This window comes from Frankiales bacterium (assembly GCA_016125335.1).
In the GTDB taxonomy this organism is placed as follows: domain Bacteria; phylum Actinomycetota; class Actinomycetes; order S36-B12; family CAIYMF01; genus Longivirga.
The window spans coordinates 114,627-169,904 of record WGLY01000006.1 but is presented as its reverse complement, the minus strand read 5'-3'; the positions used below and the strand labels follow the sequence as shown (position 1 = coordinate 169,904).

Here is a 55,278-nt window from a genome sequence, read left to right as displayed (position 1 = left end):
CCCCCGGGCCGGCCTTGACCCCGCCGACGTCGACGATGCCGGCGCCCTCCTCCACGGCACGGGCCACGGCCTCCAGCGCCGCGCCCTCGGCGTAGGTGGCGCCCTTGTCGTAGAACGAGTCCGGGGTGCGGTTGACGATCGCCATCACCACGGTCTCGTCGTCGTCGACCACGTGGCGACCCAGGCGCAGGGGCACGCCGTCCTCCCGTCCCGTCCCGGCGGGGCCGGCGCCCCGACGCCCCGACAGCGTGGCATGCTCGACCCCGGCCCGCCCCGCGGGCCGCCCCGGACGCCGTCCGGCGCGCACCGGCAGCCCCCATGGGCGCACCACGAGGAGGAGCACGGCCATGGCGTTCGTGTACGTGGTCGCCGGCATCGTCCTCATCGCCGTCGTCGCGCTGCTCGCCGTCGGCCGCCTCGGCGAGCTGCCCGACGTCGAGCCGGACCGCCCCCCGCTGGCCCTGCCGGACGACCGGATGCTCGAGCGCTCCGACGTCGACGCCGTGCGCTTCGCCGTGGGCCTGCGCGGCTACCGCATGGACGAGGTGGACGACGTCCTCGACCGGCTCGCCGTCGAGGTCTCCGAGCGCGACGCGCGCATCGCCGAGCTCGAGGGCCGCCTGCGCGGCCAGGGCGTGCCGCGTCCGCTGGGCACGACCCCGCCGGCCGACCCCGCCGCGCCGCCGCCGGGGGAACCGCCGGCCGCCCCGGCCGGCTGAGGCACCCGTGGCGGACCCCTCTGACGGGACCGTGCTCGGCGAGGACGGCGTGCGCCGGTGCGCCTGGGGCGCGAGCACCGCGGAGTACCGCGCCTACCACGACACCGAGTGGGGCCGCCCGGTCCACGGCGACGAGGCCGTGTTCGAGCGGATCACCCTCGAGGCGTTCCAGTCCGGGCTGGCCTGGATCACCATCCTGCGCAAGCGCGAGGCCTTCCGTGCCGCCTTCGACCGCTTCCGGATCCCTGTGGTGGCCGCCTACGGCGAGGCCGAGCGCGAGCGGCTGCTCGCCGACGCCGGCATCGTGCGCAACCGGGCCAAGGTCGACGCCACGATCCGCAACGCCCGGGCCGCCGCCGATCTGCTCGAGGCCGAGGGGGAGGGCGCGCTGGACCGGCTGGTCTGGTCGTTCGCCCCGCCGCCCGGGCGCCCGCGCCCCCGCCGCGGGGCCGACGTCGTGGCCACCACCCCCGAGTCCACCGCCCTCTCGCGCGAGCTCAAGCGCCGCGGGTTCGTCTTCGTCGGGCCCACGACGATGCACGCGGCGATGCAGGCCATGGGCCTCCTCGACGACCACCTGGCCGCGTGCGAGGTCGTCGTCGGCTGACCCCGGCGGGGCCGCCGGGCCGCCCTCGCGACCGGCCCGTGACCAGGTCGGGACGCAGGCGAGACGCCGGCCGCCCGCGCGGGGCTGTGCACGGGGTCCGGACGATCAGGGATAATGGCGGCACGACATCGCGCTGCCTGACCTCCGGGCGGCGCGTCGACGCGAAAAGGGGTGCTGGATGGCCGCGATGAAGCCGCGGACGGGCGATGGCCCGCTCGAGGTCACCAAGGAGGGTCGTGGCATCGTCATGCGCGTCCCGCTCGAGGGAGGCGGACGTCTCGTCGTCGAGCTCACCCCCGACGAGGCGCGCGACCTCGGTGCCCAGCTGAGCACGGTCGCCGGCTGAGCTGCCCCGAGGCAGCCTCCGGCACCACCGGGTCCGACCCGTGTCCGGCCCCGTCCCCTCCGGGGGGCGGGGCCGTCGTCGTCCCCGGGGGCGGTCGCCTCAGCGCCGGACGGCGGTGAGCAGCCCGTCGCCCACCGGGAGCAGGGCGACGAGGAAGCGCTCGTCCTCCTGGAGGTCGCCGAGGGTGCTGCGGATGGCGATGGTGTCGGGGTCGCGCTGGGCCGGGTCGGCGACCCGGTCGTGCCAGAGGCTGTTGTCGACCGCGAGCACGCCCCCGGGGCGCAGCAGGCGCGCCGCCTCCTGGACGTAGTCCGGGTACTCGTCCTTGGCGCCGTCGACGACGACGAGGTCGTAGGAGGCGTCGGCCAGCCGGGGGAGCACCTCGAGCGCGCGGCCGGTGATGAGCCGGGTGCGCGAGGCGGCGACCCCCTCGGCGGCGAAGGCCTCGCGCGCGTGGCGCTGGTGCTCGGCCTCGATGTCCACGGACGTGAGCACGCCGTCGGGTGCCATGCCGCGCAGCAGCCAGACGCCCGAGACGCCGGTGCCCGTGCCGATCTCGACGACGGTGCGGGCCGCGAGGACCGCGGCCAGCAGCCGCAGGGCCGCCCCGGTGCCGGGGTGCACGGGGACGCAGCCGACCTCCTCCGCGCGGGCCCGGGCGTTGAGCAGCACCGGGTCCTCGGGGACGAAGGCCTCGGCGTACTCCCAGCTGGAGCGGAACGCGGCGAGGGCGCGGGTGTCGAGGTCCACGCGGCGAGGCTAGCGGTGCCCGCGGGCCAGGGGGGCACAACGGGCCCTCCCGTCCGGCCGGACGGGAGCCGCGGCAGGGGAACCCGCGACCGGCCCCGGTCGTTGGCCGAGGTGGACGACGACCAGCCGCACCGCGCCGTCCTCGGTCCCGGGCCCGCCCGAATCCCCCCATCGGGCGGCCCGGGCCACCTGAGAGCTCCCTGTGAGTTCGGCCGTGGCGAGCGTGCGCGGTTTTCGCGCAGACGACGACGGGAAGGCACCATGGACCTCACGACCGGTGGGGCGGGTCACGGGCTCGCCCTGCTCGACCGGGCCGTGCCGCAGTCCGAGGAGCACGCCATGTCCGCCGTGTCCGACCCGTCGCGCGAGACCGCCGGCGCGCCGAGCGCCCCGCCCGCCCCGTGGGCCGCACCGTCGTGGGACGACGTCGTGCGCGATCACGGCGCCCGCGTGTACCGGCTCGCCTACCGCCTCACGGGCAACCAGCACGACGCCGAGGACCTCACCCAGGAGGTCTTCGTCCGGGTGTTCCGGTCGCTCTCGCAGTACACGCCCGGCACCTTCGAGGGCTGGCTGCACCGCATCACCACCAACCTCTTCCTCGACCAGGTGCGCCGCAAGGCACGCATCCGCTTCGAGGGCCTGCCCGAGGACGCCGCCGACCGCCTCGCCTCCCGCGACATCGGCCCGGCGCAGCTCGTCGACGACCGCACCTACGACGCCGACGTCCAGGCCGCGCTCGACGCGCTGCCTCCGGACTTCCGGGTCGCGGTCGTGCTCTGCGACATCGAGGGCCTCACGTACGAGGAGATCTCCGAGCTGCTCGGGATCAAGCTCGGCACCGTGCGCTCGCGCATCCACCGCGGCCGCGCCCAGCTGCGCGACGCGCTCGCGCACCGGACCCCGGCCACGGCCGTGCGCCTCCCGTCGGCGGGCGCCCCGTGAGCCGATGCCTCGGCGCCCGCGTCGCCGACCTCGCCGACGGCCGGCTCTCGCCGGCCGAGGCGGAGCGCGCGTTCGCGCACGTCGCCGTCTGCGGCCGCTGCCGCGCCGCGCTCGACGCGCAGCGCGCCGCGTCCGCGCGGCTGGGCGACACCCCCGGGATCGCCCCCTCCGACGACCTGCTCCAGCGGCTGCGCTCGGTCCCCGCGGCCGCCCCGCGCGACCCGGCGGCCGTCGTCCCGGCGCAGGGCGGAGCCGGTCCCCGGCCCGCGGGCGCCGCCGGCGTGCGTCCCGGCGGGTCCCGGCCCGCGGTGGCCCGCCGGCGCCGGCGCGGGCGGGTGGTGCTCGCCTCCGCGGCGGGCGCGGCGGCCCTGGCCGTGGTGGCCGTCGTCGGCACCACGTCGACCCTGTCCACCACCGTCGTCCCCCACCCCTCGATCGCGCCGGTGGTCGACACGCTGTTCGACGAGCACGCCGCCGTCACCGAGCAGCTGCCCCTCTCGGGCCCCCGCATCGTCACCGTCGACCTGACCCGCCCGCAGGCGTCGCCTTCCCCGACCCCGTGAGCCGACGGATCGTCCTGGTCGCCGGAGCCGCCGCAGGGGCGGGCGCGGCCGCGCTCGTGGTGCTCGCCGCGATCGGGACGCCGGACCCCACCGGCAGCGCCGAGGGCTGGACCGGCTGGACCGGCCGCGTGGACGCCGTCTCCGTCGCCGACCGGGCCGCCATGACCCCCGACGACCCCGTGGCCGTCGCGCTGCTCACGCGGTCCTCGGCCGCCGCCTCGCGGGTCGAGTACTCCGGCGTCGCGACCACCTCGGACTCCGCCGGCACGGTCACCACCCGCATCTCGCACGTGCCCGGCAGCGGCACGGTCGCCCAGTCCGTGGGCGTGGCGGCGGGGGCGGTCCAGGTGACGCCGGCGGCCTCGGCCCGATCGTTCGCCGAGGACGGCCGCACCCTCGACCTGCTGCGGGTGAACTACCGCGTGCTGCGCGAGGCCGGCCTCGACACCCAGGTCGCGGGACGCCCCGCGGACGCCGTCGTGGCCGTCGACGCGGCGGGCGTGCTCCAGGCCCGCTACTGGCTCGACCACGCCACCGGGCTCCTGCTGCGCCGCGAGCTGCTCGACGCGCACGGAGCCGTGCGCGAGCGCAGCGGGTTCACCTCGGTGCGCATCGGCTCGGGCACCGCCGTGGTGCCGCCGTCCGTCACTCCCGACCCGTGGCGCCAGCTCGACGCCGGCGGGCTGGCCCAGGCGCGGCGCTCCGGCTGCGCCTGCCCGGACGCGCTGCCCGGCGGCCTCCAGCTGCTCGACTCCAGCCAGGCCCCCGCGGGCACGGTGTCCAGCGCCGCCGTCACCCACCAGCTGTTCTCCGACGGGCTGGTGAGCGTCTCGCTGTTCTCCCTTCCCGGCGACATCTCCGCCGACGACGCGGCCGGCCTGGCCGGCCGGGGCTTCCAGCACGAGGAGCTCGCCGGCAGCTACGCCTGGGTGCGGGGCGGGACCCCGGCCTCGCCGTCGGCCACGGTCGTGTGGGCCTGCCGGGGATCCGTGCTCACCCTGATCGCCGACGACGCCGCCGACCCGCGCAGCATCGCCGCCGCGGTGCTCGCGGCCTTCCCCGCGGACCCGGACCCGGCGGCCGACACGTTCTGGTCGCGGGTGGATCGCGGGTGGTCGCGGATCACCGGCCGGGCGGCCTGACGTGACGGGCGTCCCCGGGGCCGTGGCGGCCCGCCGCGCGGCCGCGTCACGCCGTGGGAGCGGGTCGTGAGGCGGCTCACCGCGGTCGCGGTGTCGCTCGTCGTGCTCCTCGTGCTCGCCGTGGTGGCCGACCGGGCCGCGGCCGCGGTGCTCGGGCGCGTCGTCGACGACCGGCTCGCCGCCGCCTTCCCCGGGGTGGGGTCGACGTCCACCACGGTCGAGGGGATCCCGGTGCTCACGCAGGTGGCGCGCGGCTCGCTCGACCACGTCGTGGTGAGCCTCGACCACGTGCCCACCTCCGGCGGGCTGGTCCTCGACCACGTCGACGCCGACCTCTACGACGTGAGCACCCGGGCGCCGCGCACGGCGGCGCGGGTGGAGGCCGGGGCCACGGTGTCCCTGGCCGCGCTCCAGGCCCGCATCGGCGACCGGTACGTCGTGTCCGCCGAGGGCGACACGCTCGTGGCCACCGTCGCCGACGGCGTCCCGGTCGCGGCCCGGCTCCGACCTGTCGTGACCGACGGCCGGCTGAGCCTCGAGCTGGTGTCGGTGTCCGTGCTCGGCGTCGAGGTCGACGCCTCGCGGCTGCCGTCGTCCTTCGCCGACCGGGTGACCGCCCTGGCCGGGTCGATCGGCCGGCTGCCGCTCGGGCTGGTGGCCACCTCGGCGTCGGTCACGCCCGCCGGCGTGGTCGTGACCGCGACGGGCACCGACGTGCCCCTCGAGGGGGCGTGAGCCCGGGCGGGGCGTTTCTCAGCAGGCTCACAGGGGGTCCGAAGGGTGGCCACCGGCCCGGCGGGCAGCATGGACCCGGCTGCGACCGGCGCGGGACCGGTCCGCACGAGACGATGGGACCCGGCCGGGGGGCCGGGGACGAGCACAGGAGATGCCGGCGATGAGCGAGCACGAGAACCTGTCCGGGGGCGAGCACCAGGGCCGCGAGGCGGCTGCCGGGCCCGAGCCGGCGGTGGTCGGCGCGCGGCCGGGCTGGGCCGGGGCCGGGAACGGAGCCGACGCCGGCTACCCGGCGCCGGACCCGCGGACCCGCGTCGTCGGGCCGCCCGCCCCCACGCCGGCGGACGAGCAGGGCGCACCGGGCGCAGCCCCGACGGGCGCGCCGTACGCCGACGTCCCCCGGCAGGGGGAGGCCGCCGCCCCGGCGCCCGCCCGGTCCACCGGCAGCACGGGCCGCGTCGTGGCGATCGCCGTGGCCGCCGGCCTGCTCGCCGGTGCCGTCGGCGGGGTCGGCGCCTACACGGTGGCCGAGAACCGCTCGTCCACGAGCCTCACCGCGCCCGGCACGGTGCTGCCGCAGAGCAGCGCCGACCTGTCCGCCCGGCCGGACGGCTCCATCGCCGCCGTGGCCGCCGCGGTGCTGCCCACGGTCGTCCAGATCGAGGAGTCCGACGGGCGCGGCGGCGGGGGCACGGGCTCGGGCTTCGTGCTGCGCGGCGACGGCTACATCCTCACGAACAACCACGTGGTGGCCGGTGCCGCGACCGGCGGGGGCTCGCTCACCGTGCGGTTCCAGGACGGCACCAGCGTCCCGGCCCGGATCGTCGGTCGCGACACCTCCTACGACCTGGCCGTGGTGAAGGTCGACCGCACGGGCCTGCCCGTGGCGACCCTGGGCAACTCCGACGGCGTGCGGGTGGGCGACACCACGATCGCCATCGGCTCGCCCCTCGGCCTCGAGGGCACCGTCACCTCCGGCATCGTGAGCGCCCTCAACCGGCCGGTCACCGCCGGCGGGTCGGGCGACAACTCGTTCATCAACGCCATCCAGACCGACGCCGCCATCAACCCGGGCAACTCCGGCGGCCCGCTCGTCGACGCGCAGGGCAAGGTGATCGGCGTCAACTCGGCCATCGCCTCGCTCGGCCAGACGCAGGGCGGCCCGCAGAGCGGGTCCATCGGCCTCGGCTTCGCCATCCCGGTCAACCAGGCCAAGCGGGTGGCCGAGGAGATCATCTCCACGGGCAGGTCGAGCCACCCGGTGATCGGCGTGCAGGTCGACCTGACCTATCCCGGCCCTGGCGCCTCGATCCAGGCCGTGACGCCCGGCGGTCCCGCCGAGGCCGCGGGCCTCAAGGCCGGCGACGTCATCGTGAGCGTCAACGGGCGGGTGATCTCGGACTCGACCGAGCTCATCGTGGCGATCCGCAGCTACGCGCCCGGCGACACCGTGACCCTGGGCGTGAAGTCGGGCAGCGGGACCAAGGACGTCGCGCTCACCCTCGGGTCGGATACCTCGCAGGGCTAGCCAGCACCTACCCTGGAGGCCCAGGACGGGAGGGACGACGTGGACATCCTCGGCATCGGCGGCTGGGAGCTCGTCGTCATCATCGTCGTCGCGCTCCTGCTCGTGGGGCCCGACCGGCTGCCCAAGATGATCGCCGAGGGCGTGAAGTGGGTGCGGGTCCTGCGCGACCAGGCGGCCAACGCCCGCCGCGAGCTGGCCGCCGTGGCCGACCTCGACCCGGCGATCACCGACGAGCTGCGCCGGTCGGTCAACGACATCGCCGAGCTGCACCCCAAGCGGATCGTGTCCTCGTTCATCGACGACGCGACGTCGTCCTCGCCCGGAGCAGGACGCCCGGGCACCACGCCGACGCGCCCGCCGGCGTCCGACCCGCCCTCGGCCCCGCGCGACCTCGCGCCCCCACCGCCCTCGTTCGACGCCGACGCGACCTAGCGCGCCACGCCCGCCGCGAGCAGCGGCGGGCGCAGCGGCAGCCCGGGCTCGAGCAGCTCGAGCAGCCAGCCGGGCAGCGCGTCGCCATCCTCCGCCCAGGCCGACTCCTCGACACCGGTGAGGGCGCGCCGGTAGGACAGCGACCGGGTGAGCGGCCCCACGCGCAGCGCGAGCAGCGCCCAGCGCCGCAGCTGCGGCCGCGGCGCGACGTCGGTCCAGGCCTCCGTGTAGGCGTCGGCGATGCGGTGCAGCGCCGGGTCGTCCGGGCCCAGGCCGTGGTGGTGCATCACCGAGCGCAGCGTCGCGAGCAGCGTCCCGAACGGGTGCCCGACGCACGCGTCGCCCCAGTCGAGGAAGACCGGGCCCGGCACGGCGATGTTGTTGTCGTGCAGGTCGTCGTGCTGAAGCGTCGGCCGCACACCGCCTGCCGCCAGCTCCGCGCAGGCCTCGGCGTACGCCGGGAGCAGGGCCACCAGCGCCTGCGCGTCGTCGTCGTCGAGCCGGCCCGGGGGGCGCTCGACGCGCAGCCGCTCGATCGTCTCAGCGAGCACCTGCGGCATCAGCGCCGGCCGCAGGTCCTCGACGCCGAGGCCCACGAGGCGGTCGGCGTGAGGTTCGAGGCTGCGCTGCAGGCCCGCGTAGGCGCCGAGGTGGTCGGCCATCACGTCCGGAGGGGTGGCGCCGCCGTGGACCGTCCGCGACACCGGCCCGGCGTCGGGCAGCAGCAGGAGCCCGAGGTCGACGTCGTGCGCGACCGGCCGCGGGGTGTGCGGCACGTCGAGCTCGGCCAGCACGGCGAGCAGCGCGACCTCGGCGCGCGCGCCGTCGCCCGGTGCCTTGAGCCAGACGACGCCGTCGGTCGTCTCCAGCCGCAGCACGGTCGACCACGGACGCACGTGCGGATGGGTGCGCCCGACCACGCGGGTGCCGCGCTCGGCCAGGCGGTCGGCGGCCCAGCCGGTGGCGGTCGCGAGCCAGCCGGGATCGGTCCAGCGAGCGGGGGTGGGGAGGTCGGTCACCCCCGCATCGTGGCGGAGGTCAGGCCCGGCCCGCAGGCGTGATTCCCAGCGGCATCCCGACCAGCCCGCGCGAGCGCGACGCCAGCCGCCCCGCGATCTCGCGCAGCACGGTGGACGCCGGGGCGTCCGGCTCGGTGAGCACGAGCGGCCGGCCGTCGTCGCCGCCCTCGCGCAGCCGGACGTCGAAGGGCACCCGTCCCAGCAGCGGCACCTCGGTGCCGAGCTCGGTGCTCAGGGTCTGCGCGACCACCTCGCCGCCGCCCGAGCCGAACAGGTCCATGGGCTCGCCGCAGTGCGGGCACGGGAACGCCGACATGTTCTCGATGACGCCGGACACCCGCGTGCGGGTCTGCTGGGCGAGCATGCCGGCGCGGATCGCGACCTCGGCCGCGGCGGTCTGCGGCGTCGTGACGACGAGGACCTCCGCCGAGGGCAGCAGCTGGGCGAGGGAGATCGCGACGTCGCCGGTGCCGGGCGGGAGGTCGAGCAGGAGCACGTCGAGGTCGCCCCACCAGACGTCGGCGAGGAACTGCTCGAGCGCGCGGTGCAGCATCGGGCCGCGGAACGCCACCGGCTGCGAGACGCCGCCCGGCTTGAACGGCAGCATCGAGATGACCCGGACGCCGTAGGCCTGCGGCGGCATGATCATGCCTTCGACCATCGTGGGCGGCTCGGTCGCGCCGAGGATGCGCGGGATCGAGTGGCCGTAGATGTCGGCGTCGACGAGCCCCACGGAGAGGCCGTCCGCGGCGAGCTGCACCGCGAGGTTGGCCGTCACGGACGACTTGCCCACGCCGCCCTTGCCGGACGCGATGGCGTACACGCGGGTGAGGCTGCCCGGCTTGGCGAACGGGATCTCGCGCTGGTCGTGGCCCACGAGGCCGGCCCGCAGCTCCTTGCGCTGCTCCTCGCTCATGACGTCGAGCTCGACCTGCACCTCGCGGATACCGGGGACGGCGCCGACGGCGTCGCGCACGCGCGTCGTGATCGTGTCGCGCATGGGACAGCCGGCCACGGTGAGGTAGACCGCGACGCGGGCCACGTCGCCGACGACCTCGCGCGACTTCACCATCTTCAGCTCGGTGATCGGACGCCGGATCTCCGGGTCCTCGACCGTGGCCAGCGCGGCGTCGACGAGCTCGAGAAGGGACATGCCTCGATCCTATGTCGGCTGCGGGGACGGCCCCGAGCCGGCGATCACTCGGCGGATGCGGGCGTGCCGACGCCGGGCTCCTCGTCGGCGTCGTCGTCGGGCAGCGGCTCGCGCGCCGCACCCTTGCCCTTCTTCTTGCGGGACTGCGCGATCCGTGCCTCGCGCTCGTCGAGGTCGTCGAGCAGGTCGCGCAGCTCGCTGCGCAGGTAGTCGCGGGTGGCGACCTCGCCGAGCGCGACGCGCAGCGACGCGATCTCGCGCATGAGGTACTCGGTGTCGGCGATGAGGCGCTCGGTGCGCGCCCGGTCCTCCTGGTACTGCACCCGGTCGCGGTCGGCCTGCCGGTTCTGCGCGAGCAGGATCAGGGGCGCCGCGTAGGAGGCCTGGAGCGAGAGCAGCAGGGTCAGTCCGATGAACTGCCACTCGTCGAAGCGCAGGCTCTTGGGCCCCGCGACGTTCCAGGTGACCCAGGCGACGATGAACGCCGTCATGTAGCCGATGAACCGCCACGAGCCGAGGAACCGGGCGATGCGCTCGGACAGTCGGCCCACGCGCTCGGGGTCGACGCTGGGGCGCAGGGTGATCCCGCGCTCCAGCGGCTGGTCGAGGCGCGGCCCGCGGCTGGACTCACGCGCCATGGGGGACCGCCTCGTCCTCGGGCTCGGCGTCCGAGTCGCGCCAGTTCGCCGGGAGCATGTGGTCGACGACGTCGTCCACGGTGACGGCGCCGAGCAGGTGGTCGTTCTCGTCGACCACGGGAAGGGCGACGAGGTTGTACGTCGCGAAGTAGCGCGTCACCTGGCTCAGCGGCGCTGACGGACCGATCGGCTCGAGGGTGTCGTCGAGCGTCGCGGACACCAGCGTCGACGGCGGCTCGCGCAGCAGCCGCTGGAAGTGCGCGACGCCGAGGTACTTGCCGGTGGGCGTCTCGAACGGCGCGCGCACCACGTAGACCTGCGCGGCCAGCGACGGCGAGAGGTCCGAGTCGCGGATGCGCGCGAGGGCCTCGGCGACCGTGGCGTCCGGGGGCAGGATCACCGGCTCCGGCGTCATCATGCCGCCGGCGGTGTAGTCGTCGTAGCTCAGCAGCCGGCGCAGGTCCTCGGCGTCTTCGGGCTCCACGAGCGACAGCAGCGCCTCGGCCGCCTCCGGGGCCAGCTCGGAGAGCAGGTCGGCGGCGTCGTCGGGGTCCATCTCCTCGAGGACGTCGGCGGCGCGCTCGGCCTCGAGGGACTCGACGATCTCGATGCGGTCGTCCTCGGGAAGCTCCTCGAGGACGTCGGCGAGCTTCTCGTCGTCGAGCGCGGCGGCGAGCTCGTTGCGCCGCTTGGGCGCCAGCTCGTGCAGCACGTTGGCGAGATCGGCGGCGCGCAGCTTCTCCACCGTCGCGAGCAGGCTCTCGACGCCCTGCTGCGGGTCGGTCAGCGACAGGCCGGACACGGCGTCCCACTCGACGACCATCGTCTCGCCGCGGCGCCGGAACCCGGCCCCCGGCTTGCGCACGAAGATCCGGCTGACCGACCAGTCGCGGGTGCGCTCCTGCTGGATCGCGACGTCCTGGACGGACACCTGCTCGCCCGTCTCGAGCAGCGTCACCCGCTTGTCGAGCAGCTCGCCGAGCACGAGGGTCTCGCCCGCGCGCTGCTCGAAGCGGCGCATGTTGAGCAGGCCGGTGGTGACGACGGCGCCCGAGTCGATGTTGGTCACCCGGGTCATGGGGCAGAAGATGCGCCGGCGCGGCTGCACCTCGACGACGAGCCCGAGCACCCGCGGCGCGTGGTGCCCGTGGCGGAGGGTGACGACGACGTCGCGCACCTTGCCGACCTGGTCGCCGCGCGGGTCGAACACGGCGATGCCGGCGAGGCGCGCGATGAAGACCCTCGTCAGCGCTCCGCTCATGCTCGCAGGGTATCCGTCCGGCCCGGTCCGGCCCGCCCGGGAAACGCCCGCCGCGGGTAGGAGCCGCGGCCGTCGCCGCCGGCCCAGGGGGCAGGATCGTGGTGTGGCGGAGATCCGGGCGGTGAGCCCCGACGGCGTGGTCGCGGCCGTCGTCGCGCGCGTCGACGACGTGCCGGGCCGGGTGCGCCTCGCGGTCGACGGGGCGCCGGCCGCGGACCCGCACGCGCTCGCGGCCGAGGTCGTCGACGCGCTGTCGTCGCGCCGGCCGGTGGTGCACGTGCGGTGGGAGACGTACTGGCGGCCGGCGGGCCAGCGGCTCGAGCACGGCCACCGCGACGACATCGCCTGGCTCGAGGACTGGCTCGACGTCGAGGCCCTGCGGCGCGAGGTGCTCGAGCCGTTCGTGGCCGACGGCACCGTGCTGCCGGCGCTGCGCGACCCCGCCACGGACAGGTCCGCCCGCGCGCGTCGCGTCCTGCTGCCCGAGGAGGCCGTGGTGGTGGTCTCCGGCAGCGTGCTGCTCGGCCGGGGGCTGCCCTTCGACATCTCCGTGCACCTGCGGCTCTCGCCCGGCGCGCTCGAGCGGCGCACGCCGGAGGAGGAGGCGTGGACGCTGCCGGCCCTGGCGCGCTACGCCGCGGAGCACGACCCCGAGGGGGCCGCGGACCTCGTGGTGCGTGCCGACGACCCCCGGCACCCGGCACTGGTCGTGCCCGGGCCCGCCGGGGCGCCCTGAGCCGCTGCAGGGCCGGGTCGCTTCACGGGGTTGGATGTGCGGGTGGCTGGCACGACGGCGAACGCGATCACCCGCCCCCGCGGGGTCGACGTCGCGCTGCTGGCGGTGGCCGTGTCCGCCATCGCCACCTCGGCCCCGCTCATCGCCGCCACCGTGGTGCCGCCGCTCGCCATCGCGTTCTGGCGCAGCCTGCTCGGCTCGGGCCTCACCGCCCCCTGGGCGCTGGCCCGCCACCGCCGCGAGCTCGCGTCGCTGTCGGGCGCGGAGCTGCGCGGCACGGTGCTCGGCGGCGTCCTGCTGGCGCTGCACTTCGCGGCCTGGGTGCCGAGCCTGCAGTTCACGACGGTGGCCGCGTCGACGGCTCTGGTGTCGCTGCAGCCGGTGTGGGCGGCCCTGCTCGCGCGACGCCGGGGCGCCTACATCCCGCGCAGCGCCTGGACCGGCATCGCCATCGCGTTCGCCGGGGTGCTGGTGCTGACCGGCATCGACGTCTCGATCGACGCCCGGCACCTGATCGGCGACCTGCTCGCGCTCGTGGGCGGCATGCTCTCCGCTGCCTACGTGACCGTGGGCGAGCGCGTGCGGCGCACCGTCTCGACGCCCGCCTACACCACCGTCGGGTACGCCACGTCGGCCCTGGTGCTGCTCCCGCTGTGCCTGCTGCTCGGCCAGCAGCTCGCCGGCTACCCGGCCTCGGGGTGGGCCACGCTGGTGGCCCTGACCCTGGGCGCCCAGCTGCTCGGGCACTCGCTCATCAACGTCGTCCTGCGCACGACGTCGGCCACGGTGACGAGCCTGGCGATCCTGCTGGAGATGCCGGGCGCGACGCTGATCGCGGCCCTCTGGCTCGGCCAGGTGCCCCCGCTGGCGCTGCTCCCCGCGGTCGCGCTGATCTTCGCGGGCCTCGTGCTGGTGATCCGCGCGGGCGACCCGCGGACCCCGACCGAGACGCCCCCCGTGTGACGTCGGGGATGCCGCGTTCGTAGTCTGCGAGCCATGAGCAGCCAGCCGCGCACGCTTCGCTCCCGCCGCTCCAACCTCGCCGTCCCCGGCTCGAGCCCGAAGATGCTCGAGAAGGCCAAGGGCCTGCCCGCCGACCAGGTGTTCATGGACATCGAGGACGCGGTGGCCCCGCTCGCCAAGCCCGAGGCGCGCAAGAACATCGTGGCCGCGCTCAACGAGGGCGGGTACGACGGCAAGGTCCGCACCGTGCGCGTCAACGACTGGACGACGCAGTGGACCTACCGCGACGTGATCGAGGTCGTGGAGAACGCCGGGCCGAACCTCGACTGCATCATGCTGCCGAAGGTGCAGACCGCGGAGCAGGTCGTCGCCCTCGACACCCTGCTCACGCAGATCGAGCGCACCATGGGCTTCGAGGTGGGGCGCATCGGCATCGAGGCGCAGATCGAGAACGCGCTCGGCCTCATCAACGTCGACGCGATCGCGTCGGCCTCCCCGCGCGTCGAGACCATCATCTTCGGCCCGGCGGACTTCATGGCCAGCATCAACATGAAGACGCTCGTCGTCGGCGAGAACCCGCCCGGCTACGACACCGGCGACGCGTACCACTACATCCTCATGCGGATCCTCATGGCCGCCCGTGCGTTCGACAAGCAGGCGATCGACGGGCCGTACCTCCAGATCAAGGACGTCGAGGGGTACCGGCGCGTGGCCGGCCGCAGCGCCGCCCTGGGCTTCGACGGCAAGTGGGTGCTGCACCCCGGCCAGGTGGACGCGGCCAACGAGGTCTACTCGCCGCGCCAGGAGGACTACGACCACGCCGAGCTCATCCTCGACGCCTACGACTACTACACCTCCGCCGAGGGCGGGGCCCGCGGCGCGGTGATGCTCGGCGACGAGATGATCGACGAGGCCAGCCGCAAGATGGCGCTCGTGATCTCGGCCAAGGGCCGGGCTGCCGGGATGGCCCGGACCCAGCAGTTCACGCCGGAGGCGTGAGCTGCGTGTGGGCCCCCGCTGCGGCGCGGCCGCAGTAGGGGGATTCACGCCGCCCGAGGACTGACCGACGTCGGCGGCGCAACCGTCTGACGTGCGGCGGCGGACCTGGCAGGGTCGTGCCGTGGTCTCCGGAGGGACGTCGTTCGACGTCGTGGTCGTGGGCGCGGGGATCGTCGGCGCCTGCTGCGCCGACGCGCTGTCCGCAGCGGGCCTGCGCGTGTGCGTGGTCGACCGCGGCGGCGTGGTCGCGGGCACCACGGGCGCCGGCGAGGGCAACATCCTGGTGTCGGACAAGGAGCCGGGGCCCGAGCTCGACCTGGCCCTGCTCTCGCGCGGGCTGTGGGCCGCGCTGGCCGACGAGCTCCCCGACGCCGTCGAGCTCGAGGCCAAGGGCGGCCTCGTGGTCGCCGCGGCGCCCGACGACCTCGCGTCGCTGCTGCGCGTGGCCGACGCCCAGAGGGCGCACGGCGTCGACACGGTGCCGGTCGCGGCGGCGGACCTGCCGGCGCTCGAGCCGCACCTGGCGACGGACCTCGCGGGCGGGGTGCTCTACCCCCAGGACATGCAGGTGCAGCCGATGCTGGCCGCCGCCCACCTCCTGCGGCGCGCCCGCGCCCGGGGGGCCGAGGTGCTCACCCGCACCGAGCTCGTCGGGCTCGAACGCACAGCCGCCGGCTCGGTCGCCGCGGCCCTCACCACTGCCGGCCGGCTGCCCTGCCGCTGGCTGGTCAACGCCGCCGGCACGTGGGGCGGCGACGTCGCGGGGCTGGCCGGCGCGCCGGTGCCGGTTCTCCCGCGGCGCGGCTTCATCCTCGTGACCGAGCCGCTGCCCCCGGGGACCGTGCGGCACAAGGTGTACCGGGCCGACTACGTGGCCAACGTCGCGAGCGGGAGCGCCGGGCTGGAGACCTCGCCCGTCGTCGAGTCGACCCGGTCCGGCACGGTGCTCATCGGGGCGAGCCGCGAGCGCGTGGGCTTCGACCCCACGGTCTCCTACGACGTCCTCGCCCGGCTCGCGGCGCAGGCGCTGGCCCTGTTCCCGGTGCTCGCCTCCGTGCGGGCCCAGCGCGCCTACCGCGGGTTCCGGCCGTACTGCCCTGACCACCTGCCGGTGATCGGGCCCGACCCTCGCGTCGACGGCGTCGTGCACGCCTGCGGGCACGAGGGCGCCGGGATCGGGCTGGCTCCCGCCACGGCCCGTCTCGTGACCGAGGCGGTCACCGGCGCGCCCACGACGCTGCCGCTGGATCCCTTCTCGCCCACGAGGTTCGCCGCATGAGCGAGCCCCGGCGCTTCGTCGTGGTCGTCGACGGGCGGGAGGTCCCTGCCTACGACGGCGACACCCTGGCCGCGGTGCTGTGGCGGGAGGGCCGCCGCGCGTGGCGGACCACCCGCGGCGAGGGCCGCCCGCGCGGGATGTTCTGCGGGATCGGTGCGTGCCAGGACTGCCTGGTCAGCGTCGACGGCGTCGCCGGGGTGCGGGCGTGCCTCGCCCCCGCCCGCCCCGAGGCCTACGTCGTCACCGACGGGGGCGCCGATGCCTGAGCGGGTGCGCGCGGACGTCGTGGTCGTGGGCGCCGGTCCCTCGGGCCTGGCCGCGGCCGCGCAGGCGTGCGCGGACGGCGCCGACGTCGTGCTCCTCGACCAGGCGGCGCGGGTCGGCGGGGCCTACTGGCGCCACCACCCGACGCACGTGGAGGGCACCGCGGACGTGCCCCTGCACCACGACATGGCCACGCTGCGCCGGCTGCTGCACCGGGTGGAGCGTGCCGACGTGCGCACGGAGCACTCGGTGTGGGCGCTGGAGCCGACGCCCGACGGGCGCTTCCTGGTGCGGGCCACCGCCGGCGAGGTCGCCCGCCGGCCGGTCGTGGTCGACGCGGGCGCCGTGGTGGTCGCGACCGGCGCGTTCGACCGGGTGTCGCCGTTCCCCGGCTGGACCATGCCCGGCGTGGTGACCGCCGGCGGTGCCCAGGCGCTGCTCAAGGGATCTCTGGTGGCGCCGGGCGGCCGCGTGGTGGTGGCCGGGTCCGGCCCGCTGCTGCTCGTGGTGGCCGACGGGCTGCTGCGGTCCGGGGTCGAGGTCGCGGCGGTGGCCGAGGCGCGCCACCCGACCGCCTACGGCCTGCGGCCCGGTGCATGGTCGGGCCTGTCGGCACGGGCGGGTGAGGCGGCGGCGTACCTCGCGACCCTCGCGCGCCACCGCGTCCCCTACCTCGCCGGGTGGGACGTGGTCGAGGTCGAGGGCGAGGGCCGGGTGCAGCGGGTGACGCTGGGTGGTGCGCGCGGCCGCACGCGCCACTACGACGCCGACGCCGTGCTCGTGTCGCACGGGTTCACCCCGCAGGTCGAGCTGCTGCTGCAGGCGGGCTGCCGCACGCGCGTGGACGGCGACGGCTCGGTCGTGGTGGAGGTCGACGTGGGGCAGCGCACCAGCGTGCCCGGCCTGCTCGCCACGGGCGAGGTCACCGGGGTGGGCGGCGCCTCGCTGGCGCTCCTCGAGGGGTACGTCGCGGGGCGGACGCTGACCGGGCAGCCGGTCGACCCCGCGGTGCACCGGCGGATCGCCGTGCACCGCAGGTTCGCGCAGGCGATGCACGCGGTGCACGGGCCGCGTCCGGACCGGGTCGCCGCACTGCCCGACGACGAGGTCGTCTGCCGCTGCGAGGAGGTGACCGCCGGCCGGCTGCGGTCGGCCTGCCGCGACCTCGGCGTGGACGACGTCCGCTCGGCGAAGCTGACGACGCGGGCGGGCATGGGCCTGTGCCAGGGCCGGGTGTGCGGCCGTGCCGTGGCCGACCTCGTGGCGGCGGAGTCGGGCCGGCCGGCCGATCCCGCCGAGCTCGCCCGGGCCGTCTCGCGCACGCCGGCCCTGCCCGTGCCGCTGGCGGTGCTGGCCGCCGGCGACGACCGGCCCGGCGACGATGCCGGACCGGCGGGTGGCCGGGACCGCTGACGACGGCACGCAGCGGCTTGTAGGTTCGCGGAACCGCGACGCACGACGGAGGACCACATGGCAGACACGACCCGCACCGCCCCCGCGCCGTGGCACGGGGTCCTCGTGGCCACCGCGCTCCCCATGCGCGCCGACCTCTCGGTCGACCTCGACGCCTACGCCGAGCACGTGCGCTGGCTCGCCGAGTGCGGGTGCGACGGCGTCGTGCCCAACGGCTCGCTGGGGGAGTACCAGACCCTGTCCGACGACGAGCGCGCGGCGGTGTTGCGCACGGCGGCCGAGGCGGCGCCGGACGGCTTCGTCGTCATGCCGGGCGTCGGTGCCTACGGCTCGCTCCAGTCCCGCCGGTGGGCGGAGCAGGCCGCGGAGGCCGGCGCCCCCGTCGTGATGCTGCTGCCGCCCAACACCTACCGCGCCGACGAGGAGGCGGTGGTCGCGCACTACCGCGCGGTGGCCGAGGTCGGCGTCCCGATCCTGGCCTACAACAACCCCTTCGACACCAAGGTCGACCTCACGCCGCGGCTGCTCGCGCGGCTGTTCCACGAGGGGCTCATCGTCGCGGTCAAGGAGTTCACCGGCGACCCGCGGCGGGCCTACGAGATCGCAGAGCTGGCGCCGGGCCTCGACATCCTCATCGGGTCGGACGACGTCGTGCTCGAGGTGGGGCTCGCGGGGGCCGTCGGCTGGGTGGCCGGATTCACCAACGCCCTCCCGCGCTCGACCGTCGAGCTCTACCGCGCGTCCCTTGCGGGCGACCTCGCCACGGCCCTGCCGCTCTACCGCGCCCTGCACCCCCTGCTGCGCTGGGACGCGCGCACCGAGTTCGTGCAGGCCATCAAGCTGTCGATGGACGTCGTGGGCCGCTACGGCGGTCCCTGCCGTCCGCCGCGCGCGGCCCTGCCTCCGGAGGCCGAGGCCGAGATCCGGGCCCACACCGAGAAGGCGATCGCGGACGGGATGTCCTGATGCGCGCGCGCCGGGTCTTCCACGCCGTCGACTCTCACACCGAGGGCATGCCCACGCGGGTGATCGTCGGCGGGGTCGGCGTGCTGCCCGGCGCGACGATGGCCGAGCGGAGGATGCACGTCATCACCGAGGCCGACGACCTGCGCACGCTGCTCATGTACGAGCCGCGCGGGCACTCCGCCATGAGCGGCGCCATCCTCCAGCCGCCGACGCGCCCGGACGCGGACTGGGGCGTCGTCTACATCGAGGTGAGCGGGTGCCTGCCGATGTGCGGGCACGGCACCATCGGCGTCGCGACGGTGCTGGTGGAGACCGGCATGGTGGAGGTCACCGAACCGGTCACCACCATCCGCCTCGACGTCCCGGCCGGGCTCGTCGAGGCGAGGGTGGTCGTGCAGGACGGGCGCGCCACGGCGGTCACCATCCGCAACGTGCCGTCGTTCGTCGTCGGGCTCGACCGGGTGGTCGAGGTCCCGGGCGTCGGCGAGGTCACCTACGACCTCGCCTTCGGGGGGAACTTCTACGCGATCGTGCCGATCGAGCGCCTGGGCATCCCCTTCGAGCGCAGCGAGAAGCAGCGGATGCTCGACGTGTCGCTCGCCCTGATGGACGCCATCAACGCAGCGGACGCCCCCGTGCACCCGCTCGATCCCGGCATCCGCGACTGCCACCACGTCTACCTCGAGGCGCCCGGCTCCACCGCGCAGCGCAGCCGGCACGCGATGGCCATCCACCCGGGGTGGTTCGACCGGTCCCCGTGCGGCACCGGCACGTCCGCGCGCATGGCCCAGCTGCACGCCCGCGGCCTGCTCGGGCTCGACGAGGACTTCGTCAACGAGTCCTTCATCGGGACCACCTTCACCGGCCGGCTCGTCGAGGAGACCGAGGTCGGCGGGGTCCCGGCGGTGGTGCCCACCATCACCGGCCGGGCCTGGATCACCGGCACGGCGCAGTACGTGCTCGACCCGGACGACCCGTTCCCCGCCGGGTTCCTCCTGTAGCGCATCGCCCCGGCAGGGCGTGCGGGAGGCGCGCGGTGTTTACTCCGAGGGACGAGCAGACACCGCTCCCGCAGCGCTCGCGCGGGACGCCGGAGGAGAGGGAGCCGCCATGGGCCGCCTGGCGCAGACCGAGGGCCTGACCGACGTCCAGCAGGAGATCCTGGGTGCGGTCCACGAGTTCGTGGAGAAGGAGATCATCCCGAACGCGCAGGCGCTCGAGCACGCGGACGAGTACCCCACGGACATCGTCGAGGGCATGAAGGACATGGGGATCTTCGGCCTGATGATCCCCGAGGAGTACGGCGGCCTCGGCGAGTCGCTGCTCACCTACGCGCTGACGGTGGAGGAGATCGCGCGCGGATGGATGAGCGTGTCCGGCATCATCAACACGCACTTCATCGTGGCCTACATGCTCATGCAGCACGGCACCGAGGAGCAGAAGCAGGAGCTGCTGCCGCGCATGGCCGCGGGGGAGGTGCGCGGCTCGTTCTCGATGTCCGAGCCGCACTGCGGCAGCGACGTGTCCGCGATCCGGTCCAAGGCCGTGCGCGACGGCGACGACTTCGTGCTCACCGGCCAGAAGATGTGGCTCACCAACGGCGGCTCCTCGACGCTGACCGCCGTGCTGGTGCGCACCGACGGCGAGGCCGCCGAGGACGCCAGCGTCTACAAGAGGATGACCACCTTCCTCGTCGAGAAGCCGGCCGGCTTCGGCGAGGTCCGGCCGGGGCTCACCGTGCCGGGCAAGATCGACAAGATGGGCTACAAGGGCGTCGACACCACCGAGCTGGTGATGGACGGGCTGCGCCTGCCGGCCGACCGGATCCTGGGGGGCGAGCCGGGTCGTGGCTTCTACCAGATGATGGACGGCGTCGAGGTGGGCCGGGTGAACGTGGCCGCCCGGGCCTGCGGCCTGGCCCTGCGCGCGTTCGAGCTCGGCATCGACTACGCCCAGCAGCGGCACACGTTCGGCAAGCAGATCGCCGACCACCAGGCGGTGCAGTTCCGCCTCGCCGACATGGCGGTCAAGGTGGAGGCGGCGCACCAGATGATGGTGCGCGCGGCCCGCACCAAGGACGCCGGCGAGCGCAACGACCTCGAGGCCGGGATGGCGAAGTACCTGGCGAGCGAGTACTGCCGCGACGTCGTGGAGGACTCGTTCCGCATCCACGGCGGCTACGGCTACGCCAAGGAGTACGAGATCGAGCGGCTCTACCGCGAGGCCCCGATGCTGCTCATCGGCGAGGGCACCGCCGACATCCAGCGCGGGATCATCGGCCGGCGGCTGCTCGAGGACTACAAGCGGCGCTGAGGCTCGGTCGCGCTGCTCCGGGCCGGTCGCGCGGTTAGGCTGACCGCATGAGCGGTGGGCTGGCACGGATGGGCACGGGCGTCGACGTCACGCGGCGGCCGGTGCTGGCGTCGTACGACGACTACCTCGACGCGCAGAAGGCGGTCGACACCCTGAGCGACAACCACTTCCCGGTGCAGAACGTCGCCATCGTCGGCGTGGACGTCCGCATCGTCGAGGCGGTGCTCGGCCGCATGTCCTGGGGCCGCGCGGCCGCGCAGGGCCTGCTGTCGGGCGCGTGGTTCGGTCTGCTCATCGGCCTGCTCATCGGGCTGTTCTCGTCCACCTCGGGGAGCCTCCTGCCGATCATGCTGCTCGGGCTGCTCTACGGAGCCGCCTTCGGCATCGTGTGGGGGCTCATCGGCTACGCGTTCACCGGCGGCCAGCGCGACTTCGTCTCGCGCCAGCAGCTCAAGGCCGCGCGCTACGACGTCCTGTGCGAGCAGGCGGTCCTCGCGGAGGCGCAGCGCATCCTCGGCATCGGCGGCAGCGGTGCGCCGCCGTCGGGCCCCACCGCGACCGCGCCGTCGGACGTCCCGCCCGCCGCCTCCTGACCCGCGGCTCCCGGTGAGCCACGCGTACGACGACTCGCCGGGCCTGCCGGCGCTGTTCGAGCGCCAGGCACGTGCCTCGGAGGCGCACGGCTCCCGCCTCTACGCCGGTCTGTGCCGCCGTGCCGCTCGGGACGTCGCCGCCGGCGGGCTCCTCGCCGGGCTGCTCGCGCCCTGGGCCGCGGCCCGGGCGGGCGACATGCTGCCCCTGCGCGTGCTCGGTGCGGCGCACCGGCTGGTGCTCGAGCGGCGGGCGCCGCGGCTGGCGGTGTGGTTCCCGTCGGTCGGCGGTACGGCGCCCACGGACGACGCGACGGCCGAGGACTGCTTCGCCGACTGGCTGTCCTGCCTGGCCGAGCACCGCGACGAGCTGCCCGGGCTGCTCGAGCGCACGCCGCAGACGAACGACCCTGGCCGCGCCGCCGCCCTGGCCGGCGTGCTGCTGCTCGTGACCGACGCGTGGCACCTCCCGGTGCGCCTGCACGAGCTGGGCACCTCCGCCGGCCTCAACCTGCGCGCCGACCGCGCCCGGCTCACGTGGCCCGGCGGCGCGACCGGACCGTCCGGCTCGCCGCTGCTGCTCGACCACTGCTGGCTCGGCGCCCCCCTCCCGCCGCCGGGGGAGCCCCGCGTGGTGGAGCGGGTGGGCTGCGACCTCGACCCGGTGGACCCCACCAGCACCGAGGGACGGCTGCTGCTCACCTCGTTCGTCTGGCCCGACCAGCCCGAGCGCCTCGCCCGGCTGCGGGCCGGCCTCGCGCTCGCCGATCAGGTGCCCGCGTCGGTGGTGCGCCGCGACCTCGTCGAGCACCTGAGCGGGCTGCGCCCGGCGGACGGCACGGTGCTCGTCGTGTGGCACTCCTCGACCTGGATGTACCTCGACGAGCGGCAGCGCGCCCAGGCCGAGGACGCGTTCGGGCGCCTCGCCGCCCTCGCCACTCCCGCCGCACCGGTGGTGCACGCCGCGCGCGAGTACCTCGACGACCGCCTCGACACCGGGTTCGCCGTCGCACTGCGGTGGTGGTCGGCTCCGGAACCGGTTGCCCGGCAAGGATTCTCAGCCGGGGTCCAGGTGTCCTACGCCGACACGCCGGCGCACGGACTGCCCGTGACGTGGCACACGCCGCGGGTGGTCGGGCCTGACGCGGTCGCGAGGTAGGTTCGTCCCGTGCTGCGCCCGACCTGGACGGACCTGTGAGCTCGCGACGGTGGTCCGTGGTGGACCTGATGACCAGCGCCCGGCTCGAGCGCCTCGGCGGCCGGCTTCCGCAGCCGCTCAAGCCGCCGCTGCGACGGGCCCGCGACGTCGTCACCGGTCGCTGGCCCCGCCCCCTCGCGTACTGGCGGCTCGGCCGCGCGCCGGAGCACCCCGTCACCTACACCGACAAGGTGCGCTGGCGCATGGCGCACGACCGCCGGCCCTTCCTCACCACCTTCGCGGACAAGGTCGCCGTGCGCGACCACGTGGCCGAGCGCATCGGCGCCGAGCACCTCACCACGCTGCTCGCCGTGCACGCGCGGTCCGCCGACGTCGACTGGTCCGCGCTCCCGCGCGAGTACGTGTGCAAGGCCTCGCACGGGTCCGGCGCGGTCGTGCTCGTGCGCGACGCGGCGCCCGAGGGGTCGCAGCTGCCGTCATCCGCCCGGTTCGTGGGATGGGACCGCTTCGACGTGCGTCCGGGCCCGACGGTGGCGCCGCGGCTGTGGTCGCTCATCGACCACTGGATGTCGATGAACTTCGAGTACGGCCCGGGCCGGCTGCCCGAGTGGGCCTACCGCGACGTGCCCCCGCAGGTGATGTTCGAGGAGCTGCTGGCCGGACCGGACGGCGGCGTGCCGAGCGACTACAAGTTCTACACCTTCGGCGGGGTGGTCCGGCTCGGCCAGGTCGACACGGACCGGTTCGGCGACCACCACCGCGCGTACTTCCGCCGCGACGGGTCGCCGTCCGAGGCGGAGCCGGACATCGGGCGCCCCGACGAGCTGCCGGAGCTGCCGGCGTCGTGGGGCCGCATGGTCGAGCTCGCCGAGGAGATCGCGCGCGGTGTCGACTTCGTGCGCGTCGACCTCTACGACCTCGGCGACCGCATCGTGTTCGGCGAGCTGACGAACTACCCGGGCGCCGGGTCCAGCACGTGGTCGCCGCCGTCGGTCGAGGTGGAGCTCGGCTCCTACTGGGAGCTGCCGGACCTCGCCCCCGACGAGCGCGCCTGACCGGCAGCGGCGCAGCGACGCCGTCAGCCCTCGCGCAGCAGGTCGAGCACCGACCACTCCTCGAGCGTCTCGAGCAGCAGCGGCGCGAGGGGCAGCGCCGCGAGCTCCGCGCGGGTGACCCAGCGCACCTCCGCGGCGTCGTCGCCCGCGACCGGCGCGTCCGGGCCGGCGAGCGTGCAGGCGAGGTCGTCGATGACGTACACGACGCCGCCCGGGCCCTCGCGCTCCACCCGGCCGACCAGGGCGCCCACCTCGACGTCGAGGCCGGTCTCCTCGCGCACCTCGCGCCGCGCGGCGGTCGCGGCGTCCTCCCCGGCCTCGAGACGGCCTCCGGGCACAGACCACAGCCCGGCCGCCGGCTCGTGGCCGCGCCGCACGACCAGCAGCCGCCCCTCGTGCACCACGACGGCTCCGGCGCACGGCACCCGGGCGGGAGGAGGGGGAGTCCGCGTCACGGGGACAGTCTGGCTTGACTCGCGGGCCGCGCGGGGCGAGCGTCTGTCCGGGAGGCCGTATGCCCGAGCCCGTCTGCGTGCGCTGCCGCGGACCGCTGCGCACCCCCGAGGTCGCCGGGGACTGGACCTGCGCCGACCACGGTCCGGTGGTGCCGCTGCACCCCGCCCTCCCCGCCGAGAGCTACCACCTCGCCGACGCCGCGGGCTCGTCGGGCGTCCCGCTCTGGCTGCCCTGGCCGATGCCGGTGGGCTGGTCGGTGAGCGGGGTCCGCCGGGCCGGCGGCACCGGGCCCTCGCGGGCCGTCGCCGTCGCCCTGATCGGCCCGGGCGTCGTCGCGCGGCAGGCCGAGCTGGTCGTCGTCGCGGAGGAGCCGGGCGTGGGGCTGGGGGCCTCCTACGCCGGGATCGGCACCACCGATCCCGGGCCCGAGCTCGCCTCGCTGCCCGCCGACACGAAGGTGACGGCGGGCGGGCACCCGACGCCGCTGTGGTCGCTGCCCGTCGCGGACCGGTCGGTGTACGTCGGCGAGGCCGGTGGCTGCTGGCTGTGGCTGGTGACCTGGCCGGTGAGCGAGTGGATGGTGGTGCACGACGACCTGCGGCTCGTCGACGTCCGCGACCCCGACCACCGGCCCGTGCTCGCCGACCTGCACGTCGGCCCCCTCTCGCCGCGCCTCGCGGCCTGAGGTGGGCGCCCTCCCGTAGGGTCCCCTCGTGTCGCAGTGGGTGGACCTCCGGTTGCTGGGGTCCGTCTACCTCACGCTGTTCGTCATCATGGACCCGCCGGGCATCATCCCGGTCTTCCTGGCGCTCACCGCCCGCCGGGGCGCGAAGGCGATGGCCCGCGCCGCCCTGCAGGCCGCGCTCACGGCGTTCGGCGTCATCACGCTCTTCGCGATCTTCGGCGAGCGCATCCTGGCGTTCCTCGGGATCACGCTGCCGGCGCTTCAGGCCTCGGGCGGCCTGCTGCTGCTCATCATCAGCCTCGAGCTGCTCACCGGGAACACCGAGGAGCCGACGGAGGTCGACGACGTCAACGTCGCCATGGTGCCGCTGGGCACGCCCCTGCTGGCCGGGCCGGGCGCGATCGTCGCGACGATCCTGTTCGTGCGCCAGTCGCACACCGCCCCGGAGATCACCGCGCTGGTGCTCGGCATCGTGGCCATCCACGTCACGATCTACCTGGTGATGCGCTACTCCACGGTGCTCGCCCGGCTGCTGCGGCCGACCGGGATCCTCGTGCTCACCCGGATCGCCGGCCTGCTCGTCGCGGCGATCGCGGTGCAGCTCATCGCCAACGGGGTGTTCGGGTTCATCGACGCCCGGGCCGTGGGCGGGTGAGCCCCACGGGCGAGGGCGGCCAGCACACGCTCGACGGCATGCCCGAGCGGCTCTACCCGTGCACGCCCACGCGCCTGGACACCTGGCTCTCGTGCCCCCGGCGGTTCCGGTTCACCTACCTGGAGCGACGTCCCAAGGGCCCTCCCTGGGCGCACAACTCGGTCGGCGCCGCCGTGCACAACGCGCTGCGCGACTGGTGGTCCGTGCCGCTCGAGCGGCGCGACGCGCACGCCGCCGAGGAGCTGGTGGCCCGGCAGTGGATCTCCGAAGGCTTCCGCGACGACGCGCAGTCCGCGCAGTGGCGCGACCGCGCCGCGGCGATGACCGCCGCCTACGCCGCCACGCTCGACCCGGCCGACGAGCCGGTGGGGGTGGAGCGCACGGTGTCGGTCGCCACCCACGGCATGGCGCTGTCCGGCCGCGTGGACCGCATCGACCGGCGGCCGAGCGAGGACGGCGGCGAGGAGCTGGTGGTCGTCGACTACAAGACCGGCCGGCGCCCGCTCGACGCCGACGACGCGAGGTCCTCGCTCGCCCTGGCGGTCTACGTCGTCGCGGCGCGGCGCACGCTGCGGCTGCGCGCGCGGCGGGTGGAGCTGCACCACCTGCCCACGGCGTCGGTCGCCGTGCACGAGCACGGGGAGGAGTCGCTGGACCGGCACCTGCGCCGGGCCGGCGAGCTGGCTGCCGAGGCCGCGGCCGCCCAGCGCGCGTGGCACGAGGGCCTGGCCGCCCGGGCCGAGGACGCCGCCGACGGCGTCGCGGAGGCGGTGGAGGCGATCGACGCCGTGCTGCCGCCGGCACCGGGGCCGGGCTGCTCGTGGTGCGACCACCGGCGCTGGTGCCCGGCCGGCCGCGAGGCCTCCACCGAGCGGGCACCGTGGGACGGGCTGGCGGAGGGCGAGGGGCCGCTCAGCGCGACAGCACCGCGGTGACCGTCGTGCCGCGCGAGTCGGCGTCGATCGACACCTCGGCCAGCGTGCGCACGATCGCCAGCCCGCGCCCGCGGATCGGGTCGGGAGGGGTGCCGTCCCAGGGGCCGCCGTCGCGGCACACGACGGTGACGCGGCACCGGCTTCCGGAGTCGTCGGTGCCCACCTCGAGGGCCAGCGGCGGCTGACCGTGGACGACGGCGTTGGTGACGAGCTCGCTCACCACCAGGGTCACGTCGTCGACGAGGTCGTCGAGCCCGGGCATCGTCGGGAACGCCTCGCGCACCCGCCCCGCCGACCACCGCCGCGCCGGCGCGACGGCGGCGGGGGTGGGATCGAGCGCGAGACGCAGCACCTCGGCCGACTACCCCTGCCCCGCCGGGTGCAAACGGCGTACCAGGGCGTCGAGCGCCGCGGCGGTCTCCTCGGGCGCCTCGGCGGCGGGGGAGTGCCCCGCGCCGGGCACCACCACGGGCTCCACGCCGAGCGCCGCGGCGACGCGGTCCTGCTCCGCGAGGGGCCACGCGTCGTCGGCGGGCCCGTACATCACGGCCACGGGCAGGCCCTCGCGCGCGCGGGCGACGAGGGCGTCCGTGCGGTCCGGGGTGTCGAGCAGCGTGCCGGTGAGCGCCCGCAGGGCGACCGGGTTGGTCGCGGTGAACCGGCGGCGCATGAACGCGCCGACCTCCGGCGACGGGGGCCGCCAGCCCGACTCGAGGTCCGCCGCCTCCTTGACGTCGTAGATCACCTCGAGCGGCACCTGGGGCAGCGCGGCGTGCAGCGCACCGAGCCGCTCGCGGCTGCTCGCCGGCAGCGCGGCCGGCCCCGAGCACAGCAGCACCAGGGACGCGACCGGCGACCCGTCCGGGTCGAGCACCGCCTCGCGGGCGACCAGGCCGCCGAAGGAGTGCCCCACCACGTGCACGGGCCCGGTGCCGGCGGCCACGACCTCGAGCAGGTCGCGCGCCAGCGACGGCAGCGAGTAGGCGTCCTCGTCGTCGGGCCCGGGGGACTCGAACTGCCCGCGCTGGTCGTAGGCGATCACCGCCCAGCCCCTCAGCGCCAGCGGCTCGAGCACCGCGATGAAGTCCTCCTTGGACCCGGTCCAGCCGGGCACGAGCACGAACGTGCCCTCGGGCGTGCCGTCGGGCTCGGCCCTCAGGGCGGCGAGCGGGCCGCGGGAGGTCGCCAGCTCGACGTGGCGGGCGTGCGCCGGGAGGTCGAGGTACGGCGGCGTGCTCACGGACGGCAGACTACGACGCGGGCGGCCCGGACCCGGGCCGCCGGGCCGGGGAGGGGGCGGGCGCGGGCGATGACGCGCACCATCGCGGTGGCGAGCCAGAAGGGCGGCGTCGGCAAGACCACGACGGTCGCCTCGCTCGGCGTCGCCCTCGCGGAGCTCGGCGACGAGGTGCTGCTCGTCGACCTCGACCCGCAGGCCTGCCTGACGTTCTCGCTCGGCGTCGACCCCGAGGACCTCGACCTCTCGGTGCACGACGTGCTCACCGGCGCCGCGTCCCTGCGCGAGGTGGTGATGGCCACCGAGGACGGCGTCGACCTCGTGCCGGCCACCATCGAGCTGGCCCAGGTGGAGGCCGCGCTGCTCAGCCGCGGCGGGCGCGAGCACGCCCTCGACGACGCTCTCGGCGACCTGCGCGGCCACTACGACTGGATCCTGCTCGACTGCCCGCCGACGCTGGGGATCCTCACGGTCAACGCGCTCACCGCCGCCGACGAGGTGGTGGTGCCGCTGCAGTGCGAGACGCTGGCGCACCGTGGCGTGGGGCAGCTGGTGGAGACAGTGCGCGACGTCGCCCGCACCACCAACCCGCGGCTGCGGATCGCGGGGATCCTGCCCACGATGTTCGACGGGCGCACGGCGCACGCCCGGGCCGTGCTCGCCGACATCGTGGAGCGCTACGACGTCCCCGTGCTCGAGCCCCCGATCGCGCGGTCCGTGCGGTTCGCCGAGGCTCCGGCCATCGGACGCTCGGCGCTCGCGACGTCGCCGCACCTGAAGGGCGTCGAGGCCTACCGTGCTCACGCCCGGACACTGCGCTCGCGCTCCGGGGGGTCCCCGAGGTGATGATGGCCGGCATGCGCCTGCGCACCCTCGCCCTCGTCCCGGCCCTGCTGCTCGCCTGGTCCGGTCTGGTGGCCGGACCCGTCGAGGCCCGCACGCCCCCCGGCGTCGCGCCGCCGGCGGTGTCCGCCCAGCGGGTGCAGTCCGCCGCGGTCGCGCCGGTGCAGCGGGCGGCGCTGCGGGCGCACCATCGAGCCCTGCCGCCCGGGTCCGGCTCGGGCCGCCGGATCGTCTACACCGAGCAGGTGCCCCAGCACATCTGGCTGGTGAACGCCGACGGCCGGGTGGAGCGGGACTTCGCGGCCAGCGGCCGCCGCGACTGGCCGCGCACCGGCGTCTACCACGTGTTCAGCAAGTCCGCCTGGGGCTCGAACCCGGGCTACGGCGTCACGTTCCGCTGGATGGTGCGCTTCACGATCGGGCACACCGCCGCGATCGGCTTCCACTCCATCCCGCGCTACCGCGACGGACGCCCGATGCAGACCCTCGCGCAGCTCGGCCAGGCCGTGGGGCGCGGAGGCTGCGCCCACAGCGCCGACCCGGACGCGCGCTACCTCTACGACTGGGCGCGCATCGGCACGAAGGTCGTCGTCCTGCGCTGACCAGCGAGCCGGATGTCACTGGTGAATCGGTCGCTTCCGGGGCTGGGAGACGACCGTTTCACTAGTGACATCGCGTCCGTAGCTGTCAGGCCTCGGGCGCGGCGGGTGCGGCCGGCTCGCTGCCGGTGCCCTTGCCGCGCCCGCGGCCGCCCCGGCGCCGTCGCTTGCGCGGCGCCGCGGACCCGGTCTCGTCGGTGCGCGGGCCGCTGCCGCCGGAGGTGTCCGGTCCGGACGCCGTGCTCGCGGAGGTGCTCGTGCCCTCGCCGCCCGCCGCCGTTGTGGCCGACCGGGTCGCGGTGCCCGTCTCCGTGACGCCGGCGCGGGTGCGGCGGCGCTGACGGTCGCGGCGCGGGCGCTCGGCGGTGTCGCCGGTGCGCTCCTCGCGCGCGGCGCCCTCACGTCCCTCGCGACCGCGGCCCTCGCGGCCCCGGCTGTCGCGGCCCTCCCGGCCGTCGCGCGGGCGCGATCCCTGACGCGCCCGGCGGCCGGCGGAGGCGCCGGTCTCGCCGAGGTCCTCGAGCACCTCGGCGTCGAGGCCGGCCCGCGTGCGCGCCTTCTCGGGCAGGCGGCCCTTGGTGCCCTCGGGGATGTTGAGGCCGGCGTAGATGTGCGGGCTCGACGAGTAGGTCTCGATGGGCTCCTCGAACGGCAGCCCGAGCGCCTGGGCGATCATCTTCCAGCGGTGCAGGTCGTCCCAGTCGACGAGGGTCACCGCGACGCCGGAGTTGCCGGCGCGGCCGGTGCGGCCGATGCGGTGCAGGTAGGTCTTCTCGTCCTCGGGGCACTCCCAGTTGATGACGTGCGTGACGTCGGCGACGTCGATGCCGCGTGCGGCCACGTCCGTGGCGACGAGGACGTCGACCTTGCCGTTGCGGAACGCGCGCAACGCCTGCTCGCGCGCACCCTGGCCGAGGTCGCCGTGCACGGCCGCCGCGGCGAACCCGCGGTCGGCCAGGTCGTCGCTCACGCGCTGGGCGTTGCGCTTGGTGCGGCAGAAGATGATCGTCAGGCCGCGACCCTCGGCCTGCAGCACCCGGGCGATGAGCTCCTGCTTGTCGAGGCTGTGGGCCCGCCACACGTGCTGCTCGATCGCGGCGACGAGGCTGCTGTCGTCGTCCGGGTTGATCGCGCGGATGTGGGTCGGCTGCGTCATGTACCGGCGTGCCAGGGCGACGATCTGGCCGGGCATCGTGGCCGAGAAGAGCATCGTCTGGCGCACCGGCGGCACCAGGGCCACGATGCGCTCGACGTCGGGCAGGAAGCCCATGTCGAGCATCTCGTCGGCCTCGTCGAGCACGAGGGTCTTGACGTGGCGCAGCGACAGGTGGCCCTGGCGGGCGAGGTCGATGAGGCGCCCCGGGGTGCCGACGACGACCTCGATGCCCTTCTGCAGCGCCTCGACCTGCGGCTCGTACGCGCGGCCGCCGTAGACGCAGAGCACGCGGACCCCGCGCAGGCGACCGGCCTTCTCCAGGTCGCTGGCCACCTGGATGCCGAGCTCGCGCGTCGGGACGACCACGAGGGCCTGCGGCTTGCCGCGCACGGCGTCGGGCTGGTCGTCGAACCCCTCGTCGAGCGGGGCCACCAGTCGCTGCAGGGCCGGGATGCCGAAGCCGAGCGTCTTGCCCGTGCCCGTCTTGGCCTGGCCGATGAGGTCGGTGCCGGCGAGCGCCAGCGGGAGCGTGAGCTCCTGGATCGGGAAGGCGGTGACGATGCCGTCGGCCGCCAGCGCCTCCACCGTGGCGGGCAGCACGCCCAACTCGGCGAAGGTCTTGGGAGCGGTGATGGGGGTGGTCATGTCCACGTCGGGCGTGGCATCGGTCTGGAGGTCGGTCTGGGTGCTCAGGGCGTGCTCCGTGGGTAGGCCGGGCGCGGTGCGTGGTCCGCGTCGTCTGACGCGGCGGGCACCGAGCACGAGGACCCGTGGTCAGCGAGGAACCGCGACGCGTGGGCCTGCCGTGCTCCCGTGAGGGCGCCGTCGGCGGGCTGGTCACGGAGGGGTGTGATACGTCGGCCGTGACCGAGATGACCCACCGAGTCTACCTGCCGCGGCGGCCTGCCCCGTCCGGACGGCGTCGGCGCGCCGCTGCTCGGGGGGTGACACCCCGCGGGACGTCGTACGCTCACGAGCCGTGAGCGACGAAGCAGCCGAGGCCGGCCCCGCGTCCGACGTCCCCGCCACGGTGGGACCGCCCGCCTCCGCGCTGGTCGAGGACGCCGAGTACCGCGACGCGGTGGTGGACCTGCTCGGCGTGCTCGCCTACACCGAGCTCGTGGCCTTCGAACGCCTCGCCGCCGACGCCTCGCTGGCCCCCTCGGTGTCCGACGAGGTGGCGCTCGCCCTCATGGCCACCGCGGAGATCCGCCACTTCACCCGGCTCGCGGAGCGGCTCGCCGAGATCGGCTCGGACCCGGCCACGGCGATGGCGCCCTTCGTCGAGCCCATCCTGGAGTTCCACGCCAAGACCGCGCCCGGCGACTGGCTCGAGAGCCTGGTCAAGGCCTACGTCGGCGACGGCATCGCCACCGACTTCTACCGGGAGGTGGCCCAGACCGTCGACCCGGAGACCCGCGCCCTCGTGCTCGAGGTGCTCGGCGACACCGGGCACTCCAACTTCGCGGTGGCCACGGTGCGCGCGGCGATCGAGGCCGATCCGCGCCTGTCCGGCCGGCTGGCCCTGTGGGGCCGGCGCCTGGTGGGCGAGGCGATGTCCTCGGCGCAGAGCGTGGCCGCCGAGCGCGACGGTCTCGCGTCGCTCATCGTGGGCGGAGTGGGCCGTCCCGGGCTCGGGCTCACCGAGCTCGGGGCGATGTTCACGCGGCTGATGGAGGCGCACACGCGCCGCATGCAGACCCTCGGCCTGCAGGCCTGAGGGCGGTCAGCGGGCGGTCAGAGGGCGCTGAAGCCGAGCCGGCCGCGCTCGGGCGCGCCGATCTCGACGTAGGCGATCTTGTCCGACGGGACGACGACCACGCGGCCCTTGTCGTCGGTGAGGGTCAGCGGCGTGCCGTCGGCGACGGCCTTCGACACCAGCGCCACGACCTCGTCGGAGCCGAGCTCGCTCTCGAGCAGGACCTCTCGTGCGGCCTGCTGCACGCCGATCTTGACCTCCACGCCGGTGTCCTTCCCGTGCGCGCCCCGTGGGCGCCTCGTGCTCGTCGCGACCGCGCGGACCCGCGCCGTCCTGGCGTCACCGTAACCGGAGCGGGACGCCGGCGCCGAGCCGGGACGCCGGTGTCCGCCGTCGGCGTAGCGGTGCGCGATCGGCTCAGACCGGCGGGTGGCTGAGCGGGATACGGCTGATCCCGCGCCAGCTCAGCGTGCTCACCAGCGCGGCGGCCTCGGCCTTGGGGATGTCGCTGCCGTCGCGCAGCCAGCGGCGCGCGGCGGTCTGCGCCTGGCCGGTGAGCCCGGCCGCGAGCAGCAGGGCCTCGGCCTCGGTGAGCCCGGTGTCCTCGGCGATCACGCGGCTCACGAGGGCGGCGCACGCGTCGTTCGTGCGGTCGACGCGCTCGCGGACGGCGGACTCGTTGGTGAGGTCGGACTCGAAGATCAGCCGGAACGCGCCGCCGGGATCGTCGACGAAGTCGAAGTAGGCCTGCACCGTCGCCTGGACGCGCTGCTTGTTGTCGGCGGTGGAGGCCAGGGCCGCCTCCACGGCGGCCACGAGCGCGTCGGAGGAGGAGTCCAGCAGCGCCAGGTAGAGCTCGAGCTTGCCCGGGAAGTGCTGGTAGAGCACGGGCTTGCTCACCCCCGCGGCCTCGGCGATGTCGTCCATCGCCGCCGCGTGGTAGCCCTGCGCCACGAACACCTCGCGGGCGGCGTCGAGCAGCTGGGCGCGGCGCTCGCGGCGGGGCAGGCGCTGGCCGCGCGCCGCCGCGCGTCCGGCGTCCTGGGCCACGGTCATGCCCCCGACCCTACCGGGCGGTAACGCCGACGGCGGCGACCCGCTGCCGGACCGCCGGGGCGTGCTCAGTCGTGCGGCTCGCGGTCGTCGCCGTAGCCGACCTCGATCGCCTGCTCGGCGGTGTCGGCCGGGTCGGCCTCCCAGGCGGGCGGGGCGGCCGGGTCGGGCGGCTCGGAGTCGAGCGGTGCCTCGTCGTCGAGCGGCGTCTCGTCCTCGACGGGCAGCTCGTCGTCGAGGGTCGTCGGGGCATCGGGGCCGAGGTCGGGCGTCGCGGACATGGCCACCCCTTCGCTCGCGGGATCTGGACGCCTCCCACGCTACGCGCGGCGGCGGCGACGTCGCCTGGGCACGCCCGCTGACAGGGATGGCGGATCGCCCGCCGCGGTGCAACCGGTGGTGCCGCGCTCCTACCGTGAGCAGATGGACGAGCACGGCGGCGACGACGACGCCGCGACGCCGGCGACGCCCGCGGTGCTGCCCGACCGGGCGGCGGTGCGGGCTGCGCTCGAGGTCGTCCCCGGGGTGCTGCGCGCCGACATCGTGACCGACCCGCAGGGCGGTCCGGGGCTGCTGCGCCTGGTGCTCGAGCCGGGCCACGACGAGGTGGCCGTGGCGCGATCGGTGCACCGCATCCTGCGGCTGCAGTTCGGCATCGGCCTGGACCCGGCGCGGCTCGAGGTGGTGGAGGAGGCGCCGCCCGAGGCCCCGGCGCCGCGGTACCCCAGCCTGCGCCTCGTCGACGAGGCCGTCGTGGACATCGGCGGGCGGCTCGACGACCTGCTGCTCGACCTCGACGACGCCCCGGGCGACGGACGCTTCCACGCCGAGGTGCTCTCGTCGGCCGCCCGCCACCCCGCCGGGACGTCCGGGCAGGCGCTCGGGGGCGCCGCCGAGCCGCAGGGGCCCGACCTGCCGAGGCTGGCCCTGGTGCGGCTCACGGTGTCCGCCGACGGACTCGGGGTGCGCGCCTCGGTCACGCTCGCCCGCCGGGGGCAGGTGCTCACCGGCACCGCCGAGGGCGCGTCGGACTCCCAGGCCGTGCTGTGCACGGTCACCGGCGCCACGCTGGCGGCGCTGCGCCGTCTGCTCGGGGCCGAGCACCGGCTCGACGTCGACGGAGTCGCGCTCACCCGCGTGGGCGAGAGCCAGGTGGTCGTGGTGCAGGTGGTGTGGAGCACCCCGGGCGGCGGGGAGCGGCTGACCGGGGCCTCCGAGGTCAGGGACGACCCGCGGCAGGCCGTCATCCGTGCCACCCTCGATGCCGTGAACCGACGTCTCGCCCCCCACCTGGGCCGCCCATGACGCACGACCCGATCCCCCGCACCACCGAGGACCTCCTGGCCCGGCTGGCCCCGCCGTGGCCGCGCGAGGACGTCGTCCTCACGAACGGAACGGTGGCGGTGCGCCGGGCCGCGCCGGCGTCGGAGAGCGTGGAGCCGGCCCTGTTCGTCCACGGGCTCGGCGGCAGCTCCGTGAACTGGACCGACCTCATGGCCCTGCTGCGCGACCGCGTCGACGGCATCGCCGTCGACCTGCCGGGCTTCGGCTGGTCGCCGCCGCCGCGCGACGGCGACTACTCCCTCGTGCGCACCGCCGCGTCGCTCGCGGAGCTCGTCGCGGCGCGCTTCGACGGCCGCCCGGTGCACCTGTTCGGCAACTCGATGGGCGGCGCCATCGCGGTGCAGCTCGCCGCGCGCCACCCCGAGGTGGTGCGCACCCTCACGCTCGTGAGCCCGGCGCTGCCCAAGATCGGGGTGCGGCGCAGCAACGTCCACCTGCCGGTGATCGCGACGCCGGGCCTCGGCACGACGCTCATGCGCCGCTACCTCACGCTCGACGCCGAGACCCGCGCCCGGGCGACGGTCGACGTCTGCTTCGCCGACCCGGCGAGCGTCCCGGTGCAGCGCATGAACGAGGCCGTCGACGAGGTGCGGCGCCGTGACCAGCTGCCCTACGTCGCCGACGCCTTCCTCCAGTCGTTGCGCGCGCTGATGGCGACCTACCTCGACCGCTCGGCGGAACGACCGTGGAAGCTGGCCGAGTCGATCGAGGCGCCGACGCTGCTCGTGTACGGGCGGGCCGACAAGCTCGTGGACCCGGTCCACGCGCACACCCGCGCCTTCCCGGACATGCGCGTGCTGGTGCTGCCGCACGCCGGCCATGTCGCGCAGATCGAGCAGCCGGTGCTGGTGGCCGACGCCTGGCGCGACCTGCTGCCCGTGGGCGGCTCCTCCCGAACCGGTCGGTAACGTCGCAGATTTGATCATTCCTCCCCCACGTGGGGGTCCTAGGACCTACCTTCCGTGGCGTCGGGCGCCCTCGGGCGCATTCGTCGAGGAGGACTCGTGGATCAACAGCAGCACTCCGTGGACGGCGTGACGTACCAGCACGCCGGTCACGAGTACTTCGCCAAGCGACAGCTCACGCGGCACGCGGGCGCGTTCGCGCTCTGGGGGCTCGGTGTCGCGGCGGTCATCTCGGGGGACTTCTCAGGCTGGAACTTCGGCATCGCCGAGGCCGGCTGGGGCGGCATGGTCGTCGCCACGATCGTCATCGGTCTGATGTACCTGTTCATGGTGTACTCGATCGCCGAGATGTCGGCGTCCATGCCGCACACCGGCGGCGCCTACTCCTTCGCCCGTACGGCGATGGGCCCCTGGGGCGGCTACGTCACGGGTGTGGCCGAGTCGATCGAGTACGTGTTCACCACGGCCGTGGTCGGTGTGTTCGCCAGCTCGTACGCGGACGCGATCGTGAGCGACCTGTGGGGGATCTCGTGGCCCCTGTGGGTGTGGATGCTCATCTTCTACGTCATCTTCGTGGGGCTGAACACGGCAGGCGCGGCCGCGTCGTTCCGGTTCGCCATCACCATCGCGATCCTGTCGCTGCTCGTGCTCGCCATCTTCTTCGTGACGGCGCTGTTCTCGGGCAAGCTCTCCACGGACGCGCTGTTCGACATCGCGCCCACGAGCGGCAACACCACGTTCATGCCCTTCGGCGTCGGCGGCGTCATGCTGGCCCTGCCGTTCGCGATCTGGTTCTTCCTCGGCATCGAGGAGCTGCCGCTCGCGGCGGAGGAGACGCACACCCCGCAGGAGGACATCCCGCGGGGCTCCGTCGCCGGCCTGTTCACGCTGTTCGTCACCGCGGCGCTGGTGCTGGTGCTCAACCCGATGGTGATGGGGTCCGAGACGATCGGCGGCAGCCTCGAGCCGATCCTCGACGGGTTCCGCGTCATCTTCCCGAACAGCAGCATCGCGGCCGTGCTGTCGCTCGCCGCGCTCACGGGCCTGATCGCCAGCTTCCAGGGCATCATGTTCGCGGCGGGGCGCAACGTGTACTCGCTGTCGCGGGCGGGCTACTACCCGCGGTTCCTGTCGCTCACCGGGGCGCGCAAGACGCCCTACGTAGCGCTGCTGTTCACGGCCCTGGTCGGCATGGTCGCCGTCGTCGTCGTCCCGAAGGTGTTCAACCAGGACGACGTCAACTTCGCCGGGTCGCTGCTCAACATGGCGGTGTTCGGTGCCGTCATCGCGTACGTCCTGCAGATGGTCACCTTCGTGCTGCTGCGCATCCGGAGGCCGGAGATGGAGCGGCCTTACCGCAGCCCCAGCGGCACCTGGGGGGCTGCCGTCGCCGGCGTCGTCGCGGCGGTCACACTGGTGATCCTCTTCTTCAACGAGGGCTACCGGGCGCCGATCGTCGCGATCGCGGTGTTCTTCGCCGTGGCGCTGATCTGGTTCGCCGCCTACGGGCGGACCCGGCTCGTGCTCTCGCCGGAGGAGGAGTTCGCGGTCACCGGAGGCAAGCACGGGCACCCGGAGACCGAGGGCTACGCGGTGACCGAGGACGAGGAGGACTCGGGTCAGGCCGAGTACTTCCCGCCCGTCAGCTGAACGAGCGAGCCAGGGGGGCGGGGGTCGCGGCGACGCGACCCCCGCCCTCGACGCGTAGGAGGAGACGACGAGATGTCCAGCCAGAGCACGCTCGGGGTCGAGCAGCTGAGGACCGAGGTGGCCGCGGGCGCCATCGACACCGTGATCGTCGCGATCACGGACATGCAGGGCCGGCTCCAGGGCAAGCGGGTCCACGCGCCGTACTTCGTGGAGCACGTGCTGCCGCACGGCACGGAGGGCTGCAACTACCTGCTGGCCGTGGACGTCGACATGAACACCGTCGACGGCTACGCCATGTCGAGCTGGACCGCGGGCTACGGCGACTTCGTCATGGCCCACGACCTGGCCACGCTGCGCCGCGTGCCGTGGCACCCCGGCACCGCGATGGTGCAGGCCGACGTCGTGTGGCTGGACGGCAGCGACGTCGTCGCCTCGCCGCGCCAGGTGCTCAAGCGCCAACTCGCGCGCCTCGCCGACGCCGGCATGGCCGCGTACGTCGGCACCGAGCTCGAGTTCATCGTGTTCGACGACACCTACGAGGACGCCTGGCGCAGCGGGTACCGCGGCATGCACCCGGCCAACCTCTACAACGTCGACTACTCCATCATCGGCACCTCGCGCGTCGAGCCCCTGCTGCGCCGGATCCGCCTCGGCATGGCCGGTGCGGGCATGACCGTCGAGAGCGCCAAGGGCGAGTGCAACTTCGGGCAGCACGAGATCGCGTTCCTCTACGACGAGGCGCTGCGCACCTGCGACAACCACGTCGTCTACAAGACGGGGGCCAAGGAGATCGCCGCGCAGGAGGGCAGGGCGATCACCTTCATGGCGAAGTACGACGAGCGCGAGGGGAACTCCTGCCACGTCCACCTGTCCTTCCGCGGCACCGACGGCTCGCTGGTGATGGCCGACGACGCCGACGAGGAGCACGGGCTGTCCGACGTGGGTCGCCAGTTCATCGCCGGGCAGCTGGCGCATCTGCGCGAGCTCTCCCTGCTGTTCGCGCCGAACATCAACTCCTACAAGCGATTCGCCCCCGGGTCGTTCGCCCCGACGTCGGTGGAGTGGGGCCGCGACAACCGCACCTGCGCGCTGCGCCTGGTGGGCGGCGGCGCGAGCCTTCGGCTGGAGAACCGGGTGCCCGGCGGCGACGTCAACCCATATCTGGCCGTGGCCGCGATGGTCGCCGCGGGCCTCGACGGCATCGAGAAGGGGATGGAGCTGCGCCCGGAGTACACCGGGAACGCCTACGCCTCCGGCGGCGAGAGGGTCCCGTGGCAGCTCGACGACGCCGTGGCGCTGTGGTCCGGCTCCGAGTGGGTCGCCGAGACGTTCGGCGCGGAGGTCCAGGAGCACTACACGAACATGGGCCGCATCGAGCTCGAGGCCTTCGCACGGACCGTCACCGACTGGGAGCGCTACCGCGGCTTCGAGCGGCTCTGAGCCCCGCCGCCGGGCCCCGGCGGGCGACGTCCCGGGCCGCGGCGGCAGGATCAGCCACGTCGGACCCACCCCGCCGACCCGGCACCGAGAGGACCCCCGTGACCGCCCTGCACGACGTCGTGAACCCGGCGACCGAGGAGGTCGTCGCCTCCGTCCCGTCGCTGTCGGTCGAGGAGACCGACGCGGCGATCGCCCGCGCCCGGTCGGCCTTCGAGAGCTGGCGCCACGTCGCCCCCGGCGACCGGGCCCGGCTGCTGCGCCGGTTCTCGGCCCTGGTCGACGACCACCTCGAGGAGCTCGCGCAGCTCGAGGTGCGCAACTCCGGGCACACGATCAGCAACGCGCGGTGGGAGGCCGGCAACGTGCGCGACGTGCTCGCGTACTACTCCGGTGCGCCCGAGCGCCTGCTGGGCCAGCAGATCCCCGTCGCCGGGGGCGTGGACCTCACGTTCCACGAGCCGCTGGGCGTCGTCGGCGTGATCGTGCCGTGGAACTTCCCGATGCCGATCGCCGGCTGGGGCTTCGCGCCTGCGCTCGCCGCCGGCAACACGGTGGTGCTCAAGCCCGCCGAGCTCACCCCGCTCACGGCGGTGCGCCTCGGCGAGCTCGCGCTCGAGGCGGGCGTGCCCGAGGGCGTCTTCCAGGTGCTGACCGGCAAGGGCTCGGTGGTGGGCGAGCGGTTCGTCACGCACCCGGACGTGCGCAAGGTCGTGTTCACCGGGTCGACCGAGGTGGGCATCCGCGTGGCCGAGGGCTGCGCCCGGCAGGTGAAGGCCGTCACCCTCGAGCTCGGCGGCAAGAGCGCCAACGTGGTCTTCGACGACGCCGACCTCGCGAAGGCGGCCGCGACCGCGCCCTACGGCGTGTTCGACAACGCCGGGCAGGACTGCTGCGCCCGCTCGCGGATCCTCGTGCAGCGCTCGGTGCTGGACGAGTTCCTGGCCCTCCTGGAGCCGGCCGTGCTCGGCGTGAGGGTGGAGGACCCCTCGCTCGACTCCGCCGAGATGGGGCCGCTCATCAGCGCGGCGCACCGCGACACCGTCGCGTCGTTCCTGCCCGACGGCACGCGGGTGCTCATCCAGGGCAGCGTGCCGGACGGCCGCGGGTTCTGGTTCCCCCCGACGGTCGTGATGCCCTCGTCCGAGCAGGACCCGCTGATGACCGAGGAGGTCTTCGGCCCGGTCGTGTCGGTGATGCCGTTCGACGACGAGGCCGACGCCGTGCGTCTCACCAACGCGACCGAGTACGGCCTGTCGGGGTCGATCTGGACCCGCGACGTGGGGCGGGCGCTGCGGGTGGCCCGGGCCACGGAGAGCGGGAACCTGTCGGTCAACTCGCACTCCTCGGTGCGGTACTGGACGCCGTTCGGCGGCTTCAAGAAGTCCGGCCTCGGCCGGGAGCTCGGACCGGACGCGCTGCACGCGTTCACCGAGGTCAAGAACGTGTTCATCTCGACGGAAGGCTGAGATCCGTGGACCGTTACGCAGAGCGCACCGTCGTCATCACCGGCGGGGGCAGCGGCATCGGCAGGGCGACGGCGCAGCGCGTCGCCTCCGAGGGCGCCCGCGTCGTCGTCGTCGACATGAACGAGGAGGCGGCCCGAGCGGTCGCGGCCGAGGTCGACGGGCTCGCGGTGCGGGCCGACGTCACCGACGCCGACGACGTGGCCCGCATGTTCCGCACCGCCTTCGACACGTACGGCAGCATCGACGTGTCGTTCCACAACGCCGGCATCTCGCCGCCGGACGACGACTCGATCCTCACCACCGGGATCGAGGCGTGGGACCGCGTGCAGCGGGTGAACCTCACCTCGGTGTACCTCTGCTGCCGCGAGGTGATCCCGTACATGCAGCGGCAGGGCAAGGGCTCGATCATCAACACCGCCTCGTTCGTCGCCACCATGGGCGCGGCGACGTCGCAGATCTCCTACACCGCGTCGAAGGGCGGCGTGCTCTCGATGAGCCGCGAGCTCGGCGTGCAGTTCGCCCGCGAGGGGATCCGGGTCAACGCGCTGTCCCCGGGGCCGGTCAACACCCCGCTGCTCCAGGAGCTGTTCGCGAAGGACCCCGAGCGCGCCGCGAGGCGGCTGGTGCACATCCCGTTCGGACGGTTCGCGGAGGCCAGCGAGATCGCGGCCGCGGTCGCCTTCCTCGGCAGCGACGACGCCTCGTTCGTCACGGCGAGCAACTTCCTCGTCGACGGCGGGATCAGCGGGGCCTACGTCACGCCGCTCTGACGCCCTTCGCGGCGCCCGGTCACTGCGCCGGCAGCACTAGGCGAGCCGGTAGACGATCTCCTCGATGTCGGTCTGCTCGCGTGCGACCTCGACGAAGCCGCAGTGCTCGAGCACCTTCGCCGAGCCGGTGTTCGTCGCCGCGACGTGGGCGAGCAGGGGCCGCTCGGTGACCTCGCCGAGGAACGCGGCGAGCGCCGCTGTGGCGATGCCGCGCCCCCAGTGCGCGCGGCCCACCCAGTAGCCCACCTCGCGCTGCTCGTCGCCGAAGCAGCCGAGGCTGCCGACCACCTCGCCGTCCACCACGATCGTCCGGCGGATGAGCGCCGGGTTGGACCGGATCATCGCCTCGTGGGCCACGAAGGCGTCCCAGTCGCGCGACGCGAACGCGGCCATGGCGGCCGCCACCGGGTCGCGCTGGTGCTCGAACAGGATCGGCAGGTCCTCGGGGGTCGTCTCCCGCAGCACGAGCTCCACGCCGCCGACCCTACGACCCCCTCCCCGCAGCGGGCATGGTGCTGCTCGTGCGCACGCCCAGGACCGGATCGAGGCGGGAGCCGGCTGACGGTAAGCCCCGGCCGCGGCGTCGGGCCGGGTTACACCGACGGGACTGGCCGGAGCCGGAAGACGATGATGCCGAGATACCGGTCCATCCATCGCCCCTTGTGCGGGTGACGGCGCCGGTCCTCGTCGGACAGCTGTGGCTCGAGAGCCGCCTCGACCCAGAACCCTGCCGCGCTGAAGGTGTTGAGCAGGTCGGCGAACGTGTAGGGACGCTTGGTCAGTGCGATCTGCTCGTTCCACGCGGTCTGGTAGGTGTACGTGTCGTGGGAGAAGTACTCCTCGCCCAGCGTCGTCCCGTTCTGCTCCGAACGCTCGAGGGCGTAGCGGACGGGGTGGGTCCGGGTGAGCAGGACGAACCCGTCATCGGTCAGCCTGGCCCGCGCGTCGCTCAGGATGCGGACCGGGTCCTGGGCGTACCCGAAGGACTGCAGGAACAGGATCCGGTCGAACGTGCGCCCGGTGAGTGCCGGCAACGAACCCAGCTCGTTGAGGTCACCGTGGATGAGCTCGAGCCCTGGTGGAAGTGCCTGGACGAAGCTCCCGCCGATGTCGACACCTACAGCGGCGGCCGCGCCGTCTCGGACGAGCTCAGCGAGCTTCGCACCGTTGCCGCACCCGAGGTCGAGCACGGAGAGTCCCTGGACCTCGCCGAGCATCTCCCGCTGCGCCGGCCACTCGACGAGTCGGTCGAGCGAGTCCTCCCTGCTTCTCGCTCGCTCGTAGTCGGCTGCCAGGCCCGACCAGACGCTCCCCGTGGACTCAGTCAAGGTCACTGACCCCGCGTCGTCCGGCCTCGGTGTGCTTCCTCCACGGGACCGAACCTATCCCTGCGTCCGCGCGGGACGGGGAGCCCGCGTGGCAGAACGAGCCCGCGGCCGGAGACCGAGCGCGCCACCCCCTAGAAGGGCGGGTGCTCGGGTGGGTCGGCTGTGCGCCCGCCGGGGTCGGGTGCCTCGCCCTCCGGCGTATCGGCGTGGGGCCGTACGTGTGCGGCACCGGGCCGGGCACCTGGTGCGACGGCTGTCGATGCTCGTCGTTGCGGTGGTTCGAGAACGGGCTGGGCCGGGATGCGGATGCGTTGTCGCCATCGGGTGACCCACGTGCCCGAGCCGTCGGCGGCGCAGTCCTCGATGGTCGCGTGTCCCGCGGTCTTGACCTGGTGGCAGCGCGAGCACAGGCCGCCGCAGTTGGTGGTGTCGCTCGCGCCTTGGGGGAACGGGAGGGCGTGGTCCATCTCCTGGGCGCGGCGCGTGCATCCGGGACGCCGGCAGATCGGGTCGCGGTGCAGCACGTGGTCGCGCAGCGCTGCGGGCAGGTACTGGCGGGTGCCGTAGTCGAGCAGGTGGCCGTCGACCGGGTCGACGACCAGGCGGCGCCACCAGTCGGCGACCGCGGCGACCTCACGGGCGATGGGTGCGGGGATCGGGGTTCCGTTCAGGAGTGCGAGCCCGTCGCGCTCCGCGCGCAGGGTGTCGAGGTCCATCACGACGTGCAGCTCGGTCTGCGTCCGCGACGCGTCGTAGACCAGCTCGCCGTCCTCGCCCCGGTCACCGAGGACCAGAGCAGCCAGGGCGTCCGCGCGGCAGGCACCCGACGCTGCGTCGTCGTTCCCGGCGCGCAGCGCCTCGGCCCCGCCGCGCTGGGCGCGCAGAGCCTTGCCCGCGGCCTGGATCGCGTCGAACACGGCGTCGATCACGGGCGCCTGGTGCGTGACACCGAGGAACGCCATGCCATCGCCGATCGGCTGCCGGTACACGTCCCTCGTCGCCGCGGCCTTGTGGGCGCGGACGGTCGCGGCGGGGTCGTGGCGGGCGATGAGCTTGTCGAGGTGCTTGCGCAGCTCCGAGGCGGTCAGGGTGCGGGCCTTCTCCAGCGCCGCGGTCTCGATCGTGGCCAGCACGTCGGGGTCGGTCATGTACCGGGTCGCGTCGACCAGGGCGGCGCAGTGCCGCTCGGTGATCTCCCCGGCGGCCAGCGCGGCACGGAACCCCGGGAAGGTCTCCTTGAGCGCGAGTGCGCGTTCGATCTCCTTCGACGCGCCGTAGGCGCTGTTGCGGGTGGCGTAGGCGACCTCCTGCTCGGCCGCTGCCTCCGCGTACGAGCTGCTGACCCTCGGGTCCGGGCACGACTTCGCGGCGAACGCCGCCTCCGCCGCCAGACGCAATGACGCCAGCCGGGCTTCGAGCCGCCCCACCACGGAGAGGTAGTCGATCAGCTCGGCCGGCTCGGTGATCGCCTCGACGTCGACCTGCTCGAGCAGGATCAGGTCGGTCGCGTCGACGGGCTGGTCGAGCAGAGGCAGCAGTGCGCTCGGGTCGCCGGTCAGCCACGCGATCGGGTCGTGCACGTCCCAGTCCGGGTGGAACCCGAGACCCACCGAACGGAAGCCCGGGGCGGTGTCCCGGTCGTCGACGACGGTCATCGGGCACCTCCCACGGGATCGGCTGGGGTTCGAACGAATGTAGGAATGCTATCGGAGACCCCTGACAGGCGCAACCCCCAATCCCCAGCAATCCCAACGTATTTCGCCGCTCGACTGTCCACAGGGTGTGGACGGCTGAACCCTCGAGGAACGCGAGCAGCGCCATCAGAACGGGAGCCGGCCGGGGCGACACTGCGCACCGACACCGCGCGTGCGTCACGCGCCCGACGGGGCGCAACGCGGCGCGAACGCGGTCGCTCGGGGCCGACCGACACCGACACCGCGCGCGCGTCACGCTCCCCGACGGGGCGCAGCGCGCAGCGCGCTGCGGTCGCTCGGCGCCGACCGACACCGACACCGACACCGACACCGACCGACACCGACACCGACCGCGGGAGCGCGTGCGGTCGTGCTGCGGCGATCGCGCTCAGTCGCGCGGGGGCAGCACGGCCTCGGCCACGGCGTCGCCGCACAGGCGCTGCACGCCCACCCGCAGCTCGTCGCCGGTGAGCGCGACGAGGTAGGGCCGCTCCACCACGCGGTCGCCCACGACCGCGGCGACCGCGATCGACACTGGGGGCACGCCGGTCGACGCCAGTCGCTCGCACGGCGGCGGCGTCCAGGTGAGCGTGGTGCGCGACGCGCCGTCGGTCACCTGGAGGTGGCCCTGCGTCGGCTGCACGTGCCCGCCGTCGGAGGTGACGTCGGCGACGTCGACGTAGAAGCCGTCCGGCACGGTCAGCGTGACGGACAGCTCGAGGGTGCCGCCCGCGGCGTCGCTCGACCCGCCGTGCACGATGACCTGCGGGACCACGGCGGTGACGGCATGGATCCCGCAGAGCCGCGCGAGGTGCTCCTCGATCGTGCCCGTCGCGGAAGCGGGCAGCGCCAGCTGGATCGCCGGAGGCGTGCCGCCGAGCGAGTCGAGGGCGTCGGCGGGTGCGGCCGGCACGGGGATCCCGTCCGCGATGTCGGCGAGCGGGTGGCCGCAGTCGGTGGGGTGCAGCTCGAGCAGCACGTGGGCGGGCCGGTCCGGCGTCGCCATCACCGGGGCGCCGAGGCCCACGAACGCCGAGCCCGCCGGGCCCACGGCGCGGTCGAACCACCACGCGCCCTGCGCCGTGGCGACCGCGACGTCGAGGCGCAGCCCGACGGCCGCGGGCAGGTCGGTGACGTCGACGGGGCCCACGGTGAGCGTGCGGTCGGCCTGCACCTGGAGGCACTGCTGGCGCACGACGCCGAGCAGCCGGGTGGCGCCGCGCAGCGGCACCGGGTCGTCACGGGTCTCGCCGGCGGCGGAGGTGCGTCGCACGATCACGGCGAAGTCGCCGGTGGTGGCGGCCAGCGCGGCGCCCAGGGAGTCCTGCGCGGAGCAGTCGATGCGCGCTCCGGCGCGCAGGGTGTGGCCCTCGTCGGCGGTGGTGACCGGCACGGGCTGCGCCCGCGGATCCGGCACGAGCGTGGGACCCGTGAGGCCGACCAGGGAGACCGCGACGTCCGGCGGCTCGGCCGAGGTCACCTGCACCGCCTGGCTCACCGTCGGCAGGTCGGCCGGCCCTCCGAGGCGCACCTGCTCGGAGTCGGCGCCGCTCGGAGTGACCACCACCGTGGGCTGGTCCGCGAGAGGAACCGGCCGGGTCGCGGCCCACACCGCCGCCGCGGCCGCGACGACGAGGGCGAGGACCGCCACGGACCCGACGAGGCGACGGTGCCGGCGCAGCCACGGCGTGACGCCGGTGCGCTCGAGGGCCGCCGCCGCGCGCTCCGACAGGTAGGGCGCCTCGTGGCCGTCGCCGAGGGTCTCGAGGTCGAGGGGCTCGTCGAGGTGGTCGAGGTCGAGCCGTCGGTCGAGCGGGTCGCCCGTCACGCCGCGCGCACGGGCCGACGCACCGGGGTCACGGCGCGCCGGGGTCATCGCGGCCTACGCCGTCCCCCGCCGGCGGCTCGCGTACCACGCGAGACCGAGCGCCACGGTCGCCGCGCCCACCCGCAGGGCGGTGCGGCGGTTGCCGGCGGTGTTGACCGCCGCGAGTCGCTGGCGCACGGTCGGCATCGCGACCGGGCGGGCGAAGTCGACCACCGGCCAGCCGCGCTCGACGGCGACGCGGCGCAACGGCGCGTCCGGGTTTACGGCCACGGGGTGCCCGACCACCTCGAGCATGGGCAGGTCAGTCATCGAGTCGCTGTACGCGTAACTCTCGGAGAGGTCGTAGTCGTTCTCCTCCGCGAGCGCGAGGATCGCGTCGGCCTTCCCCTGGCCGTAGGCGTAGAAGAGGATCTCGCCGGTGTACTTGCCGTCGACGACGGCCACCTGCGTGCCGAGCGCGCGGTCGACGCCGAGCCGCTCGCCGATGGGCTCCACCACCTCGGTGCCGGACGAACTGATGATGATGACGTCGCGCCCGGCCTCCTTGTGCTCCTCGATGAGGTCGACGGCCTCCTCGTAGACCATCGGGTCGACGATCTCGTCGAGGGTCTCGGCCACGATCGAGCGGACCTGCTCGACGTCCCACCCGCGCACCAGCGCGGACATGTAGGCGCGCATGGTCTCGAGCTGGTCGTGGTCGGCCCCGCCGGTGACGTAGGCGAACTGGGCGTAGGCGCTCTTGAGCACGTCGGCGCGGCCGATCAGGCCGCCCTTGTAGAAGGGGCGCGCGAAGGCCAGCGAGCTCGACTTGGCGAGGATCGTCTTGTCGAGGTCGAAGAAGGCGGCGCTGCGCGTCATGTGCCGATGGTAGGTCGTCGCGGACGGCGTCGAGCCGCTCGCGACGACCCGGAACGGACCCGCGACGGGGGCCGCGGGTCCGCTCGGTCGCTCACCCGGGGACGGCGCCCGGGAAGGGGGCGTCGTGCCTCGCAGGCGTGCGTGTCACCGGTTCATCGCCGTGCCGATCCGGGCGAACAGCGTGCTGCCGCCGAGGAACATCCCGGCGCCGACCGTGAGCAGGCCGATCGTGGTGAGCATCGGCATCGCCAGCACGAGCGCCAGGACACCGAGCGTCACGCCGGCCAGTCCGACCAGCAGCTCGCCGCCGGCACCGGCCTGGGCCACCTGCTGCGGGACGGGCGAGGAGTCCCAGCCCATCGGCGAGAGCGACTGCTGGGTGCCGGAGCCGAGGACGAGCGCGGCTCCGAGCGCGATGGACGCCACTGCGAGCAGCGTGTCCGGCACGATGCCGATGAGGGCGAGGACGCCGAGCGCGACACCGCCGGCCCCGGCGATCATCTCGGCGCTCATGCCGCCGCCGAGCATCGCCTCGTCCCGTCCGCCACCGGTCATCTGGTGCAGAGAGCGCCATCGGGCGGCGACGGCGCTCGCCTCGACGAGCAGACCTCCGCCCAGGACGATCGCGGCGATCGCCGTCATCGTCTGGGACAGGATGTCGGTGAGGGCGAGGATGGTGAGCACCACGGCGGCGAGTCCCGCCAGCGCCTCCGTGCCCGCCCCACCTGCCACCAGACGCTCGTTCCACACGGTCTGGTGCGTGTGCCCGCGGTAGGTCTCGGGTGCGGTCTGAGTGCGGTCCGCCATGCGTACCTCCCTGGGTGTGCGGTTCTTTCGGGGCAGTCGCGCTTCCCGTGCAGGGGAGGGCGAAACCGCCCCGGGCCGGCCGCATCTGCGGGGCGTCGCATGGCGGACGCCGCCGCCGACGCGGAGTGCCCCGTCGTCCCCAATGCGGTGCGTCCCCGCGCGTCGTCCCCAGAGCGGGGGAGACGCCGCTCACACCGGTCGCGCCACCGCCCAGCCTCGCCCGCATGAGCCCCCGGCCGCTGCTGCTGACCCGAGACCCCGACCTGCTCGACGACGTGCGGAGGGTGGCGGCCGCGGCGGGTCGCGACGTCGACGCCGTCCCCGGTGCGGCCGAGGCCCGCCGCGGGTGGACCTCGGCGCCCCTCGTGCTGGTCGGCGCCGAGCTGCTCGCGGAGGCCGCGGCCGCGGGGCTGCGGAGGCGTCCCGGCGTGCTCGCCGTGGTGCGCGGGGAGGCCGCGGCCGACACCTGGCGGCTCGCGGTCGACGTGGGGGCCGAGCACGTGCTCGAGCTGCCGGAGCAGGAGTCGCGCCTGGTGGAGCTGGTGGCCGCGGCCGACGCGCCGCAGCGGCCCGGGTCGGTGCTCGGCGTCGTGGGCGGCGCCGGCGGCTCCGGGGCCAGCGTGCTCGCCGCCGGTCTGGCGCTGGCCGCCGCGCGCGCGGGCCAGGCCGCGCTGCTCGTCGACGGCGACCCGTGGTCGGGCGGCATCGACCTCGTGCTGGGCTGCGAGGACGCCGACGGCGCCCGGTGGGAGCAGCTGCACGGCGTGCGCGGCCTGGTGCCGGCCGACGCCCTGCGCGCCGCGCTGCCGCAGGCGCACGGTGTCGCCGTCCTCGCCCTCGGCCGTGGTGCCGAGCCCCTGCCCGTGGCCGCCGTGCCGGCCGTGCTCGACAGCGCCGCGTCGGCGTTCGACGCGGTGGTGGTCGACCTGCCGCGGGGGCACCCGGACCTGCTCTCCACCCTGGTGTCGCGGTGCGACGAGGTGCTGCTCGTCGTCCCGCTCGACGTCCGCGGCGCGTCGGCGAGCATGCGACCCGCCGCCTGGCTCGCCGCGCGGGCGCGCACCGGGCTCGTGGCCCGGCACCTGCCGCACAGCAGCCTCGACCCCGACGAGCTCGCGCTGTGGCTCGGGCTCGACGTCGTCGCCGAGATCGGGCACGACTCGCGGCTGGCCGCCGCGGTCGACCGGGGCGACGCGGTGTCGCGCCGCAGCCGCCTGGCCCGCACGTGCGACGAGCTCGTGGCGACCACCCTCGCCCCCGCCGGGCTGGTGCCGCCGCCGGTGCCGCGATGACCCTCGACCCCGGCGTGGTGGACCGGGTGCGGTCCCGGCTGGTCGCCGGCGGGGCACCGCCCACCACGGCCGACGTGGCCCGCGCCCTGCGCGAGGACGGCGTCCTGCTCGGCGCCGGGGTGCTCCTCGCCGAGGCGGAGCGGCTGCACGGCGAGCTCACCGGCACGGGCCCGCTCACGCCGCTGCTGCGCGACCTCGCCGTCACCGACGTCCTGGTCACCGGCCCCGGCGACGTCTGGGTCGACCGCGGTGCCGGGGTCGAGCGGGTGGAGGTCCGCTTCCCCGACGAGGCGGCCGTGCGCCGCCTCGCGCAGAGGCTCGCCTCGCTCGCCGGCCGCCGCCTCGACGACAGCGCCCCCTACGTCGACGCGCGCCTGCCGGACGGCACCCGGCTGCACGCCGTGCTGGCCCCGGTCGCCCGCACGGGCACCACGCTGTCGCTGCGCGTGCCGCGGCGCCGCGCGTTCACCCTCGACGACCTGGTCCGCGCCGGGTCGCTGCCGGCCGAGGTGGTGCCCTGGGTGCGGGCCGTGGTCGACGCGCGTCTGGCCGTGCTCATCACCGGGGGCACCGGCACCGGGAAGACGACGTGGCTGGCCACCCTGGTGGGCCTGTGCGACCCGGCCGAGCGCATCGTGCTGGTGGAGGACTCCGCGGAGCTCGCGCCGGAGCACCCGCACGTGGTGGCGCTCGAGGCGCGGCCGGCCAACCTCGAGGGCGCCGGCGCGGTGACCATGCGCGACCTGGTGCGCCAGTCGCTGCGGATGCGCCCGGACCGGATCGTGGTGGGGGAGGTGCGCGGCGCCGAGATCGTCGACCTGCTCGCGGCGCTCAACACCGGCCACGAGGGCGGCTGCGCCACGGTGCACGCCAACCGCGCGGCCGACGTGCCGGCCCGGCTCGAGTCGCTGGCCCTGGCCGCGGGGCTCGACCGTGCTGCCGTGCACGCGCAGGTCGCCGCCGGCCTCGACGTCGTGGTCCACCTCGTCCGCGACCGCGACGGGCTGCGACGGTGGCGCTCGCTGTCGCTGGCCCGTCGTGACGCCGACGGGTGGACGGTGCTGGTCGACGCGCTCGGCTGGCCCCGGCGCGACGGCCCGGTCGTGCGCGGGCCGGCCTTCGACGCCCTGGTCGAGCGGCTCGGCCGCTGGGCCCCCACCGCCGCGCCGGACCCTCGCGTCGGGGGTGCGGCGGGCGCCGGCGCCGCGGACGCGTCGTGAGCCCGGTGTGGCTCGGCCTGCTCGCCGCCGGCGCGCTGCTCGCGGCCCTGCCGCCGCGGCTTCGAGGCCGTCCCAGCGCCCCGTCGCCGGGCGCCGGTCCGCGCCGTCGGCCCGCCGGGCTGCTCGCGCGGTTGCCCGCGGGCCTGGCCGCGCGGCCCGCCGCTGCGCGGCGACGGACGGAGGGGCTCGCCCTGGAGTGGCTGGAGGCCGTGGCGGCCGAGCTGCGCGCCGGCCGCGGTGCTGCCGCGGCTCTCCTGGCCGCGCCGCACGCGACGGTCGTCGTCCCGCACGCGGCCGCCGCGGCACGGTCCGGTGCCGACGTCGTCGACGCGCTGCGCCGCGACGGGTGCCGCGACCCGCTGCTGGCCGGCGTCGCCGCGTGCTGGGAGGTCGCCGAGGGCAGCGGCGCCGGGCTCGCCTCGTCGCTGACCACGCTGGCCGACGCCGCGCGTGAGAGCCGCCGGGTGCGCGACGAGCTCGCCGCGGGCCTGGCCGAGCCGAGGGCGACCGCCGTCGTGCTCGCGGGCCTGCCGGTGCTCGGGCTCGCACTCGGCTCGATGCTCGGGGCGGACCCCCTCCGCTGGCTGCTGGGCACCCCGGCCGGCCGCGCGGTGCTCGCCGCCGGCGCGCTGCTCCAGGTGCTGGGCGCGGTGTGGGCCTGGCGGATCACCCGCGCGCTGGAGCAGGCGCTGTGAGCGCGCTGCTCGCGGTCGCCGCGGCCGCCGCCGTCCTGCTCGCGCTGCCCGGCAGCGGCACCCGCCGCGCCCGGTCCGTCGGCCCGCGCGCACCGGCCGCCGGGCTCGCCGGCGCGGTGCCCGGCCGCACGCTCGCCGCGGTCGCGGCCGGCGTGGCCGTGGCCCTGGTGCTCGGCGGTGCGGGCGGGGTGCTGGTGGGGGCGGTCGCCGCCGCGGGGCTGCGCGTGGCCCTCGCGCGGCTCGAGCGGTCCGGGGCCCGGCGCGAGCGCGAGCAGCTCGCCCGGTCCGCCCCGCTGGTGGTCGACCTCGTCGCCGCGTGCCTCGCCTCCGGCGCCACGCTCGAGGCCTCGGTGCGCGCCGCCGCCGCGGCCGTCGGCGGCCCGGCGGCGACGGCGCTCGGGCCCGTGCTGTCGGCCGTCGCGCTCGGGGCCGACCCGGCGCAGGCCTGGCGCTCGGTGGAGCGGCACGGCCCGCTTGCCGGGCTCGCCCGCGCCGTCGCGCGCTCGGCGTCCACGGGCGCGCCGCTGTCCGACCTGCTGCCCCGGGTCGCCGAGCGGGCCCGGGCCGAGCACCGGGCGCGGGCCGAGGCCCGCATCCGCACGGTGTCGGTCCGGCTCACCGCCCCGCTGGGGCTGGCGTTCCTCCCGGCGTTCGTGCTGCTCGGCGTCGTCCCGCTCGTCGCGTCGTGGACGGCGGGGCTGCTGTGACCGTCCCCAGGCGCGTCGCCGCCGTCGTTCGTCCCCAGGGCCGTCGGCCGGCCCCGGCCCGCCGGGCCGCCGGCGCCGCAGGGTTCCCGGCGCCGGCGAGGGTCGCCGGCGTCAACCGCGAGGAGGGGTCTGCATGACCCGTCGAGTCATCGCCCGTGCCATCACCCGCACCCCCCGGCGCTTCGGCGCCCCGGGGGCGGGCGACACCGGGGCCGCCACCGCCGAGTACGCCGTCGTCACCGTCGCGGCGGCCGGCCTCGGCGGCATCCTCATCAAGCTGCTCACGAGCGACTGGTTCCTCACCATCATCAAGTCCATCTTCGAGTGGATCATCCGCGCCGCGCTCTCCTTCTTCGGGCTCGGCTGATGCAGCGACGCCGCGGGGGTCCGGGTGGTGCGCACCACCCGGGCCTCCGCCCCTCGCGGGAGCCGTGCGGCCGGTGTGCCGACCCGGCCCGGGACGCCGGGGCGGTGGTGGTCGAGGCGGCGGTCGCGACCGTGGCGCTCGTCGCCGTCGCGCTGGTGCTGGCCTGGCTGCTCGGTCTGCTCGGCGCGCAGCTGGCGGTCGGGGAGGCGGCCCGCGCGGGCGCCCGGGTCGCGGCACGCGGCGAGCCGTCCTCGGCGGTGGCCGCCGAGGCGCGGCGGCTCGTGCCCGACGCCGTCGTCGACCTGCGGCCCGAGGGCGACCACCTCGTGGTCGACGTGCGCCGCCCGGTGGCCCTGCCCGGCCTGCTCGCGCGGTGGGGCCCGGTGGTCCTGCAGGCCGGCGCGGTCAGCCTCCGGGAGCCGTCGTGAGCGCGCGCCGGCCCCGCCCGCGCGGGCCGTGGCAGGGCCGCGGCGCGCGCCGGGACGAGGGCGCGGCGGTGGTGATGGCGCTGCTGCTCGCCGTGGTGCTGGTGGTGCTGCTGCTCGCCGCGGCGGCCGTCACGGACCTGCTCGCGGCGCGTCAGCGGGCCGCGGCGGCCGCCGACCTCGCCGCGCTCGCCGGCGCCCCCGTGGCGCTGACCTCGCCGCAATCCGCGTGCAGCGCCGCGTCCTGGGTGGCCCGGGCCAACGGCGGTGCGCTGCGCGCCTGCGAGGTGTCCGACGGCGACCTGCGGGTCAGCGTCTCGGCTCGGCCGCGCTCGACGGTCTCGCGCTGGCTGGCCGCCGTCCTCGGCGGCCTCCCCGAGCCCACCCAGTCCGCCCGAGCCGGCATGCGCTGAGCCCGGCCGTGCCGGCCGTCGGCTCAGTCCGGGGTGGTCTCCGACTGCTCGGCGGGGGCGCCGGCGAGGAGGACGTCGAGCAGGCGGACGGCGCCGTCCTTGTCGAGCGGGTCGTTGCCGTTGCCGCACTTGGGCGACTGCACGCACGAGGGACAGCCGCTGGGGCACTCGCAGGCGGCGATCGCCTCGCGCGTGGCCGTGAGCCAGGTGCGCGCCGCCGCCCATCCCCGTTCGGCGAAGCCGGCGCCCCCGGGGTGGCCGTCGTAGACGAAGACGGTGGCCCGGTCGGTGTCGGGGTGCAGCGCGGTGGAGACGCCGCCGATGTCCCAGCGGTCGCACGTGGCGACCAGCGGCAGCAGGCCGATCGAGGCGTGCTCCGCCGCGTGCGCCGCCCCGGGCACGTCCGGCGCGTCGAGGCCGGCGCGGGCCAGCTGCTCGGGCGACACGGTCCACCACACAGCCTGCGTGCGCAGGTGGCGCGGGGGCAGGTCCAGCGGCTCCTCGCCGAGCACGGTGCCGGTGAGGTAGTGCCGGCGCAGGTAGGCCACCACCTGGTGGGTCACCTCCACCTCGCCGAGCACGAGATCGGCCTCGCCCCACCGCACCCGCCGGCTCTCGCCCACCACGCGGATGTCGGTGGTGTCGCGCGCCGACGTCGTCCAGTCGACCTCCTCCCGGTGCGCGACGGCGACCGCGTCGTCGAGGTCGAGCCGGTCCACGAGGTAGGTCTCGCCCTGGTGCACGTAGACGGCGCCGGTGTGCACGGTCGCGTGCGCCGCACCCGGCTCGACCGTGCCGAGCAGCCGGCCGGTCACGTCCTCCACCACACGCACGACGCCGTCGCCGATGCCGCGCAGGTCGGCGAGGTCGGATGCCCGCTCCCGGTGGGTCCAGTACCAGCCGCCGGGGCGGCTGCGCAGCAGCCCGCGTGCCACGAGGGCGTCGACCACCTCCCGCGCGCCGGGTCCGAATGCGGGGAGGTCGTCCTCGGTCAGCGGCAGCTCGGCGGCGGCCGCGGCGAGGTGGGGGCCGAGCACGTAGGGGTTGGTGGGGTCGCACACCGTGGCCTCGACGCCGGCGCCGAACACCGACTCCGGGTGGTGCACCAGGTAGGTGTCGAGCGGGTCGTCGCGGGCGACGAGCACGGCGAGGGCGTCCCCGCCGGCGCGGCCGGCGCGTCCGGCCTGCTGCCAGAGCGAGGCACGGGTGCCCGGCCAGCCGCAGAGCAGCACGGCGTCGAGGCCCGTGACGTCGACGCCGAGCTCGAGCGCCGTGGTGGCCGCCACGGCGAGCAGGTCGCCGTCGCGCAGCGCCGCCTCGAGGGCGCGGCGCTCCTCGGGCAGGTAGCCCGCGCGGTAGGCCGCCACCCGGCCGGACAGCGCCGAGTCGATCTCCGCGAGGGTGTCGCGCGTCGTCATCGCGACCGCCTCGGCCCCGCGCCGCGACCGCACGAAGGCCAGCGTGCGCACGTCGGCCAGCACGAGGTCGGTGAGCAGCGACGCGGTCTCGGCCGTGGCGGTGCGCCGCGTGGGCGCGTCGTTCTCGCCGCCGTGCTCGGACAGCGGCGGCTCCCACAGCCCGAAGCACACGGCGCCGCGGGGCGAGGCGTCCTCGCTCACCGCCTCGACCGGCAGCCCGAGCAGCCGCCCGGCCGAGCCGGCCGGGTCGCCGGCGGTCGCCGACGCGAGCACGAACGTCGGCGAGGAGCCGTAGCGCGCGGCCACCCGGCGCAGCCGGCGCAGCACGTTGCCCACGTGCGAGCCGAACATCCCGCGGTACACGTGGCACTCGTCGACGACCACGTAGCGCAGCGCCCGCAGGAACGACGCCCACCGCTCGTGACCCGGCAGCAGCGAGCGGTGCAGCAGGTCCGGGTTGGTGAGCACGTACGCCGCGTGCGCCCGGATCCAGGCGCGCTCCTCGTCCGGGGTGTCCCCGTCGTACGCCGACACCCGCAGCCCGGGCAGGCCGAGCTCCTCGATCGCCCGCCACTGGTCGTGGGCGAGCGCCTTGGTGGGCGCGAGGTAGAGCGCCGTGGCACCGCGGCCGTTGGGGGCCCGCGTCCCGGCGAGCACGTCGGTGAGCGCCGGCATCAGGTAGGCCAGCGACTTGCCCGACGCCGTGCCGGTGGAGACCACGACGTGCTGGCCCCGGTGGGCGAGGTCGGCGGCCTCGGCCTGGTGGGCCCAGGGCAGCGCGATGCCGCGGCGGGTCCAGGTGTCGCGCAGGTCCGGGTCGACCCAGTCCGGCCAGCCCACCGCGGTGCCGCCGCGCGCCGGGAGGTGCTCGACGTGCAGCAGCCGGTCCGCCCGCCCGGCGGCGAGCAGCCCGAGGAGCTGGGAGGGGTCACGGCCCACGGCCCCGATCCTGCCTTCTGCCCCCGTCGGTGCGGCCCGTCGCCTCCCGGCGTCCCGCGTGCCGGCGTCCCGCGTGCCGGCGTCCCGCGTGCCGGCGTCCCGAGTGCCGGCGTCCCGGCGTCCCGGCGTGATGACCCCGGCACGGCGTCGTCCGGTGCCCCGCGACGGACGCTCGCGACCGGTGTCCGCGGCACGGGCGACGCGGGGCGGCCGCGTGTGCCAGAGTTCCGACGTGGACCTGGATGTCACGACCCGCGACGAGGGCGACCGCGTCGTCGTCTCCGCCATCGGCGAGGTGGACGTGTTCACCGCCCCCACCCTCGACGCCGAGCTCGGCCGCCTCGTGGTGGAGGGCCGCAACCACCTCGTGGTGGACCTCTCCCGCGTGGACTTCCTCGACTCGACCGGGCTCTCGGTGCTCGTGAAGGCGCTGGCCCGGGTGCGCGAGGCCGAGGGCTCCATCGCGGTCGTGGTCACCGCCGACCGCGTCGCCAAGGTCTTCCGCATCACCGGGCTCGACGCGCTCATCCCGCTGCACCCGTCGGTGGCCGAGGCGCTGGCCAGCGGCGCCTGACGTGCCCGCCGCCACCCTGGCGATCCCGCCGGACACCGAGCACGTGCGTACCGCACGGCTGGTGTCCGTGGCGGCCGCGCGGCGGGCGGGCCTGGCCGAGGACGCGATCGACGACGTCCGTCTCGCCGTCGGCGAGCTGGTGGCCGGCCTCGTGCGCCGCCGCGCCGCCGAGGGCAGCCGCGACGACGTCGAGCTGGTGCTGCGCGACGACGGCCGCACGTTCAGCGTCGAGGTGGGCGACGACG

General features: G+C 75.4%; 62 protein-coding genes and 1 pseudogene (2 of these 63 running past the window's edge). 40 read left to right on the top strand and 23 right to left on the bottom strand.

Going from position 1 to position 55,278, the window contains the following annotated elements:
* On the bottom strand, window positions 1–349 hold the 5' portion of the coding sequence (folP, locus tag GC157_04360) for a dihydropteroate synthase (GenBank protein MBI1376702.1). It extends 668 nt beyond the left edge of the window; the window shows 349 of its 1,017 coding nt (coding positions 1–349); it begins with the start codon at window positions 347–349; its stop codon lies off the left edge, out of view.
* Here folP and GC157_04355 point away from each other — a divergent pair.
* Together GC157_04355 and GC157_04350 are read left to right on the top strand one after the other, a co-directional pair.
* Window positions 319–1,326, top strand: a complete 1,008-nt coding sequence (locus tag GC157_04355; protein ID MBI1376701.1) for a hypothetical protein — start codon at window positions 319–321, stop codon at window positions 1,324–1,326. The genes folP and GC157_04355 overlap by 31 nt on opposite strands.
* 178 nt (window positions 1,327–1,504) lie before the next feature.
* Window positions 1,505–1,672, top strand: coding sequence for a DUF3117 domain-containing protein (locus tag GC157_04350; protein ID MBI1376700.1), 168 nt, complete (start codon window positions 1,505–1,507; stop codon window positions 1,670–1,672).
* A 99-nt stretch (window positions 1,673–1,771) separates the two neighbouring features.
* Here the strand turns inward: GC157_04350 and GC157_04345 are convergent, their stop codons facing one another.
* Window positions 1,772–2,422 carry a methyltransferase domain-containing protein gene (locus tag GC157_04345; GenBank protein MBI1376699.1) on the bottom strand — a complete coding sequence of 217 codons (651 nt, stop codon included), beginning with the start codon at window positions 2,420–2,422 and terminating at the stop codon, window positions 1,772–1,774.
* Window positions 2,423–2,761: 339 nt separating this feature from the next.
* On the opposite strand from GC157_04345, the gene sigE reads away from it, so the two are divergent.
* A complete protein-coding gene (gene sigE, locus GC157_04340) occupies window positions 2,762–3,367 on the top strand; it encodes an RNA polymerase sigma factor SigE (GenBank protein ID MBI1376698.1) in 606 nt (201 codons plus the stop codon).
* Window positions 3,364–3,930: a hypothetical protein gene (locus GC157_04335; protein MBI1376697.1), complete on the top strand. Its 567-nt coding sequence runs from the start codon at window positions 3,364–3,366 to the stop codon at window positions 3,928–3,930. The genes sigE and GC157_04335 overlap by 4 nt, the downstream gene beginning before the upstream one ends.
* On the opposite strand, the gene GC157_04330 is transcribed toward GC157_04335, so the two are convergent.
* From GC157_04330 to GC157_04320, 3 genes are all read right to left on the bottom strand, one after another.
* Window positions 3,881–4,324, bottom strand: a complete 444-nt coding sequence (locus GC157_04330; protein MBI1376696.1) for a hypothetical protein — start codon at window positions 4,322–4,324, stop codon at window positions 3,881–3,883. The two genes, GC157_04335 and GC157_04330, sit on opposite strands and share 50 nt — an antisense overlap.
* Window positions 4,325–4,444: 120 nt before the next feature.
* A complete protein-coding gene (locus GC157_04325; protein ID MBI1376695.1) occupies window positions 4,445–4,786 on the bottom strand; it encodes a hypothetical protein in 342 nt (113 codons plus the stop codon).
* A gap of 63 nt (window positions 4,787–4,849) precedes the next feature.
* Window positions 4,850–5,056, bottom strand: coding sequence for a hypothetical protein (locus GC157_04320; protein MBI1376694.1), 207 nt, complete (start codon window positions 5,054–5,056; stop codon window positions 4,850–4,852).
* An 82-nt stretch (window positions 5,057–5,138) separates the two neighbouring features.
* Here GC157_04320 and GC157_04315 point away from each other — a divergent pair, with 82 nt between their 5' ends.
* The 3 genes from GC157_04315 to tatB all read left to right on the top strand — a co-directional run bounded on the left by GC157_04315 (window position 5,139) and on the right by tatB (window position 7,767).
* Window positions 5,139–5,807, top strand: coding sequence for a DUF2993 domain-containing protein (locus tag GC157_04315; GenBank protein MBI1376693.1), 669 nt, complete (start codon window positions 5,139–5,141; stop codon window positions 5,805–5,807).
* A gap of 151 nt (window positions 5,808–5,958) precedes the next feature.
* Window positions 5,959–7,335: a PDZ domain-containing protein gene (locus tag GC157_04310; protein ID MBI1376692.1), complete on the top strand. Its 1,377-nt coding sequence runs from the start codon at window positions 5,959–5,961 to the stop codon at window positions 7,333–7,335.
* Window positions 7,336–7,347: 12 nt separating this feature from the next.
* The gene (gene tatB / locus GC157_04305) at window positions 7,348–7,767 is read left to right on the top strand and encodes a twin-arginine translocase subunit TatB (GenBank protein MBI1376691.1); all 420 of its coding nucleotides are present in this window, start codon (window positions 7,348–7,350) and stop codon (window positions 7,765–7,767) included.
* On the opposite strand, the gene GC157_04300 is transcribed toward tatB, so the two are convergent.
* Genes GC157_04300 through GC157_04285 form a run of 4 tightly spaced genes read right to left on the bottom strand, consistent with a single transcriptional unit; the run spans window position 7,764 to window position 11,838 of the window.
* Window positions 7,764–8,822 carry a phosphotransferase gene (locus tag GC157_04300; protein MBI1376690.1) on the bottom strand — a complete coding sequence of 353 codons (1,059 nt, stop codon included), beginning with the start codon at window positions 8,820–8,822 and terminating at the stop codon, window positions 7,764–7,766. The genes tatB and GC157_04300 overlap by 4 nt on opposite strands.
* Window positions 8,806–9,939, bottom strand: coding sequence for a P-loop NTPase (locus GC157_04295; GenBank protein ID MBI1376689.1), 1,134 nt, complete (start codon window positions 9,937–9,939; stop codon window positions 8,806–8,808). The genes GC157_04300 and GC157_04295 overlap by 17 nt, the downstream gene beginning before the upstream one ends.
* 44 nt (window positions 9,940–9,983) lie before the next feature.
* Entirely contained in the window at window positions 9,984–10,577 is a 594-nt protein-coding gene (locus tag GC157_04290; protein ID MBI1376688.1) for a DUF1003 domain-containing protein, read from the bottom strand.
* Window positions 10,567–11,838, bottom strand: a complete 1,272-nt coding sequence (locus tag GC157_04285; GenBank protein MBI1376687.1) for a CBS domain-containing protein — start codon at window positions 11,836–11,838, stop codon at window positions 10,567–10,569. The genes GC157_04290 and GC157_04285 overlap by 11 nt, the downstream gene beginning before the upstream one ends.
* A gap of 112 nt (window positions 11,839–11,950) precedes the next feature.
* On the opposite strand from GC157_04285, the gene GC157_04280 reads away from it, so the two are divergent.
* The 12 genes and pseudogenes from GC157_04280 (at window position 11,951) to GC157_04225 (ending at window position 23,575) form a co-directional block, all read left to right on the top strand.
* The gene (locus GC157_04280) at window positions 11,951–12,574 is read left to right on the top strand and encodes a uridine kinase (protein MBI1376686.1); all 624 of its coding nucleotides are present in this window, start codon (window positions 11,951–11,953) and stop codon (window positions 12,572–12,574) included.
* Window positions 12,575–12,616: 42 nt separating this feature from the next.
* A complete protein-coding gene (locus tag GC157_04275) occupies window positions 12,617–13,537 on the top strand; it encodes an EamA family transporter (protein MBI1376685.1) in 921 nt (306 codons plus the stop codon).
* A 33-nt stretch (window positions 13,538–13,570) separates the two neighbouring features.
* Window positions 13,571–14,536 (top strand): CoA ester lyase, encoded by a 966-nt coding sequence (locus GC157_04270; protein ID MBI1376684.1) that lies wholly within the window; start codon window positions 13,571–13,573, stop codon window positions 14,534–14,536.
* A gap of 151 nt (window positions 14,537–14,687) precedes the next feature.
* The gene (locus GC157_04265) at window positions 14,688–15,815 is read left to right on the top strand and encodes an FAD-dependent oxidoreductase (protein MBI1376683.1); all 1,128 of its coding nucleotides are present in this window, start codon (window positions 14,688–14,690) and stop codon (window positions 15,813–15,815) included.
* On the top strand, window positions 15,812–16,081 hold the full coding sequence (locus GC157_04260) for a (2Fe-2S)-binding protein (protein MBI1376682.1): 270 nt from the start codon (window positions 15,812–15,814) through the stop codon (window positions 16,079–16,081). The genes GC157_04265 and GC157_04260 overlap by 4 nt, the downstream gene beginning before the upstream one ends.
* Complete coding sequence (locus GC157_04255) at window positions 16,074–17,492, top strand: FAD-dependent oxidoreductase (GenBank protein ID MBI1376681.1); 1,419 nt, start codon at window positions 16,074–16,076, stop codon at window positions 17,490–17,492. The genes GC157_04260 and GC157_04255 overlap by 8 nt, the downstream gene beginning before the upstream one ends.
* Before the next feature lie 57 nt (window positions 17,493–17,549).
* Window positions 17,550–18,458: a dihydrodipicolinate synthase family protein gene (locus tag GC157_04250; GenBank protein ID MBI1376680.1), complete on the top strand. Its 909-nt coding sequence runs from the start codon at window positions 17,550–17,552 to the stop codon at window positions 18,456–18,458.
* On the top strand, window positions 18,458–19,459 hold the full coding sequence (locus tag GC157_04245) for a proline racemase (GenBank protein MBI1376679.1): 1,002 nt from the start codon (window positions 18,458–18,460) through the stop codon (window positions 19,457–19,459). Before GC157_04250 ends, GC157_04245 begins: the two co-directional genes overlap by 1 nt.
* Before the next feature lie 109 nt (window positions 19,460–19,568).
* The gene (locus tag GC157_04240; protein MBI1376678.1) at window positions 19,569–20,771 is read left to right on the top strand and encodes an acyl-CoA dehydrogenase; all 1,203 of its coding nucleotides are present in this window, start codon (window positions 19,569–19,571) and stop codon (window positions 20,769–20,771) included.
* A gap of 68 nt (window positions 20,772–20,839) precedes the next feature.
* Window positions 20,840–21,253 (top strand): annotated as a pseudogene (locus GC157_04235) (hypothetical protein).
* Window positions 21,254–21,302: 49 nt separating this feature from the next.
* Window positions 21,303–22,520: a DUF2332 family protein gene (locus GC157_04230; protein MBI1376677.1), complete on the top strand. Its 1,218-nt coding sequence runs from the start codon at window positions 21,303–21,305 to the stop codon at window positions 22,518–22,520.
* Window positions 22,521–22,555: 35 nt separating this feature from the next.
* The gene (locus GC157_04225) at window positions 22,556–23,575 is read left to right on the top strand and encodes a hypothetical protein (GenBank protein MBI1376676.1); all 1,020 of its coding nucleotides are present in this window, start codon (window positions 22,556–22,558) and stop codon (window positions 23,573–23,575) included.
* Between the two features lie 23 nt (window positions 23,576–23,598).
* Here GC157_04225 and GC157_04220 read toward each other — a convergent pair whose 3' ends face one another.
* On the bottom strand, window positions 23,599–24,030 hold the full coding sequence (locus tag GC157_04220; protein ID MBI1376675.1) for an NUDIX domain-containing protein: 432 nt from the start codon (window positions 24,028–24,030) through the stop codon (window positions 23,599–23,601).
* Between the two features lie 59 nt (window positions 24,031–24,089).
* Between GC157_04220 and GC157_04215 the strand changes: the two genes are divergently transcribed.
* Genes GC157_04215 through GC157_04205 form a run of 3 tightly spaced genes read left to right on the top strand, consistent with a single transcriptional unit; the run spans window position 24,090 to window position 26,306 of the window.
* Window positions 24,090–24,716: a hypothetical protein gene (locus tag GC157_04215; protein ID MBI1376674.1), complete on the top strand. Its 627-nt coding sequence runs from the start codon at window positions 24,090–24,092 to the stop codon at window positions 24,714–24,716.
* 40 nt (window positions 24,717–24,756) lie between these two features.
* Complete coding sequence (locus tag GC157_04210; protein ID MBI1376673.1) at window positions 24,757–25,371, top strand: NAAT family transporter; 615 nt, start codon at window positions 24,757–24,759, stop codon at window positions 25,369–25,371.
* A 38-nt stretch (window positions 25,372–25,409) separates the two neighbouring features.
* Window positions 25,410–26,306, top strand: a complete 897-nt coding sequence (locus GC157_04205; GenBank protein MBI1376672.1) for a recombinase RecB — start codon at window positions 25,410–25,412, stop codon at window positions 26,304–26,306.
* Here GC157_04205 and GC157_04200 read toward each other — a convergent pair.
* A complete protein-coding gene (locus tag GC157_04200) occupies window positions 26,284–26,658 on the bottom strand; it encodes an ATP-binding protein (GenBank protein ID MBI1376671.1) in 375 nt (124 codons plus the stop codon). The genes GC157_04205 and GC157_04200 overlap by 23 nt on opposite strands.
* A 9-nt stretch (window positions 26,659–26,667) precedes the next feature.
* A complete protein-coding gene (locus tag GC157_04195; protein ID MBI1376670.1) occupies window positions 26,668–27,546 on the bottom strand; it encodes an alpha/beta fold hydrolase in 879 nt (292 codons plus the stop codon).
* 69 nt (window positions 27,547–27,615) lie between these two features.
* On the opposite strand from GC157_04195, the gene GC157_04190 reads away from it, so the two are divergent.
* Both GC157_04190 and GC157_04185 read left to right on the top strand, forming a co-directional pair.
* A complete protein-coding gene (locus GC157_04190) occupies window positions 27,616–28,389 on the top strand; it encodes an AAA family ATPase (protein ID MBI1376669.1) in 774 nt (257 codons plus the stop codon).
* 11 nt (window positions 28,390–28,400) lie between these two features.
* Entirely contained in the window at window positions 28,401–28,988 is a 588-nt protein-coding gene (locus GC157_04185; GenBank protein MBI1376668.1) for a hypothetical protein, read from the top strand.
* A gap of 85 nt (window positions 28,989–29,073) precedes the next feature.
* On the opposite strand, the gene GC157_04180 is transcribed toward GC157_04185, so the two are convergent.
* Window positions 29,074–30,786 (bottom strand): DEAD/DEAH box helicase, encoded by a 1,713-nt coding sequence (locus GC157_04180; GenBank protein ID MBI1376667.1) that lies wholly within the window; start codon window positions 30,784–30,786, stop codon window positions 29,074–29,076.
* Window positions 30,787–31,120: 334 nt separating this feature from the next.
* Between GC157_04180 and GC157_04175 the strand changes: the two genes are divergently transcribed.
* Complete coding sequence (locus tag GC157_04175; GenBank protein ID MBI1376666.1) at window positions 31,121–31,861, top strand: hypothetical protein; 741 nt, start codon at window positions 31,121–31,123, stop codon at window positions 31,859–31,861.
* Window positions 31,862–31,878: 17 nt separating this feature from the next.
* On the opposite strand, the gene GC157_04170 is transcribed toward GC157_04175, so the two are convergent.
* The 3 genes from GC157_04170 to GC157_04160 form a co-directional block, all read right to left on the bottom strand.
* Window positions 31,879–32,103 carry a DUF3107 family protein gene (locus GC157_04170; protein ID MBI1376665.1) on the bottom strand — a complete coding sequence of 75 codons (225 nt, stop codon included), beginning with the start codon at window positions 32,101–32,103 and terminating at the stop codon, window positions 31,879–31,881.
* 154 nt (window positions 32,104–32,257) lie between these two features.
* Window positions 32,258–32,896, bottom strand: a complete 639-nt coding sequence (locus tag GC157_04165; GenBank protein ID MBI1376664.1) for a TetR family transcriptional regulator — start codon at window positions 32,894–32,896, stop codon at window positions 32,258–32,260.
* Window positions 32,897–32,961: 65 nt separating this feature from the next.
* Entirely contained in the window at window positions 32,962–33,174 is a 213-nt protein-coding gene (locus GC157_04160; protein MBI1376663.1) for a hypothetical protein, read from the bottom strand.
* A 142-nt stretch (window positions 33,175–33,316) separates the two neighbouring features.
* On the opposite strand from GC157_04160, the gene GC157_04155 reads away from it, so the two are divergent.
* From GC157_04155 to GC157_04130, 6 genes are all read left to right on the top strand, one after another.
* Complete coding sequence (locus GC157_04155) at window positions 33,317–34,198, top strand: hypothetical protein (GenBank protein ID MBI1376662.1); 882 nt, start codon at window positions 33,317–33,319, stop codon at window positions 34,196–34,198.
* Window positions 34,195–35,145, top strand: coding sequence for an alpha/beta fold hydrolase (locus GC157_04150; GenBank protein ID MBI1376661.1), 951 nt, complete (start codon window positions 34,195–34,197; stop codon window positions 35,143–35,145). The genes GC157_04155 and GC157_04150 overlap by 4 nt, the downstream gene beginning before the upstream one ends.
* 96 nt (window positions 35,146–35,241) lie before the next feature.
* Window positions 35,242–36,792: an amino acid permease gene (locus GC157_04145; GenBank protein MBI1376660.1), complete on the top strand. Its 1,551-nt coding sequence runs from the start codon at window positions 35,242–35,244 to the stop codon at window positions 36,790–36,792.
* Between the two features lie 72 nt (window positions 36,793–36,864).
* Window positions 36,865–38,232: a glutamine synthetase gene (locus GC157_04140; GenBank protein MBI1376659.1), complete on the top strand. Its 1,368-nt coding sequence runs from the start codon at window positions 36,865–36,867 to the stop codon at window positions 38,230–38,232.
* Between the two features lie 98 nt (window positions 38,233–38,330).
* Window positions 38,331–39,698, top strand: coding sequence for an aldehyde dehydrogenase family protein (locus GC157_04135; GenBank protein MBI1376658.1), 1,368 nt, complete (start codon window positions 38,331–38,333; stop codon window positions 39,696–39,698).
* Entirely contained in the window at window positions 39,695–40,468 is a 774-nt protein-coding gene (locus GC157_04130; GenBank protein ID MBI1376657.1) for a 3-oxoacyl-ACP reductase, read from the top strand. The genes GC157_04135 and GC157_04130 overlap by 4 nt, the downstream gene beginning before the upstream one ends.
* Window positions 40,469–40,504: 36 nt before the next feature.
* On the opposite strand, the gene GC157_04125 is transcribed toward GC157_04130, so the two are convergent.
* The 6 genes from GC157_04125 to GC157_04100 form a co-directional block, all read right to left on the bottom strand.
* Window positions 40,505–41,122, bottom strand: a complete 618-nt coding sequence (locus tag GC157_04125; GenBank protein MBI1376656.1) for a GNAT family N-acetyltransferase — start codon at window positions 41,120–41,122, stop codon at window positions 40,505–40,507.
* On the bottom strand, window positions 41,062–41,802 hold the full coding sequence (locus GC157_04120; GenBank protein MBI1376655.1) for a methyltransferase domain-containing protein: 741 nt from the start codon (window positions 41,800–41,802) through the stop codon (window positions 41,062–41,064). The genes GC157_04125 and GC157_04120 overlap by 61 nt, the downstream gene beginning before the upstream one ends.
* A 125-nt stretch (window positions 41,803–41,927) precedes the next feature.
* Entirely contained in the window at window positions 41,928–43,451 is a 1,524-nt protein-coding gene (locus GC157_04115) for a DUF222 domain-containing protein (GenBank protein MBI1376654.1), read from the bottom strand.
* A gap of 427 nt (window positions 43,452–43,878) precedes the next feature.
* A complete protein-coding gene (locus GC157_04110; GenBank protein ID MBI1376653.1) occupies window positions 43,879–45,318 on the bottom strand; it encodes a hypothetical protein in 1,440 nt (479 codons plus the stop codon).
* Window positions 45,319–45,372: 54 nt separating this feature from the next.
* A complete protein-coding gene (locus GC157_04105; protein MBI1376652.1) occupies window positions 45,373–46,176 on the bottom strand; it encodes an HAD-IB family hydrolase in 804 nt (267 codons plus the stop codon).
* A gap of 144 nt (window positions 46,177–46,320) precedes the next feature.
* Window positions 46,321–46,983: a hypothetical protein gene (locus GC157_04100; protein MBI1376651.1), complete on the bottom strand. Its 663-nt coding sequence runs from the start codon at window positions 46,981–46,983 to the stop codon at window positions 46,321–46,323.
* A gap of 224 nt (window positions 46,984–47,207) precedes the next feature.
* On the opposite strand from GC157_04100, the gene GC157_04095 reads away from it, so the two are divergent.
* The 7 genes from GC157_04095 to GC157_04065 all read left to right on the top strand — a co-directional run bounded on the left by GC157_04095 (window position 47,208) and on the right by GC157_04065 (window position 52,102).
* Window positions 47,208–48,275, top strand: a complete 1,068-nt coding sequence (locus GC157_04095; protein ID MBI1376650.1) for a chromosome partitioning protein — start codon at window positions 47,208–47,210, stop codon at window positions 48,273–48,275.
* Window positions 48,272–49,495: a TadA family conjugal transfer-associated ATPase gene (locus GC157_04090; protein ID MBI1376649.1), complete on the top strand. Its 1,224-nt coding sequence runs from the start codon at window positions 48,272–48,274 to the stop codon at window positions 49,493–49,495. The genes GC157_04095 and GC157_04090 overlap by 4 nt, the downstream gene beginning before the upstream one ends.
* A complete protein-coding gene (locus GC157_04085; protein ID MBI1376648.1) occupies window positions 49,327–50,190 on the top strand; it encodes a hypothetical protein in 864 nt (287 codons plus the stop codon). The genes GC157_04090 and GC157_04085 overlap by 169 nt, the downstream gene beginning before the upstream one ends.
* On the top strand, window positions 50,076–50,897 hold the full coding sequence (locus GC157_04080; protein ID MBI1376647.1) for a type II secretion system F family protein: 822 nt from the start codon (window positions 50,076–50,078) through the stop codon (window positions 50,895–50,897). Before GC157_04085 ends, GC157_04080 begins: the two co-directional genes overlap by 115 nt.
* A gap of 133 nt (window positions 50,898–51,030) precedes the next feature.
* On the top strand, window positions 51,031–51,264 hold the full coding sequence (locus tag GC157_04075; protein MBI1376646.1) for a DUF4244 domain-containing protein: 234 nt from the start codon (window positions 51,031–51,033) through the stop codon (window positions 51,262–51,264).
* Between the two features lie 104 nt (window positions 51,265–51,368).
* On the top strand, window positions 51,369–51,692 hold the full coding sequence (locus tag GC157_04070) for a hypothetical protein (protein MBI1376645.1): 324 nt from the start codon (window positions 51,369–51,371) through the stop codon (window positions 51,690–51,692).
* Window positions 51,689–52,102, top strand: coding sequence for a helicase (locus GC157_04065; GenBank protein MBI1376644.1), 414 nt, complete (start codon window positions 51,689–51,691; stop codon window positions 52,100–52,102). Before GC157_04070 ends, GC157_04065 begins: the two co-directional genes overlap by 4 nt.
* A gap of 23 nt (window positions 52,103–52,125) precedes the next feature.
* Here the strand turns inward: GC157_04065 and GC157_04060 are convergent, their stop codons facing one another.
* Window positions 52,126–54,747 carry a DEAD/DEAH box helicase gene (locus tag GC157_04060; protein MBI1376643.1) on the bottom strand — a complete coding sequence of 874 codons (2,622 nt, stop codon included), beginning with the start codon at window positions 54,745–54,747 and terminating at the stop codon, window positions 52,126–52,128.
* Here GC157_04060 and GC157_04055 point away from each other — a divergent pair.
* Window positions 54,692–55,033 (top strand): anti-sigma factor antagonist, encoded by a 342-nt coding sequence (locus GC157_04055; GenBank protein ID MBI1376642.1) that lies wholly within the window; start codon window positions 54,692–54,694, stop codon window positions 55,031–55,033. The genes GC157_04060 and GC157_04055 overlap by 56 nt on opposite strands.
* Window position 55,034: 1 nt before the next feature.
* Window positions 55,035–55,278, top strand: partial view of an ATP-binding protein gene (locus GC157_04050; protein ID MBI1376641.1) — the 5' portion only. It continues 134 nt past the right edge of the window; only the first 244 of its 378 coding nucleotides appear in the window; it begins with the start codon at window positions 55,035–55,037; its stop codon lies beyond the right edge, outside the window.

Coding starts and splice junctions, on each gene's coding strand:
- GC157_04350 (MBI1376700.1), top strand. CDS start 1,505: ATGGCCGCGATGAAGCCGCGGACGGGCGATGGCCCGCTCGAGGTCACC.
- GC157_04090 (MBI1376649.1), top strand. CDS start 48,272: ATGACCCTCGACCCCGGCGTGGTGGACCGGGTGCGGTCCCGGCTGGTC.
- GC157_04125 (MBI1376656.1), bottom strand. CDS start 41,122: ATGGATGGACCGGTATCTCGGCATCATCGTCTTCCGGCTCCGGCCAGT.
- GC157_04205 (MBI1376672.1), top strand. CDS start 25,410: ATGCCCGAGCGGCTCTACCCGTGCACGCCCACGCGCCTGGACACCTGG.
- GC157_04115 (MBI1376654.1), bottom strand. CDS start 43,451: ATGACCGTCGTCGACGACCGGGACACCGCCCCGGGCTTCCGTTCGGTG.
- GC157_04245 (MBI1376679.1), top strand. CDS start 18,458: ATGCGCGCGCGCCGGGTCTTCCACGCCGTCGACTCTCACACCGAGGGC.
- sigE (MBI1376698.1), top strand. CDS start 2,762: ATGTCCGCCGTGTCCGACCCGTCGCGCGAGACCGCCGGCGCGCCGAGC.
- GC157_04295 (MBI1376689.1), bottom strand. CDS start 9,939: ATGTCCCTTCTCGAGCTCGTCGACGCCGCGCTGGCCACGGTCGAGGAC.
- GC157_04190 (MBI1376669.1), top strand. CDS start 27,616: ATGACGCGCACCATCGCGGTGGCGAGCCAGAAGGGCGGCGTCGGCAAG.
- GC157_04290 (MBI1376688.1), bottom strand. CDS start 10,577: ATGGCGCGTGAGTCCAGCCGCGGGCCGCGCCTCGACCAGCCGCTGGAG.
- GC157_04140 (MBI1376659.1), top strand. CDS start 36,865: ATGTCCAGCCAGAGCACGCTCGGGGTCGAGCAGCTGAGGACCGAGGTG.
- GC157_04250 (MBI1376680.1), top strand. CDS start 17,550: ATGGCAGACACGACCCGCACCGCCCCCGCGCCGTGGCACGGGGTCCTC.
- GC157_04325 (MBI1376695.1), bottom strand. CDS start 4,786: ATGTCGCCGGGAAGGGAGAACAGCGAGACGCTCACCAGCCCGTCGGAG.
- GC157_04100 (MBI1376651.1), bottom strand. CDS start 46,983: ATGGCGGACCGCACTCAGACCGCACCCGAGACCTACCGCGGGCACACG.
- GC157_04165 (MBI1376664.1), bottom strand. CDS start 32,896: ATGACCGTGGCCCAGGACGCCGGACGCGCGGCGGCGCGCGGCCAGCGC.
- GC157_04260 (MBI1376682.1), top strand. CDS start 15,812: ATGAGCGAGCCCCGGCGCTTCGTCGTGGTCGTCGACGGGCGGGAGGTC.
- GC157_04095 (MBI1376650.1), top strand. CDS start 47,208: ATGAGCCCCCGGCCGCTGCTGCTGACCCGAGACCCCGACCTGCTCGAC.
- GC157_04310 (MBI1376692.1), top strand. CDS start 5,959: ATGCCGGCGATGAGCGAGCACGAGAACCTGTCCGGGGGCGAGCACCAG.
- GC157_04105 (MBI1376652.1), bottom strand. CDS start 46,176: ATGACGCGCAGCGCCGCCTTCTTCGACCTCGACAAGACGATCCTCGCC.
- GC157_04215 (MBI1376674.1), top strand. CDS start 24,090: ATGCCCGAGCCCGTCTGCGTGCGCTGCCGCGGACCGCTGCGCACCCCC.
- GC157_04150 (MBI1376661.1), top strand. CDS start 34,195: ATGACGCACGACCCGATCCCCCGCACCACCGAGGACCTCCTGGCCCGG.
- GC157_04180 (MBI1376667.1), bottom strand. CDS start 30,786: ATGACCACCCCCATCACCGCTCCCAAGACCTTCGCCGAGTTGGGCGTG.
- GC157_04255 (MBI1376681.1), top strand. CDS start 16,074: ATGCCTGAGCGGGTGCGCGCGGACGTCGTGGTCGTGGGCGCCGGTCCC.
- GC157_04355 (MBI1376701.1), top strand. CDS start 319: ATGGGCGCACCACGAGGAGGAGCACGGCCATGGCGTTCGTGTACGTGG.
- GC157_04185 (MBI1376668.1), top strand. CDS start 28,401: ATGCGCCTGCGCACCCTCGCCCTCGTCCCGGCCCTGCTGCTCGCCTGG.
- GC157_04240 (MBI1376678.1), top strand. CDS start 19,569: ATGGGCCGCCTGGCGCAGACCGAGGGCCTGACCGACGTCCAGCAGGAG.
- GC157_04270 (MBI1376684.1), top strand. CDS start 13,571: ATGAGCAGCCAGCCGCGCACGCTTCGCTCCCGCCGCTCCAACCTCGCC.
- GC157_04285 (MBI1376687.1), bottom strand. CDS start 11,838: ATGAGCGGAGCGCTGACGAGGGTCTTCATCGCGCGCCTCGCCGGCATC.
- GC157_04160 (MBI1376663.1), bottom strand. CDS start 33,174: ATGTCCGCGACGCCCGACCTCGGCCCCGATGCCCCGACGACCCTCGAC.
- GC157_04155 (MBI1376662.1), top strand. CDS start 33,317: ATGGACGAGCACGGCGGCGACGACGACGCCGCGACGCCGGCGACGCCC.
- GC157_04075 (MBI1376646.1), top strand. CDS start 51,031: ATGACCCGTCGAGTCATCGCCCGTGCCATCACCCGCACCCCCCGGCGC.
- GC157_04060 (MBI1376643.1), bottom strand. CDS start 54,747: ATGGCGGAGACGACGACGCGGTCGCCCTCGTCGCGGGTCGTGACATCC.